Origin of the sequence: Pseudotabrizicola sp., assembly GCF_030684215.1 — a bacterium.
Classification (GTDB): domain Bacteria; phylum Pseudomonadota; class Alphaproteobacteria; order Rhodobacterales; family Rhodobacteraceae; genus Pseudotabrizicola.
This window is the reverse complement of sequence record NZ_JAUXOV010000040.1, coordinates 1-56,498: the sequence shown is the minus strand read 5'-3', so window position 1 is coordinate 56,498 and position 56,498 is coordinate 1. Positions and strand designations below refer to the sequence as shown.

Below are 56,498 nucleotides of genomic sequence, written 5' to 3'. Positions count from 1 at the left end.
AAAGTGCCGGTTGGCGGAGCGGCTGGCTCCGGTTCCGGTAATGGCATGGGTTCAGGTGTCGGGTCCGGTTCCGAAGGCTCTGGCACCGGATCGACAGGCGCAGCGTCGGGCAAAGGCAACAGCAACGTCTCGTCTTGGGGAGACAACGGCGGCGGCAGGTCGGCAGGCGCGGGTGCCTGCTCGGCTTCGGGCAAGCCCAGAGAATCTGGTGGTGTGCTTGCAAGGGGTAGTTCCCCCGGAACAGGGGCAGAAGGTGGGGCAATCTGCCCGGCGGCAGCCATTTGATCCGCGGGTGCATCGCTTGGCGGGGCGACGGGAGGCTCTGCCGGGGCCGGGACCAAGGCAATGGGACCGTCAGCTTCGGGCGAGGCGGGCAGGTCGGCCACCGCCTGCGCCGGAGGTGCTTCGGTGGTGGTGGGCAATGCGGGCAAGGTATTGGAAGCGCCCGCACTCTCAGGAGCATCGGGCGCCTGCGTCACCGCCAGCGGCGCGGGGGCAGGTTCTGCCACGGGTTCAGAAGGCGGTGCGGCCCCCTGTTCCCCGCCATCAGCCGAAGGCGTGCTGACCTCAGCACGTGTGGTCGCATCGCGGTCTTGTTGCGCATCAGATACGGGCGGCCCCGAAACCTGAGACACCACAACCAATCCGCCAGCCGCAGCCAGACTTCCCCACAGCAAACCCCGAACAAACCCGCGCACTGCCTTGCCCCTTTTTTCGTTGCCGGACATTGTGCCCATCCGGGCCGGACGATCAAGCGGTCTTGACGCCCCTGCCCCGGTCTGACCATCTATAGCCCGACCCGCTCCGGGCTTCATCCCCTATACGACAGGCCCTCGCAAGATGCTGCTTCTGATCGACAACTATGACAGCTTTACCTACAATCTCGTTCATTATTTTGGCGAGCTGGGGGCCGATGTCGTTGTAAAACGCAATGATGCGCTGAATGTGCAGGATGTGCTGGCCATGGCGCCACAGGCAATTATCCTGTCGCCCGGCCCTTGTGATCCGGCGCAGGCGGGGATTTGCCTGCCCCTGACCACCGCAGCTTTTGAGGCTAAAATCCCGCTTTTGGGCGTGTGCCTTGGTCATCAGACAATTGGTGAAGCCTTTGGCGGCCGTGTGATCCGCTGCCATGAGATCGTGCATGGCAAGATGGGCGCGATGCACCACGCCGGCAAAGGCGTGTTTCGCGGCCTGCCGTCGCCCTTTCAGGCGACTCGGTATCACTCGCTTATCGTAGAGCGCGAAACCCTGCCCGATTGCCTTGAAGTCACCGCATGGCTGGAGGATGGCACCATCATGGGCCTGCGCCACAAGACCCATTTGATTGAGGGCGTGCAGTTTCACCCCGAATCCATTGCGTCAGAACATGGCCACCAGTTGTTGCGCAATTTTCTGGATGAAGCCGGTGTAAAGGTGACCGCATGAGCGACATTCTACGCCCGCTGATCGGCCTTGCCGCCGAACGCCCCCTGACGCGGGCCGAGGCCGAAGCCGCCTTCACCGCGCTGTTTGAAGGCCAGGGAACCCCTGCGCAAATGGGCGGTTTCCTGATGGCTCTGCGCACACGGGGCGAGACGGTGGATGAATACGCCGCAGCGGCAAGCGTGATGCGCGCCAAGTGCAACGCAGTGCGCGCGCCCGAAGGGGCGATGGACATCGTGGGCACCGGCGGTGACGGCAAGGGCACGCTGAACATCTCGACCGCGACGGCCTTTGTGGTGGCAGGCGCGGGCGTGGTGGTGGCCAAGCATGGCAACCGCAACCTGTCGTCCAAATCTGGCGCAGCTGATGCGCTGACCGAAATGGGCCTGAACGTGATGGTCGGCCCGGCGCTGGTCGAAAAATGTCTGGCCGAGGCGGGCATAGGCTTTATGATGGCCCCCATGCACCACCCCGCGATCCGCCATGTGATGCCGGTCCGGCAGGAACTTGGCACCCGGACGATCTTCAACATCCTTGGCCCCCTGACCAATCCTGCTGGCGTGAAACGCCAACTCACGGGCGCGTTTTCCGCCGGCCTGATCCGCCCAATGGCCGAAACCCTGCTGGCGCTTGGCAGCATCAAGGCATGGCTGGTGCATGGCGGCGACGGCACCGATGAAATCTCGATCGCTGCGCCGACGCAGGTGGCAGCGGTTGAACACGGCCATATCCGTGAATTCACGCTGCACCCGGAAGACGCGGGCCTGCCCTATCACCCGTTTGAGAAGATCATGGGCGGCACCCCGGCGGAGAATGCCCACGCCCTGCGCGCGCTGCTGGATGGCGCGCCGGGGGCCTACCGCGATGCGGTGCTGCTGAATGCGGCGGCAGCGCTTGTGGTGGCAGACAAAGCCACCAGCCTGACCGAAGGGGTCGAGATGGCCCGACACTCGATTGATTCCGGCGCGGCCAAGGGCAAGATCACCACCCTTGCCCGCCTGACCAACGCCTGACCGCCCAAAAGGCAAGGAATACCACCATGAGCACGATCCTCGACCGCATCAAAACCTATAAGCTGGAGGAGGTTGCCACCCGCAAGGCTGCCCGCCCGCTAGCCGATGTTGAAGAAGCCGCCCGTGCCGCCCCTGCCCCCCGCGGCTTTGCGCGCGCGCTGTCAGCAGCCGCAAGCACCGGATACGGGCTGATTGCCGAGATAAAAAAAGCCAGCCCGTCCAAAGGACTGATCCGCGCCGATTTCGACCCGCCAGCTTTGGCAAAAGCCTATGAAGACGGGGGGGCAACCTGTCTTTCAGTGCTGACCGACACGCCGTCTTTTCAGGGCGCAGATGACTTTTTGATTCAGGCGTCACAGGCCACCAGCCTGCCCTGCCTGCGCAAGGATTTCATGTATGACACCTATCAGATCGCAGAATCCCGCGCGCTGCATGCCGATTGCATCCTCTTGATCATGGCCAGCCTGTCCGATGAACAGGCCGCCGAGCTGGAAGCGGCGGCGACCGAATGGGGCATGGATGTGCTGATCGAGGTGCATGACAGGGCCGAACTGGAACGTGCAACGCTGCTGAAATCGCCGCTACTGGGCATCAACAACCGCAGCCTGCACACGTTTGAGGTGACGCTGGACACCACCCGCGATCTGGCTCGGCGCGTGCCCGAAGACCGGCTGATCGTATCGGAATCCGGGCTTTATACCCCCGCCGATCTGGCTGACCTTGCCCAATACGGCGCGCGCTGCTTCCTGATCGGGGAATCCCTGATGCGGCAGGATGATGTGACCGCCGCCACCCGCGCCATCCTGTCGCAACCTTTGACCGCGCAGGGCGGCATATGACCGACCCTGCTGGCCTGACACATTTTGACGCCGACGGCGCGGCACATATGGTCGATGTCTCGGACAAGCCGGTAACCGCTCGTGTGGCCGTTGCGCGCGGGTCTGTGGTGATGACGGCCCAAACGCTGGCGCTGATCACCTCTGGTCAGGCGAAAAAGGGCGATGTGCTGGGTGTGGCCCGACTGGCGGGCATTATGGGGGCGAAAAAAACTGCCGATCTGATCCCGCTATGCCATCCCTTGCCGATCACCAAGGTGGCACTTACCCTCACGCCAGACCCCGCCCTGCCGGGTGTGGTGGTCGAGGCCACGGTGAAAACCGGTGGCCAGACCGGGGTAGAGATGGAGGCGCTGACAGCCGTTTCCGTTGCCTGCCTGACGATCTATGACATGGTCAAGGCGGTTGAAAAATCCATGCGGATCGAGGGGATACGGCTGGTTCTGAAAGAGGGCGGCAAATCGGGCCGCTATACCGCGCCCGAGGATCAGCCATGATCTCGGTCGAAGACGCGCTGGTGCAGTGCCTTGCGCTTGTCGGCCCATTGCCTGTTGAACACGTGCCTCTGGCCCTTGCGGCAGGCCGCTACATGCCGGGGCCAGCGACCGCCAGCCGTGATCAGCCGCCTTTTGCCGCCTCTGCGATGGATGGCTACGCGGTGCAGGGTGACCCCACCGCCGATGATCGCTTTACCGTGGTGGGTGAGGCGGGCGCGGGCCATGCTTGGCACGGCACGCTTGGCCCCTTGCAGGCGGCGCGGATTTTTACTGGCGCGCCTTTGCCCGACGGGGCCACGCGGGTGATTATCCAAGAGGATGTGATCCGTGACGGCGACACCATTACCGTGAAACCGGGCGCTGATGCTGGCACCCACATCCGACCCGCCGGACAGGATTTCCGCGCAGGCGATACTCTGCCAGCGCGCCTGTTGCGCCCCAATGATCTGGCACTTCTGGCGTCGATGAATGTGGCGCTGGCGCCCGTCACCCGCCGCCCCGTGGTCGCCATCATCGCCACCGGGGATGAGCTGGTGATGCCCGGCGAAACCCCCGGCCCCGATCAGATCATCGCGTCAAACTCCTTTACCCTCAAAGCCTTGGCCGAAGAGGCCGGGGCCGAGGTGCGGCTGTTGCCCATCGCGCGCGACACCGTTGAGGCGCTGAGCTTTGTGCTGGGACTGGCCGAAGGCGCCGATGTGATTGTCACCACAGGCGGCGCGTCGGTGGGCGAACATGACCTTGTGGCGCAGGTCGCAGAGTCGCTGGGGATGCAGCGGGCGTTCTGGAAAATCGCGATGCGCCCCGGCAAGCCGCTGATGGCGGGACGTCTGGGCGGGGCGGCCCTGCTGGGCCTGCCCGGCAACCCGGTATCGTCGGTTGTCTGCGCGCATCTGTTCTTGCTGCCGATGATCCGCGCGCTGCTTGGCCTGCCTGCCGATTTCCACGCCCCAAGGCCCCAACCCGCCGTGCTGGCAGAAGATGTCGGCCCGACCGGCCCGCGCGCCCATTACATGCGGGCGCGGTTGACCCAAACGGGTGGCCTGCCCCGGATAACGCCCTTTGACCGACAAGACAGTTCGCTCTTGTCGATTCTGTCCTCCGCCGATGCCCTGCTGATCCGCCCCGCAGGCGATAGCCCGCGCAGCACAGGCGCACCCGTGACCTATCTGCCAATCTGACAACCCAAAGGGATTGCGCTTGACACAAACCGGGAACACGGGCAGAACATAGCGTTAACGAATGCAGATCAGGGTGGGTCATGCTTACGCGCAAACAGCTGGAACTTCTGGATTTCATCAAGACGCGGATGGACGTTGACGGCGTGCCGCCGTCCTTCGACGAGATGAAGGACGCACTGGACCTGCGGTCCAAATCCGGTATCCACCGGCTGATCACCGCGCTGGAGGAACGGGGCTTTATCCGCCGTCTGGCTCATCGCGCCCGCGCGTTGGAAATCATCAAACTGCCCGACGCGATGGAAAAGCCCGGCTTTACCCCCCGCGTGATCGAGGGTGATAAACCTGCACCCGCCCCGCGCGGCGCCATGGTGGTTGAGGCTGTGCATGCGATGGAACTGCCCGTGATGGGCCGCATCGCCGCCGGTGTCCCGATCGAGGCGATTTCCGAAATCTCGCATCACATCGCCGTGCCGGGATCGATGCTGTCGGGCCGGGGCAGCCACTACGCGCTGGAGGTCAAAGGCGACTCGATGATCGAGGCCGGGATCAACGACGGTGATATCGTGGTGATCCGCGAACAGAATACGGCCGAGAATGGCGATATCGTGGTGGCGCTTGTCGATGATGCCGAAGCCACACTCAAGCGGTTCCGGCGCAAAGGCAGCATGATCGCGCTTGAGGCGGCAAACCCCGCCTATGAAACCCGCGTGCTGCCCGATCATCAGGTCAAGGTGCAGGGCCGGCTTGTCGGGCTTATCCGCAGCTACTGACCGGACGCGACGCGGCTGGCCTTTGGGCCAATCACCGCAGCCAGCCCTTCGGGTCTGCGCGGTGATGACCAGACCCGGCGCGCGCCGAAACTAGGCTCTGGCCGCAGGCCGCCCGGCACCGGATACAGTGCCAGCGTGCCGGTGTTGCGCAAGCGCTCCGGGCCCAGCAGCAGGCAGCCTTCAGGCACATCGGGCACGGGCACCGAGACCACAACGAAATCAGCCCCGGCGCAGGCGCCTTCTACCAGTTCCAACGCGCCTTTGCCTTTCAGCGCCATGCCTGTCAGCCCGACCACGTCAAACCGTCTTGCGCCCACCGGCCCCTGCATCCCGGCGCGCGCAGCGGCCTGCTCTTGGCTGACCATATCGCCATCATTCTCCAGCCAGTTCTGTGCAGCAAAGCCTGCGCCGCTGGGCGCGGACAGCGCCCGGCCATCGGCCCCTATCACGCCCACCAGCCCGCCATCGGCCGAGATCAGCACCAATGGCCGCTCTGCCCCGACCCACAGCACCAGCGCCGCTACGGCAGGCGCAACAAACAATCCGCGCCACGCCCCACGCAGCAACACCACAAATGCCCCCGCAAGCGTGACCAGCGGCAAGACCCACGGCCCCGGCGCAGGAATAGCCGTCACCGCTCCGTTCCACCCCGCGACCCAATGCGCGACCCAGATGATCCACGCCGCCCCCTGCTCCATCACCCACAGCGGCAGACCTGCCAACCCAAAGGGCGCAAGCAACCCCGCAACCGCCCCGGCTGGCATCACCACTGACCCCATGACTGGCACGGCCAGCAGATTGGCAATCAGACCGTAATCGGCAAAGCGATTGAAATGCGCCGCCGCATAGGGCGCCGTGGCAAAGCCACCGATGACGCTTGACAGCACGAGTGTAAACACCGGCATCGCCCAAGTTGGCAGATGCCCCGCCACCACCCGCCGATCCACTGCGCGAAAGCCTGCAATCAGGGCCACCGTCGCAGCAAATGACATCTGGAACCCCGGTTCCTGCATCGTCTCTGGCTGCCACAACAGCAGAATCACGCCGGCAATGGCGACCGACCGCAGTGTCAGCGCCTTGCGATCCAAAAGCACCGCGCCCAGCATCACCGACACCATGATAAACGCCCGCTCGGTTGCCACATTGGCCCCTGACAGGGCAAGATAGAACGCGGCCACCGCCAAAGACACGAGTGCGGCCAGCTTCTTGCCGTTCACCCGCAGCGCTAGGGGCGGCACGGCGGCAATCGCCATGCGCAGTCCGGCAAAGACAAATCCTGTCAGAAATGCCATATGCATGCCCGAAATCGCCAGCAGATGCGCCATATTGGTATCGCGCAACGCCTGCACCGCGGGCCTGCTCAGCCCCGAGCGATCCCCGGTCATGATCCCGGCGATAAAGCCGCCTGCATCGCCCGGCACCTCACGCATCAAGGCCAGTGCCAGATCACGGCGCAGTTTCGCCACGCTCCCGCCTTCTGGTGCAGGCTCCCATAGCACCACCGGTGCCGTAGTATAGCCAACCGCGCCAAGCCGGTCGAAAAACGCCATCCGGCGAAAGTCGAAACTTCCCGGCTCGATCGGGCCATCGGGGGCTTGCAGTGTGGCCGTGACCATCACCACCTCACCCGGAAAGGGCGCATGGCCGGGCACCTTGCCGCGCAAGGAAATCCGCACCCGTTCGGGCATGCGGCTGGGGCGCACCCGGTCCAGTTGCAGACGGTCCAGCGTGATGCGCAGGGCGTCGGTCTGGCTGCGGTCTATCTTGATCACACCGCCCGTCACAGGGCCGTAGTAGCGAAAATCCAGCATCGGGGCCTGAACCATCTGCACCCGCAACCCACAAGCCAGCACGCCCAAGGCCACACAGGCCACTGCCAGCACAAAGGGATGCCCCGCCTCTGGCCCCCAAAGGCGCAGCGCCAGACACAAGGCCACGACTGCGGCCGCCAAGGCGTAGACCGGCCACCCCGGCTCCCATGACAGTGAAAACCAGCCGCCAATCCCCACACCGATCAGCAGCGGCACCCAAGGGAACAGCGTGCCCCGCGCCTGTGCCAGCGCGTTGAGCGGCCGCATAAGCAAGCCTGTCAGGACCGCCACCTTGTTTCCTGCCCTTTCACCGCCTAGAACCGGGCCAAGCCTACCGCCAAGATGGTTTCCGAAAGGTTAATTCCACCATGTCATCCCCCCCGATCGTCACCCGCTTTGCCCCTTCGCCCACCGGATATCTGCACATCGGCGGCGCGCGAACGGCGCTGTTCAACTGGCTGTTTGCGCGCGGGCGCGGCGGTAAGTTCCTGCTGCGCATTGAAGACACCGACCGCGAACGCTCCACCCCCGAGGCCACAGCGGCCATTTTGCAGGGCCTGACATGGCTGGGGCTGGACTGGGATGGCGAGGCCGTGAGCCAGTTCGACCAGCGCCACCGCCACGCGCAGGTCGCGCATGAGATGCTGGACCGAGGCACCGCCTATAGGTGCTTTTCCACGCAAGACGAAATCGCCGCCTTTCGCGCGGCGCAAGAAGCGGCGGGCGTCAGCTATGCCGTGTTCCAAAGCCCGTGGCGCGACGCCGACCCGGCCACCCATCCGGATGCACCCTATGCCATCCGCATGAAGGCCCCGCGCACGGGCGAGACAAAAATAAACGACACCGTTCAGGGAATCGTTACAGTTCGCAACGATCAACTGGACGACATGATAGTTCTGCGTTCTGATGGTAACCCCACCTATATGCTGGCTGTCGTGGTCGATGACCACGACATGGGCGTTACCCATGTCATCAGGGGCGACGACCACCTGAACAATGCCGCCCGCCAGCAGATGGTGTATGATGCGATGGATTGGGCCATTCCGGTTTGGGCGCATATTCCGCTGATCCACGGGCCCGATGGCAAAAAACTGTCAAAGCGCCATGGGGCGACGGCGGTCGGCGATTATCAGGCGCAGGGCTATCCGGCGGCAGGCATGCGCAATTACCTGACCCGTCTGGGCTGGGCGCAGGGCGACGCCGAACTGTTCACCACCGATCAGGCCAAAGAGATGTTCGGGCTGGAAGGAATCGGTCGCAGCCCCGCACGGCTGGATTTCAAGAAGCTGGAATCAACCTGCGGCTGGCATCTCGCACGCACAGATGATGCTGCGTTGCTGCATGAAATTGACGCATATCTAGCTGCTGCCAACCGCCCCGCGCTGACCGTTGCACAGCGTGACCTGCTGCTGCGGGCGATGTATTGCGTCAAGGATCGTGCGAAAACCTTCCCGGAACTTATTGATAAGGCTCAGTTTGCACTGACATCACGCCCCATTGATATTGACGAGGCCGCAGGCAAGGCGCTGGACGATGTATCCCGTGGTATACTGAAAGAATTGACGCTGCGCCTGCAAAATGCTAGCTGGACGAAAGAAGAGCTTGAGTCCATTCTGACTGAGGTTGCCACGGCCCATGGCATCGGTTTCGGAAAACTGGCTGCACCTTTGCGTGCAGCCCTTGCTGGACGCAGCGCAACCCCAAGCGTCTATGACATGATGCTGGTCATCGGTCTTGACGAAACGATTGCGCGGTTGCAGGACGCCGCAGCCTGACCGGCTGTGCCCTGCCACTGCAACCAAAATGCGCCGCCGCCGGGACTGTCCGGCGGGGCTAAAAACGAGGGATGTGAGAGATGGCCGAGACAAAAAAGACCGCGACATTGACCCTGGACGGCAAGTCGTTCGACCTGCCAGTGCATTCGCCGACCCTTGGCCCTGATGTCCTCGACATCCGGAAACTCTATGCCGAGGCGGATGTGTTCACCTTTGACCCCGGCTTCACCTCTACCGCCGCCTGCGAAAGCGCGATCACCTATATCGACGGTGACAAAGGCGAGTTGCTGCATCGTGGCTATTCCATCGAACAATTGGCCGAACATTCGCATTATCTGGAGGTTTGCTATCTGCTGCTTTATGGCGAACTGCCAACCGCAGCACAGCTGGCCGATTTTGAAAACCGCGTGACACGGCATACGATGGTGCATGAACAGATGCACTATTTCTTCCGTGGCTTCCGTCGCGACGCACACCCGATGGCCACAATGGTCGGGGTGGTGGGCGCAATGGCTGCATTCTACCACGACTCCACCGATATCAATGATCCTTGGCAGCGTGAGGTTGCGGCGATCCGTATGATCGCCAAGCTGCCGACGATTGCGGCGATGGCGTTCAAATACTCCGTCGGTCAGCCGTTCGTGTATCCGAAGAATTCGCTCGATTACGCGGGCAACTTCTTGCACATGTGCTTCGCTATCCCGGCCGAGGATTATGTGGTCAACCCGATCCTTGCCAAGGCAATGGACCGGATCATGATGCTGCACGCCGATCACGAGCAAAACGCCTCTACCTCTACCGTGCGTCTGGCGGGATCTTCGGGGGCCAACCCGTTTGCCTGTATCGCAGCCGGCATCGCCTGTCTTTGGGGGCCTGCACATGGCGGGGCGAACCAGGCCTGCCTTGAAATGCTGAAAGAAATCGGCACGGTTGAGCGAATTCCCGAATTCGTGGCCAAGGCCAAGGACAAGGATTCCGGCTTCCGCCTGATGGGCTTTGGCCACCGCGTTTATAAAAACTTTGATCCCCGCGCGACGGTGATGAAGGAATCCGCAGACGAGGTGTTGGGCCTGCTGGGCGTGGAAAACAACCCGCTGCTGCAAGTCGCCAAAGAACTGGAGCGCATCGCGCTGTCGGATGAATATTTCATCTCGAAAAAGCTGTACCCGAACGTCGATTTCTACTCAGGTATCATTCTTGAGGCGATGGGCTTCCCCACCTCAATGTTCACGCCAATCTTTGCGATCTCACGCACCGTTGGCTGGATTTCGCAGTGGAAAGAGATGATCGGCGACAAAGGCCAGAAGATCGGCCGCCCGCGTCAGCTTTATATCGGGGAAAAGCACCGCAAATATGTGGATGTGCGTCACCGCTAAGACCTGAACCAGATCAAAAGGGTCGCCGGATCGGGCGGCCCGTTTTGCGTTCACCGCCAGACCCGCGCCTGTGGTTTTCCCGCGGTCATCGTCCCCATGGCGGTCCCGCGATCTGCCACCGTAGGGTGAAGCTTTTCGCTGCGGTCCCGGCCCACGATCCGGCGGCGACGCAACAAGAACAGCTTGCCCCAAGACCGCCATGTGCCCACCATCGGTGCCGCAGGGTCGCATGGGAAACGGTCGCGCCAACGCTCTGGCAATGCCAGGCCGCACGCTTCGGCCCGGTCCAGCATCCAGACCAGCGGGATATTCGCCAGGGGCCGTGCTGACTCCAGCCTGCCAACCTGTCCGCCCACATCGGCATGGGCCCCGGCAAACCAGACCTGTTCGACGTTGCCCTCCCAGCCTTCGGGACAGCTCCAGAGCACCGGATCAAACACCGCCCGCGTCTCATCCAGCGCCAACGCATGAAACCCGTGCCGGATGGACGCGCCAAGGTGGTGGGTGTGAAACGCATGCCGCCCGTCTGTCAGCATCCAGAGCAAGGGCAGGCGCAGGCCCAGCGCCTTGACCGTATCCCAGACCCCGACCATTTCAATCGGTGCTTCGGGGTGGCAGGTTTCTTGTGTAAACACCTGCGCCGCCCGGCTTTCCGGCCCGGTCATATAATGGCGGTACGCAAGGGTGACATTGCGTTCGGTAGCGTGATCATGGCGCAGCATGCCCACGCGATCAATCACCCCCGCAAGAGAGCGCACCGCAAACGCGCCGCGCGAATAGCCCAGCAAAAAGATACGGTCGCCGGGACGATACTGGCTGGCCAGCCACCCATAGGCCCGGCGAATCTGACGGTTGATGCCGCGGCCCTGCGCGACCGCGCCAAAGTTGCGCCAGCCTTCCCATTGCAGGCCCGGTTCGTAATAAAGCCGCCGCCGCTGAACCGGCGTGGCTTCGCTGAATAGCCGAAAGCTAAGGCCCGCATTGGTTTCCTGCCCCGGCACAAGCGACGACATTGTCCCATCCAGAATCACAATATGATCGACAACACCCCGTCCCGGTCCGGCGGGCGGGGCGTTGCTTTCGGTTTCCACCACCGGATGCGGGCGGAACCATTGCAAAAGGCGGCTAAGCTGCGTCGTTTTCCGCCTCCTTCAGCCAATGCCAGATCCGCGCGGGCGTAAAGGGCATGTCAACACGCGCCACCCCGCGCTGGGCCAGCGCATCGCGCACGGCGTTGGAAATCGCGCCCAGCGCGCCCACGGTGCCCGCCTCTCCACAGCCTTTCATGCCAAAGGGATTCATAATCGACGGCACGGGTTCGCTGGTAAAGCCGAACATCGGCAGATCGCTGGCGCGCGGCATTGCATAATCCATGAAACTGGCCGTCAAAAGCTGGCCCTGATAGTCATAATGCGCCACCTCGCACACTGCCTGACCATAGCCCTGTGCAACCCCGCCATGCACCTGACCGATGGCCAGATCGGGCGCGATCAGCGTGCCGAAATCATCAACCACAATATAGCGGTCCATGACCATCGCCCCGGTTTCGGGGTCCACCTCTACCTCGGCCACATGAGCACCGTTGGGGTAGCTGCGCCCGTCTAGTGTGGTGGTTTGGCATACATCCAGCAAATCGCTGCGGCCACGCAGCCGGGCCAGATCCGCCGCCTCGGCCATGGTCAGGCGGGTGTTGCTGCCCGCCGCGCCGAAAGACGTGCCGTCAAAGCCCACATCGTCGGCCTCCCACTCCTCGGCCAGAAAGGCGGTAAAGCCCGCCACCATCTGCCGCACGGTCGCGCGCATCGCCGTGCCCTGCACGGTCACAGACCGCGACCCACCCGTGCCACCGCCCTTGGGAATGGCATCAGAATCGCCCTGCACGATCCGCACCATCTGTTCAGGCAGGCCGGTCCATTCCGCGACCATCCGGGCATATACCGTTTCATGCCCCTGCCCGTTTGATTGCGTGCCGACATACAGCGTTGCCCCGCCGTCCCTATCCAGCACCAGCCGGGCGCTTTCATCGGCGTCGCCCAGAATGCTTTCGATGTAGGTGGCAAGCCCGATCCCGCGCAGCATGCCGCGCGCCGCGCTGTCCGCCTGACGCGCCGCAAAGCCCGCTACATCCGCCTCTGCCTTTGCGCGGGCCAGCACACGGGGGAAGTCGCCCACGTCAATCAACTCTCCCGTCGCGCTGCGATAGGGAAAGGATGTGATGAAATTGCGCATCCGCAAGTCAAAAGGATCCACCCCAAGCTGGCGCGCGGCTTCGTCCATGGCGCGTTCGATGGTCAAAATCGCCTCGGGCCGCCCGGCGCCGCGATAGGCGTCCACCGGGGTGGTGTTGGTGTAGACCCCCACTGCGCGCAAATGCGCAGCCGATATGTCATAAACCCCGGTCAGCACCTTTGAAAACAACTCCGACTGAATGGCTTGTCCGTATTGCGAGTTATACGCCCCAAGGTTGGACACAAGGTTAACGCGGTAGCCTGTCACCCGCAGATCAGAGTCGAAGGCCAGGTCTGCCACCGCCACCAGATCACGCCCGGCATTGTCGGTCAGCATCGATTCACCACGCGTGGCGATCCAGCGCACCGGGCGGCCCAGATCGCGTGCCGCAGCCGCCACACAGACATATTCGGGATAGGTCATTGCCTTCATCCCGAACCCGCCGCCCACATCGGGGTTGGTCACCCGTACCGCATCGCGGGGCAAGCCCAGCATCCGTGCCAACTCGTTGCGTTGGTTCCAGACCCCCTGTCCGTTCACGCAAAAATGCAGCCGCGCGCCATCCCATTGCGCAAAGCAGCCGCGCGGCTCCATCGCGTTGACGATGATCCGGTTGTGAACAACTTCCAGCGTGACCCGGTGTGCGGCCGCGGCAAAGGCCGCGTCTACCGCTGCTCCATCGCCGATCTGCCAGTGAAAGGCGCGGTTTTCCGGCGCTTCGGCGTGAACCTGAGGCCCGCCCGGTGACAAGGCCAATGAAACCGGCAGGCCCTCAATATCCAGCCCGATGACCTCTGCCGCATCTTGTGCTGCCTGCACCGTGTCGGCCACGATCATCACCACCGCTTCACCGACAAAGCGAACCCGGTCCCGCGCCAGCACGGGCCGCTCTGGTCCCGCCCCCACTGCGCCATCAGCAATGTGCAACCGCGTGCCCTTCATGCCAAGGGTAACGCCCAGCGACTCCAGCCCTGCTGCATCCAGCACCAGATGCACGCCGGGCAAATCGCGCGCAGCTTCCAGATCCAGCCCGGTGATCCGGCCATGGGCATGGTCTGACCGCAGGAACAGCGCATGCAGCGCGTCCGCCGGGGCGATGTCGTCGACATAGCGCCCCTTTCCTGTCAGAAAGCGGATGTCTTCATGCCGGCCCACGCCCTGCGATTTGCCGAATTTGCTCATGCGCGCCCCTTTGCTTGTGTCGCAAAGAGTTACGCCCCCAGCCGGGTTTGTCCAGCGGGGGGCGTTGGAAAAGGCTCAGCGCATCTTGCGGGCGATTTTTGCGAACAGCGCGGTCAAGCTTTCCAATCGCGCCTGCACTCTCAAAATGAGCGTGCCTGCACCCATATACTCAGAGCTTGAGTGACAGCACCGTTGCCACACCCAGATCGCCAAAGCCGTTAAAGCGCGAGTTGGTCACGGTGGAATACGCCCCCATGCCATGCACGATCACGAAATCACCCTCGGCTATATCACCCGGCAGCGGGATATCACCCGGCAGGCGGTCAACAGAGTCGCAGGTCGGGCCAAAGATGATGCGCGGCACATCTTCACCCAGACGCTTTTCACCGGTCGCCGAAATGACTTCCATCCGGTCAATCACCCCGATCAGCGGCAGTTCGGTCAGCGTGCCGTAAACACCATCGTTCAGGAACACATGGCTGTCATCGCGCACGGCCTTGACCCGTGCAGCCAGCGTAAAGGCATCACCACACATCGCACGGCCCGGCTCACAAACCAAAAGCGGGCGATCGGCGCCAAAGGCTTCGATGGACACACGGTCGATCAGCGCAAAGGTTTCCTCCAACTGCGGGGTCACGCCATGCAGACGATGATTCGGAAAGCCGCCACCCACGTTCAGCCGCGCGATGGTCACGCCCGCCTTGCGGGCAATCTCGGCCGCTTCAAGGATATAGGACTCCCACGCCTTGGGGTCAGTGCATTGCGTGCCGGGGTGGAATGTGATCGACGGGATGAACCCGGCATCGGCCACCACTTTCAACAGGTCCACCGCCACTTCGGCAGTTGCGCCGAATTTTGCGCCAAAGTTATAGGCAGCCCCTGCGACCGGCAGCTTGAAGCGCACTGAAATTTCGGTGCCCTCGGCCGGGACCATCTCGATCAGCTTGTCCAGTTCCGATCGCGAATCAACGCTGTAGGATTTCACCCCACGCTCCACCGCATAGGCGATCTCGTGGCGTGCCCGCACCGGGTTGTTGTAGTGAATCGCAGCATCCGGGGCCAGACGGCGGATCAGGTCAATCTCGAACCCGGACGCGCAATCGTAACCGCGCACGCCAGCGGCGGCGAGGTTTTCGATCATCTCGTCGCTCGGGTTTGATTTGACCGCATAGGTCACCATACCGGGAAAGCCGTCGATGAACCGACGGGCAGCTGCCTGAACCACGGTTGGTGCAAAAAACAGCACCGGGTTAACCGGCTTCTCAACGCGCAGAAATTCAGTTGGATTTGTCCAGATCGTTTTCGAGAGTCCCATCGGCGTTTCCCTTCCTGCCAACAAGACGCATAGCCCTTTGCCGTTGCACTCAACGGGGCCGGGCACCAGCGTGGTTATCTAAAACCAGGCCAGGTGCGTATGAACCGCCCTTTTCCTGCAACGTAGGATGGGGCATATGGGGCACAATCTCACCGAACAAAACTACATAATCGGAGTCTGAAGGTGTTAGAATGACGAAAGCATCGGTCAAATCGTATGGATGATCTGGATCGCAACATTATCGCCCTTCTGCGCGCCGATGCCCGCCTGTCGCTGGCGATGCTGGCGCGGCGTTTGAAGGTGGCACGGTCCACCATTCAGGCCCGGCTGGAACGACTTGAGGACAGCGGCACCATCGCCGGATATACTCTGAAACTGGGCGAAGGTGCTGACCCGAACCGGTTGCGCGCCACCGTTCTGCTGACCATCGAGCCGCGCACCCAAGCAGCCCTGCTGACCCGCCTCAAGTCAATCTCCGAGGTCGAGCGTGTGTTTACCACCAGTGGCCGGGTGGACCTGCTGTTACAGATTGCCTGCCCCAACACGCAGGTGCTGGATCAGGTGCTGGACCAGATCGGCGCGATGACCGGGGTTCATTCCTCCGAAAGCCTTATTCACCTTTCGACAAAGATCGACCGGGCGATCTGAGCGCAAGGCCAATACAAAGAAAAGCCAAAGCCGCGCAGATAAAGGTCGCAACGCGCAACGGCGCAACATCCGTTTCCGGGTGTTCAAGCCGTCGCACCACCCGTGCCGGGGCCTGCGCGTCATAAAACACCCGAAACTGCCCTCCGACCTCTTGAGGGTAGGCCTCAAATCCCGACTTTGAAAGCTTTAGCCTGCCGGTAAAGGTGCTGTCTGCCACAGGATAGCTGAAGCTGGCCGGAATGACCCAGCGTTTGCAGCTTTTGCCGCAACGTTATCTCGATCGGCGGGGCAAAGCGGGTCCAGGTTGCGCGCGTCTCGACAGCGCGCTGAAACTGGTCGTGCGCACACTCTGTCTGGAACCACAATGTGCCAAACACCCCGGTGGCCGCAAGAAAGCCTGCGGCGATGATCGCAAAGTTATGGCTGGATACGGGTAAGGATGCGCGGCTCATTTTCAGGATTATCCGGAGCATATAGGCAGAAAAATGTAATGTATCGCCCAAAGACGGGACAACTTTTCTGCGCCAACCACGGGCCGTGCGGCCATGACCGCCCGAGCCGGAATTGCGGAGCCTGCGCATCCCCCCCTTGGCCTTTGGACCCATATTCGCTAAGTCCCCAGCAACCGCAAAGGATGATGCCCATGCCGATGGAAAAGACCTTCAACGCCGCCGAGGCCGAGGCCCGGATTTCCGCCCTTTGGCTGCGGGAAAAAGCCTTTGCCGCCGGGGCCAATGCCAAACCGGGGCATCCAGCGTTTTCCGTCATGATCCCGCCGCCAAACGTCACCGGCAGCCTGCACATGGGCCACGCCTTCAACAACACGCTGCAAGATATCCTGACCCGCTGGCACCGCATGATGGGCGACGATACGCTCTGGCAGCCCGGCACCGACCACGCCGGTATCGCCACGCAAATGGTGACCGAACGCGACATGGCGAAAAACGGCGAGCCCACCCGCCGCGACATGGGGCGCGACGCGTTCCTGTCCCGCGTCTGGCAGCAAAAGCAATCCTCGCGCGGCACCATCATCGGCCAGTTGCAGCGGCTGGGGGCCAGTTGCGACTGGGACCGTGAGGCCTTCACCATGTCCGGCGCGCCAAACGCGCCAGACGGAGAGCAGGGCAATTTCCACGATGCCGTGATCAAGGTCTTTGTCGAGATGTACAACAAAGGCCTGATCTATCGCGGCAAACGCCTTGTGAACTGGGACCCGCATTTTGAAACCGCGATTTCCGACCTTGAGGTCGAGAATATCGAAGTCGCGGGCCACATGTGGCATTTCAAATACCGCCTCGCAGGCGGGGAAACCTATGAATACGTTGAGAAAGACGAAAACGGCGCGGTGACGCTGCGCGAGACGCGCGACTACATTTCTATCGCGACCACCCGGCCAGAAACCATGCTGGGCGATGGTGCGGTGGCCGTGCACCCGTCCGACGAACGCTATGCGCCCATCGTCGGCAAGATGGTCCACCTGCCGCTCTGCGACCGCCTGATCCCGATCATCACCGACGAATACCCCGACCCCACCTTTGGCTCGGGTGCCGTGAAAATCACCGGCGCGCATGACTTCAACGACTACAGTGTCGCCAAACGCGCGAACCTGCCCTGCTACCGCCTGATGGACACCCGAGGTGCTATGCGCGCCGATGGTGCCCCCTATGCCGAGGCGGTCCTGCGCGCCCGCGAGATCGCGGCAGGGTCTGCTACGACCGAGGCCGAAGTCGATGGCCTCAACCTTGTGCCCGAAAAATACCGCGGGCTGGACCGGTTTGACGCGCGCAAAGCAGTGATCGCCGACATCAACGCCATCGGCCTGTCCGTGACCACGCTGGTCAAGGAAGTTGACCCGGAAACCGGCAGCGAGCACCTGACCCGCGAGCCGGTGGTCGAGGCGAAAAAGATCATGCAGCCCTTCGGCGACCGGTCCAAGGTCGTGATCGAGCCGATGCTGACCGATCAATGGTTCGTCGATACGGCTAAGATCGTGGAACCGGCGCTGGAGGCGGTGCGCAGCGGTGCGACCAAGATCATCCCGGAGTCGGGCGAGAAGACCTATTACCACTGGCTGGAGAATATCGAGCCTTGGTGCATCTCGCGTCAGCTCTGGTGGGGGCATCAGATTCCGGTGTGGTATGGGCCGGAAATCGAGCACGGCGCTATCACTGCAGGAAAATACCGGCACTTTTGCGCGCCCAGCGAACAGGAAGCAATTGCTGCGGCAGCGCTTCATTACGGCGACATGGCCGTCGTCCTTGATGCCAGTTCAACAATGGCTCGCGATCAGATCGAAGACGCAGAGCAACTCTCTATCGATGCGTTCTTTGCGGCGTTCACTCGCCGCGACGCGTCCGGAAAATTCCAGGTGCGCTTGCGCCGCGACCCCGACGTTCTCGACACATGGTTCTCCTCCGGCCTCTGGCCCATCGGCACCCTCGGCTGGCCGGAACAGACCCCGGAACTGGCAAAATACTTCCCCACCTCCACCCTGATCACAGGCCAAGACATCATCTTCTTCTGGGTCGCCCGGATGATGATGATGCAACTGGCCGTGGTGGATCAGGTTCCGTTCAAGACCGTCTACCTGCACGGTCTGGTCCGCGACGCCAAGGGCAAGAAGATGTCGAAATCCCTGGGCAACGTCATCGACCCGCTGGAGATCATCGACGAATACGGCGCAGACGCGCTGCGCTTTGCCAATGCCGCCATGGCCAGCCTTGGCGGCGTGCTGAAACTGGACACCCAGCGCATCGCAGGCTACCGCAACTTTGGCACCAAACTGTGGAACGCCTGCCGCTTTGCCGAAATGAACGGCGTCTGGGAAAACCACGCGACCCAAAGCGCCCCGCCACAGGCCAGCGCCACCGTCAACAAATGGATCATCGGCGAAACCGCCAAAGCCGCCGCCGAGGTGTCGGAAGCACTGGAAAACTACCGCTTCGACCAGGCCGCCGATACGCTTTACAAATTCGTCTGGGGCAAGGTCTGCGACTGGTATGTCGAATTCGCCAAACCGCTGTTTCATGGCGAACAGGCGGATGAGACGCGCGCCACCATGGCTTGGGTGCTGGATCAATCCATGATCCTGCTGCACCCGATGATGCCCTTCATCACCGAAGAACTCTGGTCCACCACAGGCACCCGCGCCAAGCTGCTGGTCCATACCGACTGGCCAACATTGCCCGCCAGCCTGATCGACGCGCCATCCATGACCGAGATGACATGGGTAACCACGCTTATCGACGACATCCGCTCGGCCCGCGCGCAGGTGCATGTGCCAGTGGGTCTGAAGCTCGATCTGGTTGCCACTGCGATGACGGATACAGCGCAAACCGCTTGGGGTAATAACGAAACGCTGATCCAGCGCCTCGCCCGGATCAACAACCTGAGCCACGCCGAAACCGCCCCCAAAGGCGCGATCACCGTGGCGGCTGAGGGTGCGACCTTTGCGATCCCGCTCGACGGTGTGATCGACATCGCAGAGGAGAAATCCCGCCTGCAAAAATCGCTCGACAAACTGGCCAAAGAAATTGGCGGGCTGAAGGGGCGGCTGAACAACCCGGCCTTCATCGCTTCGGCCCCGGAAGATGTGGTGGCAGAGGCGCGCGGCAACCTTGAGGCCCGCGAAGATGAGGCCGCCAAATTGCAGGCTGCAATGGCCAGGCTGGCTGAGATCGGCTGACCGAACACGGTTTCCCCGGCACGCGCCGCCCTGCCGGGGAAGCCTCCGGCGGGAGTATTTCAGCAAGCAGCAATGCTATTACCTGTTCTCAAATATCCTCGGGGGGATGAGGAGCGTAAGCGACGAAGGGGGGCAGACAGCCCCCCTTTCCTCGGCCAGCCCATGGGGCTGATGCATGGATTGGCCGACTGCCGATAGCGGCCAGACAGTCTGGCCTGTGTTTTTGAATTTCATGGCAGATTTTGGCCCCGCGCGCCCACTTGCCCCCTGCGGCAATTCCCGCCACTCTGGGCCGATCATGAGCCGCTTTCTTACCCCTTTTGCCACCACTCTGCCTTCCACCGTGCCTTTTACAGGCCCCGAGACGCTGGAACGCCGGCAAGGGCAACCGTTCCGGGCGCGGCTGGGGGCGAATGAATCGCTCTTTGGCCCCTCGCCCAAGGCGCTGGACGCGATGCGGGCGGCATTGGCCGGGGTCTGGATGTATGCCGACCCCGAAAGCCACGACCTGAAGCACGCCCTTGCCGCACATCATGGCGTGAGGCCGGAGAATATCGTGCTGGGCGGCGGGATTGACGGGCTGCTTGGTCTGTTGTGTCGCCTGACGCTAGAGTCTGGCACCCTCGTCGTGACCTCGCTGGGGGCCTATCCGACTTTTAATTTCCATGTGAATGGCTTTGGCGGCGATCTTATCCGCGTGCCTTATCTTGGCAATCACGAAGACCCGCAGGCCTTGCTTGACGCCGCCCGGACCACCAGAGCGCGGCTGATCTATCTGGCGAACCCCGACAACCCGATGGGCAGCCATCATCCGGCGCGGGTGATCGAGGATATGCTGGCCAACCTGCCCGATCACGCGCTGCTGGTGCTGGACGAAGCCTATGCTGATCTGGCCCCTGATGGCACCATCCCCACGATTCTGGCGGATCATCCACAGGTGATCCGGCTGCGGACGTTTTCAAAGGGGTATGGTATGGCCGGGGCTCGGGTGGGCTACGCGATCGCGGCACCGGATCTGGCGCAGGCCTTTGACAAGGTGCGCGACCATTTCGGCATGGGCCGGGTGGCTCAGATCGGGGCTTTGGCGGCGTTAAAGGATCAGGTCTGGCTGGAGGAGGTACGAACACGGATCACCCATGCCCGGCACCGTCTCGCAGGTATTGCAAGCGAGAACGGGTTGCGGCCCCTGCCCTCGGCCACCAATTTTGTGACCGTGGATTGTGGGCGCGACGGGGACTATGCCCGCGCAATCCTGAGCGAGGTGGTCGCGCGCGGTGTGTTCATCCGTATGCCGGGCGTTGCACCGCTGGATCGCTGCATTCGGATCAGTCTGGGCGATGATGCGGCGCTTGATGCGCTGGCAGAGGTCCTGCCGCAGGCGATTTCCGCGGCGGGCTGATCATTTGGTGATTATTCTGCCGCGATATCGGCTTTTGCCGGGCCAAGCGCCGGGGCCGGACCGGGCGGCACATTGGCCGCGCCAAGTTTATGGCTTGGGCCTTCTGCTTCCGTCACCGCACGCAGGGAGTTGAAGGCGGGGGCTGTTGCTGCCGCCTCTGCCAGCGGGCGACGAAAGACCAGCATGTGCTGATAGGTGGTTTTGGTCCCGGTCAGGCCTGACCGTTCATCACAGGGCAGCGTATCGGCCCGGACATAATCCCATCCATCAGCCCCAAGGCCGTTCATCACCTGAGTCAGAGTCAGGGCAAATCTGTCTTCGGTCGACTTCACGCCACGCAGCTTTTCGCCCCGCTTGGGTGCGGGCACCACCTTAAATTCAAAACGCTGCATGACATCTCCCCGGGTTTTGCGTCGTCATGATAGCTGGATTCGCCCAGCAAGACCAAGTGATGAAAGCATTTTTTGGAACCGACCGGGCAGCACCGCAACAACCGCCCTATGTGGTGGGCGGCGCATCAACCGGCCCCAATCCCTAGGGGGTATCGTCTGACACAAGGCCGGGAAACAAGTGAAGGGCGGCGGATTCCAGCGCATCAAGACTGCCCTGCTCATCCGCATCGGGGGCGCGGTTGCGCGCTTCATTCACCTGCAAGAGCACCGTTTGTGCCATGGCACGGGGCGACGGGCACAGCGGATTCTGGCAAAGGGCAAGCGCGATTTCAGCCATGCCAAGATGCGCCGCAGCAGAGGGCACTACCAATGCCTCAGCCTGGGCTTCCTGTGCGCGGATCAGTTGGCGATACGACAATTCGGGGTCTTTGGCATCGTCGCGCAAGGGCATCCATGCTTGCGCAAGCGCTGCATAAAGTGTCGCGCGCTCAATTGCCGTGATGCGGGTCGTGTCAAGCATCGCCGTCAGCTTGGCCACCGCACGCGCCCGCAAATCGCGCGCATCGCTGCCCGACACAGTCGCCGCCTTGGCACGCAACGCGCGTCCCAGCAGCAAGGCCACCTCGGGGCTGTTGGGCAAGCGTTCCAGCGTGGCAATGGCGCGGTTGAGCGGGGGGCGGCAGGCGGGCGGGTTCAGCGCCAGACCCATTCGAACATCGCTGCGCGCCCGCGCCAGAAGCGAGGCATCGTCGCGGCCAAGGGCCGCACGAAAGCGGCCCAACAGGCTCACAGACCCAATTTCTGCGCCACCATCGCATTCACGACGGCGGGATTGGCCTTGCCTCCGGTGGCTTTAAGCACCTGTCCGGTGAACCAGCCTGCCAGCTTTGCATTGACCTTGGCCTTTTCGACCTGATCAGGGTTGGCCGCGATCAGCGCATCAAGGGCGCGCTCGATCTCGCCGGTGTCTGTCACCGCTTTCATGCCGTGCTTGGCGGCTTGCTCTGCCGGATCACCGCCCTCGGTCCAGAGGATTTCGAACAGGTCTTTGGCCATTTTGCCAGTGATCTCGCCCTTGGCCAACAGATCCAGCATCCCGCCCAGTTGCGCAGCAGTAAGCGGGCTGTCGGCAATCGCGCGACCCTCTTTGTTCAGACGGCCAAAAAGTTCATTGATCACCCAGTTCGCGGCGATCTTGCCATCACGGCCCTGTGCAACGGATTCGAAGAACCCTGCTGATTCCAGATCGGCAGTCAGCACGTTGGCGTCATAATCGGTCAGCCCGAAATCGGCCATGAAGCGCGCCTTCTTGGCATCGGGCAGTTCGGGCATGCTGGCCGCAATGTCATCGACCCAAGCCTGCTCTATCTCCAGTGGCATAAGGTCGGGGCACGGGAAGTAGCGGTAATCGAACGCTTCTTCCTTCGACCGCATCGACCGGGTCTCATTCTTGTCGGGATCATACAGCCGGGTTTCCTGATCCACCTTGCCGCCATCTTCCAGAATTGCGATCTGGCGGCGGGCCTCGTAATCAATGGCCAGTTGGATGAACCGCATCGAGTTCATGTTCTTGATCTCGCAGCGGGTGCCAAGATGGCCAAAATCCTGCGTGGCCTGATATTTCTCATACTGGCCGGGACGGCAGACCGACACGTTCACGTCGGCACGCAGATTACCGTTTTGCATATTGCCATCGCAGGTGCCCAGATAGCGCAGGATCTGGCGCAGCTTGACGACATAGGCGGCGGCCTCTTCAGGCCCGCGAATGTCGGGTCGGCTGACAATCTCCATCAGCGCCACGCCTGTGCGGTTCAGGTCCACGAAAGACATCGCCGGGTCCATATCATGGATCGACTTGCCCGCGTCTTGCTCAAGGTGAATCCGCTCGATCCGCACCATACGGGCCGTTCTTGTGCCATCAGGGCCGGGGGGAAGTTCAACCAGCACTTCACCTTCACCCACGATAGGGTGGTAAAGCTGGGAAATCTGATAGCCCTGCGGCAGATCAGGGTAGAAGTAATTCTTGCGGTCAAAGGCCGAGAACAGGTTGATCTGCGCCTTGAGGCCAAGGCCGGTGCGGACGGCTTGTTCGACACAAAACTCGTTGATCACAGGCAACATGCCCGGCATGGCGGCATCGACAAAGGCCACATTGGAATTAGGCTCGGCCCCGAATTGGGTCGACGCACCGGAAAACAGCTTGGCGTTGGACGACACCTGCGCGTGAATTTCCATTCCGATGACAAGTTCCCAGTCGTGCTTTGCCCCGGCGATCACCTTGGGGGTTGGCGCGGTATAGGTCAGGTCCAGCATGGCGCACTCCTTCGTCGGCCCTGATAACGGGCGTTTCCTCTGTCTTTAGGCGGCGAAACGCCGTGGGGCAAGGGGTGGCACTGGCGGATTGATGCCGATGTACCCGTGGTGGGGTTGCCCGACTCGGGTCAACCAGCCTAACGCCACAGAGCCGCGCACAAAGGTGCGGCGCTGCCCATGGACGACCTGATGCGTTTCCCACTTTCGCTTGTTGCCGTTTCGGCCTTCGCACTTGCTGGCTGTGTAGCCAGTGCCACCGGAAAGGACACAGGCGAACCACCCGCGATGCGCTGGGATCATCGGCCAGAGGCTGCAAACTGGACGCAAACATCAATGAACATGATCGCCGCGAATGATGCGGTGCTGGCGGCGCGCGTGCCTGCCGATATCGAGGGCTGGTGCCCCGGTTATGATGACGCCAGCCTGACCGAGCGCCGCGCGTTCTGGGCCGGGTTGCTGTCGGCTACAGCCAAGCATGAAAGCACGTGGAACCCGCAAGCATCCGGTGGCGGCGGGCGCTACATTGGCCTGATGCAGATCTCGCCATCCACCGCGCGCGCCTATCGTTGCGAAGCAACCAGCGTTTCCGCACTCAAAAACGGCGAGGCGAATTTGGCTTGCGCCATCAAGATCATGTCGAAACAGGTTGGCCGTGATGGCGTGGTGGCCGGTGGCGGCAACCGTGGTATCGGGCGCGACTGGGGCCCATTCCGGTCTGCGACAAAGCGATCTGACATCGCTGGCTGGACCAAATCACAAAAGTATTGCGCAAGCTGATCGTCTTGCCCTCGGCCAGATCGGCCTCTATGTTTTGGCCATGTTTGAACGCCTCCTCTCTGGCCTTCTGGCCCCTGCCCCCGCGCGTCTGGCTGAACCGGATGCGCGTCTTGCCCTTGCCGCCCTGATGGTGCGTGTGGCGCGGTCTGACGGTATTTATGCCGATGCAGAGATCGCGCATATCGATCGGGTGTTGGCACGCCTGCACCATTTGTCACCCTTTGCCGCCGCTGGCATGCGCACCGAAGCCGAGGTGCTAGAGGCCGAAGCGCCAGACACCGTGCGCTTTACCCGCGCAATCAAAGCGGCCACAGCACAGGAAGACCGCGCCGGATTGCTACAGGCGTTGTGGTCGGTCGCGCTGTCAGATGGCGCGCGCGATGCCGAGGAAGACCGCTTGCTGCGGCTGGTTGCCAATTTGCTGGGCCTGACGGATGTTGAGTCCGCCCTTGCCCGGCAGCGGGCCGCGAAAGAATGATCGCATCACTGGGAATGTATGACCGCACCGAGATTGCGGCGGCGAATGACGCGCTGTGGTCGCTGATCCGGGACGGTCTGCGCAAGCGCGGGCTGACCGCGCCAGAGGCTTTGACCAGAGGGGCCCAAGCCTATTGGCCTGCTTGGGCTGCGCCGGACCTGTTGCTGTCACAGACATGCGGATTGCCATTCCGGGCACGGCTGCACGACACCGTGACACTGGTTGGCACGCCCGATTACGGGGTCGCGGGCTGCGCACCGGGGTATTACAGATCGGTCCTGATCGCGCGGCTGGATGATCCGCGCACGACAGAATCTGCGTTCAGCGCAACACAACTGGCGATCAACGAGCCCCTGTCTCAATCAGGGTGGGCGGCGGTCTATCAGCACTTCCATGACCTTGGCCTTGCTATCGGCCCGGTGATCGCAACGGGTGGCCACCGCGCAAGCGCCCTTGCCGTTGCCGAGGGGCGTGCCGATTTTGCCGCCATCGACGCTGTGACATGGGAATTGCTGACGCGGCATGAGGCGTTTGCCAGCGGTCTGCGCGTCTTTGCGCAAACGCGCGCCACTCCGGGCTTGCCGCTGATTACGGCGCTGGCCGGACAGGCCGATGCGGTGTTTGCGGCGGTGTCACAAGCCATCGACGATCTTGGCGCATCGCAGCGCCACACGCTGTGCTTGCGCGGGTTAACCCGGATTCCCGCCAGCGCTTATCTTGCCTTGCCAATCCCACCCGCACCTGCCCAATTTGGTGGCACATTGTGACCAATCCTGCAGCAACTGCCGCTGTGTTTGTCACAAAGAGCGTTGCAATGGCGCGAATCTTGCGCCCTATTTGATCAACTGTATCAACCCCGCGAGGCAAAGTGATCGCTGCCCCCCAGACCAATCCCAGCCAATCCGCCACCGATACCCCGGTGATCGAAATCCATGGCCTGCACAAAGCCTATGGGTCGCTTGAGGTTCTCAAAGGGGTGGATCTGACCGCACCGCGGGGTCACGTGATCAGCCTTATCGGGTCATCGGGATCGGGAAAATCCACCCTGCTGCGCTGCTGCAACCTGCTCGAAGACAGCCAGCAAGGCGAAATCCTGTTTGAGGGTGAGGCCGTGCGCTGGAAAGGCCAGGGGTTGGCCCGCCACCCCGCCGACCGGGCGCAGGTAACCCGCATTCGCACCAATCTGTCGATGGTGTTTCAGCAGTTCAACCTGTGGTCCCATATGACAATTCTGCAAAACGTGATGGAGGCCCCGGTGACGGTGCTGAAGCGCGATCCGGCAGAGGTCGAGGCAAAGGCGCGCGAATATCTGGCCAAGGTCGGTATCGCCGACAAGGCCGATGCTTGGCCCGCCATGCTGTCGGGCGGCCAGCAACAGCGCGCAGCAATCGCGCGGGCGCTGTGCATGGAACCGCGTGCGCTGCTGTTTGATGAACCCACCAGCGCACTTGACCCCGAGCTGGAGCAAGAGGTGATCCGCGTGATCAAATCGCTTGCCGAGGAAGGGCGCACGATGATTCTGGTAACACATGACATGAAGCTGGCAGCCGACTGCTCGGATCATGTCATTTTCCTGCACCAAGGCCGGATCGAGGAACAGGGGCCGCCATCGACGCTGTTCGGGAACCCGCAGACCGACCGATTGCGGGGCTTTCTTTCTGCCACGTCCTGAGTTTATACTAAACCATAACAACAGCTTACCAATGGGAGACACTTATGAAAAAGCTGATGAGCGCAACTGCGCTGATGGCACTGATGGCTGGGGGCGCATTGGCGCAACAGACCGTCCGCATGGGCACCGAGGGCGCTTACCCACCCTATAACTTCATCAATGACAATGGTCAGGTAGACGGGTTTGAACGCGAGCTGGGCGATGAGCTGTGCAAGCGCGCCGAGCTGACCTGTGAATGGGTCACAACTGATTGGGATTCGATCATCCCGAACCTTCAGTCCGGCAACTATGACACCATCATCGCCGGCATGAACATCAACGAAGAACGGTCCAAGGTGATCTCGTTCACCCAGAACTACACCCCCCCGGCGCCCTCGGCCTATGTGGCCCTGTCGGCAGATGCCGATATCGAGGGTGGCGTGATCGCGGCGCAGGTCAACACGATCCAATCGGGCTATATCGCCTCGTCGGACGCGACGCTGCTGGAGTTTGCAACGCCGGATGAAACCGTTGCGGCTGTGCGCAACGGTGAGGCCGATGCGGTATTTGCCGACAAGGATTATCTTGTTCCGATCGTCAACGAATCGAACGGACAGCTGGTCATCGTCTCGGATGATGTGACGCTTGGCGGTGGTGTCGGCATGGGCCTGCGCCAGTCTGATACCGAGCTGCGCGAAAAGTTCGACGCCGCCATTACCTCGATGAAAGAAGACGGTACGCTTAACCCGTTGATCATCAAGTGGTTCGGCGAAGACGCGGACGTATTCTGATGAAATGGCCCCCGTGCTTAAACTGTGCGGGGGCACATCCCCATGTTTGAATTTTGCGCTGATCCCAAATCGCTGGAAGGCTTTCAATGGTTTGCGTGCTACCTGACGTCAGGCAAGCACATGAACATGTATTGGGCGTTCGGCACGGTGCTGCTGCTGCTGGCAGTCACGGCCCCGATAGCCATGTTGTTCGGGTTTTTCGGCGCAATGGCCGCGCGCAGTCCGTTTTTCGCACTACGGCTCATCGGCAAGGGCTATACTGGCATGGTGCGCGGTGTGCCCGATATCGTGTTCTTCCTGTTCTTCGTAATCGCGCTGGATCAGGGCATTGAATACATCATGCATCTGATCCGCTGCCCCGAGTGGACCGAGCCTGTGCGCAACGGGCTTGAATTCCGGGTCTGTCCGCAGGCCAAGGTGCCGCTTGGCAATTCGGCGCAATGGATCCATCAGTTTTACGGCTTTATGCTGGCGGTGCTGACCTTCGCGCTGGTGTTCGGGGCATTTGCCGCCAACGTGCTTTATGGCGCGATGCAGGCGGTGCCGCGCGCGCAGCTTGAAACTGCCGAAGCCTATGGGCTGAGCCACGCTCAGGTGTTTCGCCGCGTTCTGGTGCCGCAGATGTGGGTTTACGCTCTGCCCGGCCTGTCAAACCTGTGGCTTATTCTAATCAAGGCCACCCCCCTGCTGTTCCTGCTGGGCGTGCAGGATATCGTATATTGGGCGCGCGAATTGGGCGGGGCCAAGACCCAGGCCTTTGATTATCCGCACCCCGACTGGCGGCTGTATTACTTCCTGTTCCTGCTGGTGTTCTATCTGGGCTTTACCCGCGTCTCTGAAATCGTGCTGAACCGCATTTCCGCCCGGCTGTCCAAAGGACAGGCCACAGCGGCGGGCGAAGCAATGCGAAAGGCGGGCATATGACCTGTTGGGAAACCATTGGCGCCTATGCTTTCCGGTCGCTTGGCTATGGCGAACGCCTGCTGCCGCGCAGCGATTTTACCCTGTGCCAGCAATTCACGCTGATCGGGTCGGGGCTGATCTGGAATGTCTATTTCGGGGTTGTGGCGCTGATCTTCGGCTTTGTTCTGGCCAATGCGATTGCCTTTGCCAAAGCCTCGCACAACCCGATTGCACGTAAACCTGCAGAATGGTTCATCTTTCTGTTCCGTGGCTCGCCGTTGTTCATCCAGTTCTTTCTGGCCTATGAAGCATTGCAATTGCTGCCCCGCGCCGGGATCGACGTGTTCGGCATTACGGTGCAGACCTCGTGGACCACAAAAGCCTGGGCGGGGGCGTTATTTGTGTTGTTCCTAAACACCGCCGCCTATTCCGCCGAGATCTTTTATGGCGCGTTGCGGTCAATCCCCAAAGGCGACCTTGAGGCGGCAGAGGCCTATGGTCTGACCGGGTTTGCGAAATTTCGCCGGATCCAGTGGCCCACCATGCTGCGGCTGGCTTGGCCTGCCTATACGAATGAGGCGATCTTTCTGTTCCATTCCACCACACTGGTCTATTTCTCGGGCTTTCCAGCGTTTCAACAGCGGGGCGACGCGCTGTATTACGCCAGCTATTTTGCCGACAAGACCTTCAACCCCTTTGTCTCGTATCCGATTGTGGCAGGCTATTTCATCGCGCTGACCCTGCTGCTGATCTGGCTGATGGGGGCGATCAATGCCCGTCTGAACCGGCATTTGCCGTCAAACATGGGTGGTAAAATTCGCTTGCGTCTTCAGGTGATCCGATAGTAGCGTATATTTGATCAAATTATTCGGACACCCGTCCGGACCCGCGCCAACCGCGGGGGGAAAGATTACAAACCAAGGATGGAACACGGGCCGCGCCACAGGTAACGCCCCGACCAAACGAACATGATGAAGGACTACCTGCGTAAACACCCGCAAGTGCGCACGATCCGAGTGGCAGCCGCCGACTTGAACGGTCAGGCCCGTGGCAAGCGCATTCCGTCTCGCTATGCTGACAAGGCGGTCAAGGACGGCACCCGTTTTCCGTTCTCTGTGCTAAGCCTCGACATCTGGGGCGAAGATATTGACGACAGCCCGATGGTCTTTGAACAGGGCGATCAGGATGGCGTGCTCAAGCCCACAGAGCGCGGTTTCATGCCGATGCCTTGGCTGGAGGCGCCGACTGCCCTGCTGCCGATCTGGATGTTCCGTGAAAACGGCCAACCCTATGAAGGCGACCCGCGCCACGCACTGAATGCAGTCGTCAAGCAGTACAAGAAGCGTGGCCTCACGCCTGTTGTGGCGATGGAGTTGGAGTTTTTCCTGATCGACGATTCGGGCAAAACCCTGCAAGTGCCGTCTTCGCCCCGATCCGGCAAACGCCGAAAGGCGGCGGAAACCTTGTCGATCCGGGCACTTGACGCCTTCGACACCTTCTTTACCGACCTGTACGACGCCTGTGAGGCGATGGACATTCCCGCCGATACCTCGACATCGGAAACCGGGCTTGGCCAGTTCGAGGTGAACCTGATGCATTGCGATGACGCCCTGCGCGCCGCCGATGATGCGTGGTTGTTCAAGATGCTGGTCAAGGGTCTGGCACGTCGCCATGGCTTTGCCGCCAGCTTTATGGCCAAACCCTATGCCGAATACTCGGGATCGGGCCTGCACACCCATTTTTCCGTTCTGGACGAAGCGGGCGACAACATTTTTGACAGCGGCGGACCAAAAGGCACAGCTGCGTTGAAACATGCAGTCGCGGGCTGTCTGGCGGCGATGAGCGATTCTACGCTGGTCTTTGCCCCGCATGAAAACAGCTATGAACGACTGGTGCCTGATAAACACGCCCCGACAGCGATCTGCTGGGGCTATGAAAACCGCACCGCGGCGGTTCGCATTCCGGCGGGTAGCCCTGCGGCACGGCGGATCGAGCACCGGGTCGCGGGCGGCGACGTGAACCCTTACCTCATGCTGGCAACCATCCTTGGGGCCGCACTCATGGGGATGGAGGATGAGCTGGAACCGGCCTCTCCGGTCTCTGGCAACGCCTATGCCATGGACCTGCCGCAGATCCCTGCAACATGGGAGGCGGCGATTGATGCCTTTGAGAACAGCGATATGCTGTCGCGCTTCCTGCCCAAAGAGCTGATCCGCAACTTCGTTCTGACCAAGCGTCAGGAAATGCACTACATCGCGGAACTGACACCGGAAGAGCGGGTGGAACTGTATCTCGATACGGTCTGACGCCCGATTTGCCGCGCCCCCTTGACCTGACAGGGGGGCGCGGCGCAAAGCTTTGCAATCCTTAACTTCGGACAGGCCATGCTGATCGGCATTCTGCAAACCGGGCTTGCACCCGACGCTCTTGCGCCCGAGATGGGCGATTATCCCGACATGTTCGCCAAGCTGCTGGACGGCCACGGCTTCACCTTTCGCACCTACCCCGTCGTGAATGGCGTTTTTCCGGATGCCGTGCAGGACTGTGAAGGCTGGCTGATCACGGGATCAAAGCACGGTGCCTATGAAGACCATCCGTGGATTGCGCCGCTCGAGTTGTTCATTCGTGACGCCTTTGCCGCACGGGTGCCGGTGGTCGGGATCTGCTTTGGCCACCAGATCATCGCGCAGGCAATGGGCGGAAAGGTTGAGAAGTATGCGGGAGGCTGGTCCATCGGGCCGACCTCGTACGACTTTGGCAGTGAAACCCTGACACTGAACGCATGGCATCAGGATCAGGTGGTGACGCGACCAGAAGGTGCGACCGTTCTGGCCAGCAGCGGGTTTTGCGAAAATGCTGCCTTGCTTTACGACGACCGCGGGCTGACCATTCAGGCACATCCAGAGTTTTCGTCCGCCTTTGTTGACGGGCTGATGAAAACCCGCGCTATTGGTGTTGTGCCAGATCCCCTGTTGGCAGAGGCGGCAACCCGGCTGGACGTGCCGCTGCAAGACAAGACCATCGCCGCGCGTATTGCGGCGTTTTTCAAAGCGCCCCGGACCTGACGTCCGGGGGCAAACTGAACGGACCGACCCCATGTCAAAATGGACCGACAAACTGCCCGACGCCGCGCGTGATTTTATCGGCAATCGCCGGGTGGACGAGGTGGAATGCATCATCGGCGACATCGCCGGGGTCGCGCGGGGCAAGGCGATGCCCGCCGCCAAGTTCGCGCACCAGAAAAGCTATTTCCTGCCAAACTCGATCTTTTTGCAGACGATCACCGGCGAATGGGCGGACAATCCGTTCGACGCCTTTACCGAACCCGACATGATCCTGGAGCCGGATTTCACTACCGCCACCGCCGCACCCTGGACCGCAGATGTGACATTGCAGGTGATCCACGACGCCAAGGACCAAGAGGGCAATCTGATCCCCTATGCCCCGCGCAACCTGCTGCGCCGGATTGTTGATCTTTATGCGGAACAAGGCTGGAAAGCCGTTGTCGCCCCCGAGATGGAGTTCTTCCTGACCGCCCGCAATATCGACCCCAACATGCCAGTGATGCCGCCTATGGGCCGCTCTGGGAGGCGCGCGGCGGGCAAGCAGGCCTATTCCATGAGCGCGGTCGACGAATACGGCAAGGTGATCGACGACATCTACGATTTTGCCGAGGCGCAGGGGCTTGAGATTGACGGCATCTTGCAAGAAGGCGGCGCGGGGCAGATAGAGCTGAACCTAGCACACGGCGACCCGGTGCGGCTGGCGGATGATGTATTTTTCTTCAAACGCCTGATCCGTGAGGCCGCTCTGCGCCACGATTGCTTTGCCACCTTCATGGCCAAGCCGATTGCGGGCGAGCCTGGCTCTGCCATGCACATTCACACATCGGTGGTGGATTCCAAGAGCGGCAAGAACATCTTTGCCGGGTCAAAGGGCATGGAAACTGAGGCGTTCTTGCATTTTATCGGCGGTTTGCAGAACCACCTTGGCGCGGGCATCGCCCTGCTGGCGCCCTATGTGAACAGCTATCGCCGCTATGTCCCTGATTTTGCCGCACCCATCAACCTTGAATGGGGCCGCGACAACCGCACCACAGGGCTGCGGGTGCCGATCTCCTCGGCGGCGGGCCGTCGGGTGGAAAACCGCCTGCCGGGTATGGATTGCAACCCGTATCTGGGCATCGCAGCCACCTTGGCCTGCGGCTATCTGGGGTTGATGGAAAAACGCCTGCCCCGGCCTGAATTCATTGGCTCAGCCTATATCGACAGCGACGAAATTCCAGTGAACATGGGCGATGCGCTGGACCTTCTGGACGAGGATGCGGCGCTGAAATCGGTGTTGGGTGATAGCTTTTGCAAGGTCTACGACTCTGTAAAGCGAAACGAATACAAAGAGTTTCTTCAGGTCATCAGCCCATGGGAACGCGAACACCTGCTTTTGAACGTATGAACCTTTTGCACGCCAATGACCGGGCGGGGGAATTTCCTCCGTCTTATTACGCGGCCACTGCCACACCGTTGAAGCCTTTCCCGGTGCTGAAGGGCCAACTCAGCGCTGATGTATGCATCGTCGGGGGCGGCTACACTGGCCTGTCAGCCGCACTGCATCTGGCCGAAGCAGGCCTGCGCGTGGTGCTGCTCGAGGCGCACCGGGTCGGCTTTGGCGCATCGGGGCGCAATGGCGGACAGGTCGGCAGTGGCCAGCGGCAGGACCAGAACTGGCTGGAGGCGCGTGTGGGGCGCGAGGACGCGCGCCGCTTGTGGGATATGGGCGAAGATGCCAAAGCACTGGTGCGCGACCTGATCGACCGCCATGCCTTGCCCGTCACCTTTTACCCCGGTATTGCCCACGCTTGCCGTTCAGCAGCCGAGGCGCGCCATGCCCATGCCTATGCCGAAAAGCTTGCGCGCGATTATGGCTACACCCAGATCGAGCCGCTGTCGCAGGGCGCAATGCGCGATATCGTCGGATCAGACGTCTATCACGGCGGCGATCTGGACCATGGCGCGGGTCATCTGCACCCGCTGAACTATGCACTTGGGTTGGCGCAGGCAGCCGCACAGGCGGGCGCGCAGCTTCATGAACGCTCCGAAGTGCATCACATCCGCCATGGTGCAAAACCGGTGGTGCAGACCGCAAGCGGGCAGGTTAGCTGCGATCATGTGATTTTGGCCGGCAATGGCTATCTGGGCGGGCTTGACCGCAAGGTGGCGTCCCGCGTCATGCCGATCAACAATTTCATACTGGCGACCGAGCCTTTGGGCGACCGCGCGGCGCGGATCTTGTCGCGCAAGATCGCAGTGGCCGATACCAAGTTTGTGGTAAATTACTGGCGGCTGTCAGAGGACAACCGCCTGCTGTTTGGCGGGGGCGAAAGCTATGGCTACCGCTTTCCCGATGTGGTGAAGACCGTGATGAAGCCAATGCTGGAGGTCTATCCGCAGCTGCGCGATGTGCGGGTCGATTATGCATGGGGCGGCACTCTGGCGATCACCATGAACCGGATGCCCTGCTTTATGCGGCCCGCGCCGAACGTCATGTCCGCCTCGGGCTATTCCGGGCACGGGGTGGCGATGGCAACGCTGGCGGGCAAGATGATGGCGCAGGCGGTGCAGGGCCAAGCCAGCGGATTTGACCTGCTGGCGCGCCTGCCGCAACAGCGCTTTCCCGGTGGGGCGGCGCTGCGCTGGCCGCTTCTGGTGGCCGCGATGACATGGTTTTCGCTGCGCGACCGGCTTGGCGTTTAGGCAAAGCTTTGCCCAGTCATGGAATTGTCACTGGCTTTGATCCCACTCAAAGATTAAGCGTCTCTTAAACTGAGTTTAAGGAATCCTCATGGCACATGACGGTCAGACCCTGCCCCCCAACGTCTATGCCGCAGAACCGATCCCAGATACCGCCCGCGCCGAGATTGAGCGGCTGCTGTCATCGGGCGATCTGTTTCGCTACACCGCCGCCAAGGATTCTCCGGTCAGCCTGCTGGAACAGGAATTCGCCGACCTGTTGGGTGCGCGCTATGCGCTTGCGGTATCGTCCTGTTCTGCTGCGTTGTTCTTGTCACTCAAAGCGCTGGATCTGCCGCGCGGGGCGCGTGTGCTGATCCCGGCTTTTACATTTGCTGCTGTGCCTTCTGCCGTGGTTCACGCCGATTGCGTACCGGTTCTGGTCGAGGTGGACGAGACTTACCGCATTGATATGGTGGACTTTTCGGCGAAACTGCCGGGGGCGTCGGCGGTGATGATCAGCCATATGCGCGGCCATACGTCAGACATGGATGCCATTATGGCGCTCTGTGATGCGGCGGGCATTCCGGTGGTAGAGGATGCAGCGCATAGCCTTGGCACGCTTTGGAATGGGCGCAATATCGGCACCATTGGCCGCGTCGGCTGTTTCAGCTTTCAGTCCTACAAGATGGTGAACGCGGGCGAAGGCGGGATCATGGTGACTGACGACCCGGAAATCGCGGCGCGCGCCGTCATCATGTCGGGCGCGTATGAGGAGAACTGGAAAAAACATCCCGGATTCCAGAACAGCTTTTGCGCATGGCAGAACAAACTGCCGCTGTACAACCTGCGCATGCAGAACCTGTCAGCGGCGGTGATCCGGCCGCAACTGCCCGAAGTTGCGCGGCGGGTAAGTGACGGGCGGCGCAACCATGATTATGTGGCCGCGGCACTCAATGCCTGCGGGCTGCTGTCGGTGCCACCTGCCCTGCCCCCTGAATTGCGTGCGCCGGATTCGATCCAGTTCACGCTGGCAGGTGATTGGACGGATGCACAGGCGCTTGAGTTTCAGGATAGGGCCAAGGCGCAGGGTGTAGCAGTGCAGATCTTTGGCTTGTCCGATGGCAATGCGCGGGCGTTCTGGAACTGGCAGTTTCTGGGTGAGGCCCCCGATCTTCCGCAAACCCGCGCCATGCTAATGCGGGCCTGCGATGTGCGCCTGCCAGCACGGCTGACCGTGGCAGAGTTGGACTACATCGCGACGGCTCTGATTGAAGCTGCACAGGCCGCTCATCCGGCGTGACCGGTGTTTTGCCGGAGACGTTCCGCCAGTGTCAGGCCAAACGCAGATCCTGGCTCAGCCAGGGCCAGGTTTTGACGGCAGGCGTCACGATCCGGCTGCCAATCAGGCCGCGCAGATCTGCGGCCACGCGTGCGGGCACATCGCCCATCACCCCGGCCCGCGCCGACAGTGAAATGCTGCGCGCAAGTGGTGCGCCGGGCAGCGGTTGCACCTCTAGCGCATCCAGAAACTGCGCGGCGTGATGCAACGCAAGCGGAGTCAGGATCGTCCAGCCCGCACCTTGCGCAACCAGCGCCAGTATGGCGTGATAGCTGTCCAACTCGAACCGGACCTGCGGACGCTGATTGGCCCGCGCCAGATGGCCAGCGATTTGCCGCCCCATCAGATGCCGGGCCGAATACAGGATCAGCGGCACATCGCCCGTCGCTTTGGGGCGCACCGCAACAAAGGGTTCGGTCAGGACCTGATGCACCTCTCGCCACCCGGCATCTGCGCCCTCGGAACCGAGTTCCGCTGCCACAGCCAGATCAAGCGCGCGGGCCTCCAGCTTGTCCAGCAGGCGATGGCTCGCCCCGGTTTCCAGCAAGAACCGGCATTCGGTCATCTCTTGCGCCAGGCCTGACAGCAGTGCTGGCGTCACCTCGGCATCGAAATCTTCGATCATCCCCAGCCGCAATGTACTAAGCCGCGCGAGGTCGGCACGGGCCAGATCGGCTCGGGCTTCGGCCTCGGTGTTCAGGATCACCTGCGCGTGGCGGCGAAACAGACTGCCAGCCGGGGTCAGGAAGAAGGGACGCGCGGCGCGGTCCAACAGAACCGCGCCCAGTGTCGCCTCAACCGCCGCAAGTTGCTGACTGATCGCCGGGGGCGACACCCCCAGACGCCGGGCGGCGGCAGAGATGGTGCCCTCTTCCGCGACGGCCAGAAAGACCTCTATCCCCCACAAGGTGACGCGGGTCTGTCCCTCGGCCATGATCGGTTACAGCTTGGAGAGTTTCTTTTGCAGCTCGGCAAGCTGCTTTTTGATCTGGGCCAGATCCTCGGCGCTGGTGGCATCATCGCTTTCAGGCTCGGGGCCAGAGGTGCCGGCTGCGCCCCAGCCGGGCACGCCGGTCATCATGGTTTTCATGAATGCTTCCTGTTGCTTGCGCATCAGATCAAAGCCCGGCATCGCAGCCATGGGATTGGGTAAAACCCCAAGGTTTCCCATCATCTTGGATTGGCCCTCGCGCAGCATCTCGAAGCTGGCGGCCAGAAACTGGGGCACGACCGAGTGAACATTGGTGGTATAGCTGCGCACAAGATCTGTCAGCACGGCAATCGGTAGTACGTTTTCGCCTTTGGATTCGTGCTCCGCCACGATCTGCAACAGATACTGGCGCGTCAGGTCATCACCCGACTTCAGGTCAACGATCTGAACCTCACGGCCCGCACGGATAAACCCGGCGATATCTTCCAGAGTCACGTAATCAGATGTCTCAGTATTATACAGGCGGCGGCTGGCATAGCGTTTGATCAGCAGCGGCTTGTCGGTGTCGGCCATGGCCACCCTCCCCTGAGGTTTTTGCACATGCAGAGAAGCTTACGCAGCCCAGACACAAAAGGAAAGCCTAACGGTGTCAGAGGAAAGCCACATAGCAGCGGCGGGGTCTGTGCAAGGCCCAAAGAAAAAGGCGGACCCCGAGGGGCCCGCCTTACGCTTTTTCGCACTCAGGGGGGAGGAAAGCCGAAAAAGCGCTAATCTCGTAGGATTACTTGGCAGCAGAAGCTGCTTTTTTCGCAGCAACGGTCACGTCAGCGGTGGCTTTTTTGACAGCAGCGGTCGCGTCTTCCGACATGTCCTTGCCAGCAGCCAGCATCAGCTCAACAGTTTCCATCTGCACTTTTTTCGCAACTTCAGCGAAAGCGGCCAGGTTCTCAGCAGCCATTTCAGCAGCGGACGAAGCAAAATCGGATACCGATTTGGTGTAATCGGTCGGCTCGGTTTTGGCTTTGGACACATCAGCCATTTTGGCGATGGTGTCTTTGGTCCACTTGGCGGTGATTTCGGTCGACTTTTCAGCAGCTTCCAGAGCCACTTTCGACATTTTCTCGGCCAGAGCAGCCTGAGTTTTGAATGCGTTCTGCATTGCGGACGAGTCAACCGGGAAGGAAGCCATCATGTCCTGCATCACTTTTGCGAAGTCTGGGGTCTTGGTCATTGGTATTCTCCTAGTTGGCCGGAGTGCCCGACCTGTTTTCCATGACAGCAATATAGATGCTGCACCGCAGCATTTCAAGCCTTTTTTCTGCGGTGCAGCATTTTTTATGGTTGTAAGGAGGTAAACCCTTGGCGATCAATCATTTCCCGCAATCACCCTTGCGGTCACATATGTCCCCGGCGCGTCGCACAGGACCGGATTGGTCGAATCACCGGGCATGCGCGCCTTTATCAGCTTGCCCGAACGGGCCCTGAGCCAGTCACCCCAGCGAGGCCACCAGCTGCCTTTGGTATAAGACGTCTCGGCCTTCCATTCTTCGGGCGTGCCCTGCACGGGCGCGTCTGACGTGTAGTGGCCGTATTTATCCTTGGTCGGCGGGTTGATGATCCCGGCGATATGGCCAGACTCTGACAGGATAAAGGTTTTGTCCTTGGACCCCATCTGCCGTACGCTGTTGAAGCTGCCACGCCAATGCGCAATGTGGTCTGTCTCGCAGGCGATGGCGCAGAGCGGCACCGTGACGCCAGACAGGCTGACAGGTTCGCCAAACACCGGGAACGTGCCTTTTGCAAAGCCATCTTGCTGGCACAACCCGCGCAGATATTGCACCGCCATGGTGGCGGGCAGGTTGGTGCCGTCACCGTTCCAGAACAGAAGATCAAAGGCGGGTGGCGCCTCGCCCAGCATATAGCTTTTGATCGCAGGCTGATAAATCAGATCATTGGAACGCAGAAAGCTGAAGGTGCGGCCCATGAAGAATTTCGACAAGATGCCATCGTTCGCTGACTGACGCTCGATTCCGTCTACGAAATCATCCCCCAGAAACACGCCAACCTCACCCGGATCGGAAAAATCGGCCAGCGTGGTGAAGAAGGTCGCTGATTTGACCGAAGTATCGCCCACACGGTCGAGATGCGCGAGGGTCAGGCCAAGGGTGGTGCCGGCAATGCAATAGCCGACCGTATTGATCTGCTTCTCTCCGGTGATGCGGCGCACCTCGGCCATGGCGCGCAAGTAGCCGTCGCGGATGTAATCATCCATGCCAATATCAGCGTAAGAGGCATCGGGATTGACCCATGACACGACAAACAGCGTGAAGCCCTGATCCACGATCCATTTGATCAGCGAACTCTGCGGCTTCATATCCATGATGTAGAATTTGTTGATCCATGGCGGAAAGATCAGCAAGGGCGTCGTGTGCACCTTTTCGGTGGTGGGCGTATACTGGATCAGTTCCAGCATGCGGTTGCGGTAGACCACGGCACCGGGGGTAGTGGCAATGTTCTGCCCGACATGGAAGGCATCGGGATCGGCCAGCGTGACCAGCACATCACCGTTGTTCGCCTCGATATCGCGAACAAGGTTTTCCAACCCCTGCACCAGACTTTCGCCATCGGTGGCGACGGCCCTTTCCAGCGCATCGGGGTTGGTGCCCAGAAAGTTGGTGGGCGAGAACATATCAATGATCTGCTTGGTGAAGTATTCGACGCGGCGGCGATCCGTCGGTTCCAGCTTTTCCAGATCCCCGATGGCATTGGTCATCGCCTCGGAGTTCATCAGATATTGCTGTTTGATGTAGTTGAACGCGGGATGCGTTTCCCAAAGCGGGTTAGAGAATCGGCGGTCTTTTGGCGTGGGATCGGCCGGGGCCTTCAACTCACCAGACAAAAGTGCCTGCTGGGCATCGACATAGTGCTTAAGACTCTTGCCCCAGAAGCTGATCTGCTGTTCCAGAATCTTGCTTGGGTTCTGCATCATTTCGGCCACATAAGCGGCTGCGGCCTTCATATACACGTCGTTTGAGGGGCCAGAGAGCGCATTATCGGCCTGTTTGCGATGCGCAAGCGCCGCCATCAGCCGCTGGGAGAGTTCCTCAACCCGTGCCAGATTGGCCTGCATCCTCTCCAACTTTGGTCCCGCGTCACTGTCGTCAGTTGTCATGTTAAACTTTCCCCCCTAACCTGCCCAATTGCAGCATAACGTCGCCCGACTGGGGGGGAAAGCGACGAATTTGCCAATACCCCGGACGGGGATGGAGACGCAGATGAAATACATGACCACATACGACATGATGGAAACCGCGCGGAACACCAATGCCTGGATGGGCGCGACCGCGCGGGCGATGGCATCTTATCCGGTGTTTGCGCTGTCAATGAACCCACTGCTCCCGTTGATGGCAGCCTGGGGTGAGGTGACAGAGCGAACCTTTGACCGGATGGTGGTCAAGCCCGACTGGGGCATCCGATCGATCGTGGGGCCAGATGGCACCGATCATCTGGTGGATGTTAAACCGGTGGTGGAGCGTCCCTTTGGTAGCCTGATCCAGTTCTTTGTGCGCCGTCGCGAACCGATGAAGCGCCGGGTGCTGCTGGTGGCCCCGATGTCGGGGCACTACGCGACACTGCTGCGCTCGACCGTGCTGTCGCTGCTGCCAGATTGTGATGTGTTCATCACCGACTGGCACAATGCGCGCGATATTCCCGTCAGCGCGGGCAAGTTCGATATTGAGGATTACACGCTGTATCTGGCTGACTTCATGCGCGAGCTCGGGTCGGATATTCACGTTATCGCGGTGTGTCAGCCGGTGCCGCTGACCTTGGCCGCAACGGCCTATCTGGCCGCCGAAGACCCAAGCGCACAGCCGCGCAGCCTCACGCTGATCGGTGGGCCAGTGGATCCGGACGCCGCAGCAACCGAAGTGACCGATTTTGGCCGCCGGGTGACGATGGGGCAGCTGGAGCAATTGGCGATCCAGCGCGTGGGCTTCAAGTTCAAGGGTGCGGGGCGACTGGTTTATCCAGGGCTGTTGCAGCTGCAAAGCTTTATCTCGATGAACGGCGACCGTCACTCAAAGGCGTTCAGCGAACAGATCATGCGCGTGGCACGGGGCGAGGCGTCGGATCACGACGCGCACAACCGGTTCTACGATGAGTATCTGGCCGTAATGGATATGACGGCAGAATTCTATCTGTCGACGGTGGAGCGTATCTTCAAAAACCGCGAGATTGCGAAGAATGAATTCGTGGTCGCCGGGCGTCGGGTGGATTTTGGCGCGATCACTGATGTTGCTGTGAAAATAGTCGAAGGTGCGAATGACGATATTTCCGCGCCTGGTCAGTGCCTTGCCGCACTGGATCTGTTGACAAACCTGCCTGATTCCAAAAAAGCCGCGCATTTGGAGCCGGGCGCGGGGCATTACGGGATCTTTGCGGGCAAGTCGTGGCGGATGAACATCCGGCCGCTGGTCTTGTCATTCATCGACGCCAATTCGGACACGCCAAAGCCGGCCCAAAATGTCGTGACGCTGGCCTCAGCGTAGGATCATCGGGCCGGACAGAAAGCCCTCGATCGCCGTGGTCACGGCATCGGGGGCCTCTAGCATCGGAAGATGGCCCGCGGCATCAATCCGCTTCAGTGCCGCAGTAGGCATCAGATCACGGGAAAACTCTTGCCGACGCAGCGGCAACAGAGTGTCGGCAACCCCCGCCAGAAACAACGTCGGCACAGTTGCGCGCGCCAAAGTGCGTTGCTGATCGGGGCGGCGTTGCAAGGCGCGGCATTGGCGCAAATAGACCCCTTCGCCCAGACCCAAAGCCATATCCTGCATCAACGCCAGAACCGCAGGGCGATCTGCTGTATCGGCCAAACAGTCGACGGGCACATCTTCTGCAATTGCGACCTTCAGTCGCCCAGCTTGCGCCGCCACCATCCGCGCCTCTCTCAGGGCCGCCATCTGAGGTGTCTCGGCCAGCGGATCGGTGGCCAACACCACCAGCCGCGCGACCCGTTCCGGCGCACGGCGCAGCATATCAAGCGCCACATGCCCGCCCAACCCGTGCCCGACCAGCGCAAAACGCGATGGAGCTTGGCGCAGGGCATCTTCACTCATCTTTTCAACCGTGTCCTGCACCGGCAGATAAATCTGTGCGGCATGCCGGGTGCCCAAAGCCACGATCTGCGGCAAGAATGCCCGCGCGTCCTGCATCAGACCGGGAATAAACAGGATCGGTTCGGGCATCATGACGCCTTTCGATGGGAGAGCCCACGTTAGTTCGAAATATGTAGCCAAGACGAAGAAATGACCAAGATTACCGCAAGAAAAATTGGAAAATTACAATTCCAATCCCTCATCCTGCACGCTGACCTAGCAGTTCAACAACAGCCTGTGCAATCGTTGCAAGGCACTCCGGGCTGGAAAAACGGTGATCCGCCCCTTTGATAAGGGTAAGACGAATATCTGGGCTGTCGGCGTGATCAAGCAGACGCAAAGCAACGCGTGGCGGCACGTCGGTATCAAGTGTGCCCTGCAACAACCTGACCGGAAAAGGCAAATCCAACGGCGCACGCAGCACCAGCCGGCCGCGACCTTCATCAATCAGACGACGCGTGATGATGTATGGATCGTCAGAATAATCCGACGGCAATTCCACCTGACCCTTCTGGATCAGATCATCACGTTGCGCATCGCTAAACCCTTCCCACATGCTGTCTTCCGTGAAGTCCGGCGCGGCGGCGATGCCGACCAGACCAGCAACGCGCTGCGGGATCTCCTTGGCCACCAAAAGCGAGACCCAACCGCCCATGGACGACCCCACAAGGATTTGCGGCCCGGCGGTCAGTTGGGTGATCGCGGCAAGCGCATCCTCGAACCAGTCGCCAATGGCACCATCCAGAAAATCGCCCGAAGACTGTCCATGACCGGAATAGTCAAAGCGCAGAAATGCCCGGCCCTGCTGTGCGGCCCAGTCTTGCAGAAACAGCGCCTTGGTTCCCGTCATATCAGACCGAAAGCCACCCAGAAAAACGATGCCGGGCCCCTGCCCCTCAGTCTGATGATAGGCGATCCGGCGCGATTGCGGGGTGGTCAGAAAGTGCGGCTGTGTCATGGCGTCCTCCGTCCTCGCCCTTCTATGCGCCTCGTGTTGACTTTGCCAAGCACCGGGCGCAAAAACGCGCCCGATATAACCCGCAACCGGGCGTTTCGTAGGCGCCAAAACGACGAGGAGGCCAATATGGCACAAATCTCACTCACCTTTCCCGATGGCAATGTGCGCAGCTATGAGGCGGGCGTGACGCCTGCCGAGGTGGCGGCGTCAATCGCGCCATCTTTGGCCAAGGCCGCGATTTCGGCACAGGTAAACGGCGCGCATTGGGATCTGGCCTGGCCGATCCCGGCGGATGCGGCGCTGTCGATCAACACTCTGAAGGATGAGGCTCCGGCGCTGGAACTGATCCGGCATGACTGCGCGCACATCATGGCGCGCGCGGTGCAGGAGATCTGGCCTGATGTGAAGGTCACCATCGGCCCGGTGCGCGACTACGGCTGGTTTTACGATTTTGATCGGGCAGAGCCGTTCACGCCAGACGATCTTGGCCAGATCGAAGCGAAGATGAAACGGATCATCAACGCACGCGAACTTGTCAAAACAGAACTATGGGATAGGGAACGCACGCGGAAATACTATGAAGATCGCGGTGAGCCTTTCAAAATCGAACTATTGGACCGGATTCCGGCGGGTGAAGACATCCGCATGTATTGGCACGGCAACTGGCAGGATCTGTGCCGCGGTCCGCATCTGCAACACACAGGTCAAGTGCCCGCTGATGGCTTCAAGCTGACCCATGTGGCAGGCGCCTATTGGCTTGGCGACAACACACGCCCGATGTTGCAACGCATTTATGGCGTGGCCTTCAAGAACCGCGACGACCTGAAAGCCCATATGACCATGCTGGAGGAAGCCGCAAAACGCGACCACCGCAAGCTGGGCCGCGAGATGGGTCTGTTCCATATGCAAGAGGAAGCGCCGGGCCAGATTTTCTGGCATCCGAATGGCTGGAACATCTATGTATCCTTGCAAGATTACATGCGCCGCCAGCAACGCCGCGACGGCTATGTCGAGGTCAACACACCGCAGGTGGTGAACCGCAAGCTGTGGGAAGCGTCCGGGCATTGGGAAAACTATCAGGAAAACATGTTCATCGTGGAGGTAGACGAAGAGCACGCACGCGAAAAAACGGTGAATGCGCTCAAGCCGATGAACTGCCCCTGCCACGTGCAGATTTTCAACGTGGGGCTGAAAAGCTATCGGGATCTGCCGCTACGGATGGCGGAATTTGGGTCGTGCAACCGGTATGAGCCATCGGGCGCTTTGCACGGCATCATGCGGGTGCGCGGATTTACGCAAGACGACGCGCATATCTTCTGCACGCTGGAGCAGGTGGAAGCCGAGTCGAAAAAATTCATTGAACTGCTGGCGCGGGTCTATTCCGATCTTGGGTTCGACAAATGGCGCGTCAAGCTGTCGACGCGGCCCGAAAAGCGGGTCGGCTCGGATGAGATCTGGGACAAAATGGAGACAGCACTGGCAAACGCCTGCACCGCTGCGGGCCATGCGTATGAGGTGTATCCGGGTGAAGGCGCGTTTTATGCGCCCAAGCTGGAATTCGTGCTGACCGACGCCATCGGCCGCGACTGGCAGTGTGGCACCTTGCAATTGGACCCGAACCTGCCAGAGCGGCTTGATGCGGCCTATATCGGGGAAGACGGGGCGAAGCACCGGCCGATCATGCTGCACCGCGCGGTGCTAGGCTCCTTCGAACGGTTCATCGGCATTCTGATCGAGAACTTCGCCGGCAAGCTGCCGTTCTGGCTGGCGCCGCGTCAGGTGGTGGTGGCGTCGATCGTGTCCGATGCTGATCCCTATGTGGCCGAGGTCGTCACCGCGCTGACGCTGGCGGGGGTGCGGGCAGAAGCTGACATGCGCAATGAGAAGATCAATTACAAAGTGCGCGAGCATTCGGTGGGCAAAGTGCCGGTCATTCTGGCGATCGGCATGAAGGAAGTGGATGAGCGGACTGTTTCAGTAAGGCGTTTGGGTGAAACACAAACGCATACGACCAGCCTTGATGCGATTCTTGCCGAACTGACTGCCGAGGCGCTGCCACCAGATATGCGATAAGGTAACTGATTGAATAGATTGAAGAGGCGTCGGATGGTTCCGGCGCCTTTTGCATTGGTGATCCAGTTTCAGGTTTCGTTACATCTTCACAAAGAAGTCTTTTACACCGCCCTTGCGTAACGCAAAGGCCCCTGCCCCCGTATCGCTCAGTGCATCGTAAACCTGCGATGCGCTGGTCCAATTCAGGGAGCGACCCATGTCTTATCACACCAAAACCCTTGCTGTTGCCGGAGCACTTGCCGCGGCCCTTGCCGCCCAAATGTCCGGTCCTGCCCACGCGCAGGAGATGGAGAAATGCTTTGGCGTGTCTTTGGCGGGCAAGAATGATTGCGCCGCTGGTCCCGGCACGACCTGCGCTGGCAGCTCGAAGGTGGACTATCAGGGCAACGCCTGGACGCTGGTTCCTGCGGGCACATGCGCCACGATGGAATTGCCCGAAGGCCGTATGGGCGCGCTGGAAGCGTTGGAGCGCGACCTGCCGGCGTGAAGCCTTTCGGTACTGTCGGACTGGGGGGCTTCGCGCCCCCCAGTCCCCCGCGGGATATTTTCAAACAGAAAATGAAGGGGAGCGCGATGCTCGACTCAGGTCATTCGGTTCTGCCACCTGCGCCCGGGGTTGGCTACAAGCCACAACATTTTGCCGCGATCATGGCGGAGGCGGGGCCAGTCGGCTGGCTGGAGATTCATGCCGAGAATTACATGGGCGCTGGGGGGCGGCCTTTGGCGCAATTGCGCGCGCTGGCAGAGCGGTTTGCACTATCTGTGCATGGGGTGGGGCTGTCGATTGGCGGCGAAGGGCCGCTGGATGCAGAACACCTGGCGCGGCTGAAAGCTTTGTGCGGCTGGCTACACCCAGCCAGCTTTTCCGAGCATCTGGCTTGGTCAACGCATGATGGGGTTTTCCTGAACGATCTGCTGCCCCTGCCCTATACAACGGCGACCATCAGGCGGGTGTGCGATCACATCGACCGGGTGCAAAACGTGCTTGGGCGGCGGATGTTGCTGGAAAACCCGTCAACCTACTTGGCCTTTGCCGAGACAGAAATGGACGAGGTGGCTTTTCTGACCGAGATAGCAAAGCGTACCGGCTGCGGGCTGCTCTTGGATGTGAACAATGTGTTCGTAAGCGGGGTCAACCAAAGCTTTGATCCGGCAGACTATATTCGCCGTTTTCCGCATGATCTGGTAGGCGAGATCCATCTGGGTGGCCATGCTGAGGATGAAGCCGATCACGGTATGCCTCTGTTGATTGACGCCCATGGTTCTGAAGTGGCAGATCCGGTCTGGGCGCTGTATGCGGCCTGCGTGTCACAGAGCGGACCTAAACCAACATTGATTGAATGGGACAATGATGTGCCTGACTGGCCCGTGCTGAGAGAGGAAGCAGTGCGGGCAGCATCGGTGTTGCAGGTTGCCAAATGACACAAGCGCAATTTTTCGATGCGCTGCTTACGCCCGAGGCAGCACCGCCGCCGGGGCTGGTGGATCCGCTGGGCCGCGTGGCTCCGCGCCGCTTTGACGTGTATCGCAACAATGTGGCGATCTCGTTGGTTCGCGCCCTGGAAGACGGGTTTCCCGTCGTCCGGCGGCTGGTAGGTGAAGCGTTCTTTGCCGCCATGGCGCTGGTGCATCTGCGCGCTCATCCGCCAAAAGGGCCACTTCTGGTGACCTATGGCGCTGAGTTTCCGGGCTTTCTGGAGCGGTTTCCACCCGTCGCCCATCTGGGCTATCTGCCCGATGTGGCGCGTCTGGAAGTTGTGTTGCGTGAAAGTTATCACGCAGCCGATGCTTTGCCTGTGGGTTCTGATGATCTTGCGGCACTGTCTGCTTCGCAGATTTTGACCAGCCGGATGCGGCTGGCGCCGTCACTGCGCCTGCTGCGTTCGGACTGGCCGGTCTGCACGATCTGGCGCGCGCAGACCGAAGGTGGCCCCGCGCCCGTTATGCAGGCCGAGGATGTGGCAGTGCTGCGCCCGGCATTTGATCCGCGGCCGCATTGCTTGCCTACAGGGGCGCTGAACGTGATCGCTGGGCTGGGCGATGGGCTCAGTCTTGAAAATGCGCTGGGGCTGGCCCCCGGTGTGGATGCCGGAGCACTTCTGACGTTGCTTCTGCAAGAACGTGGGATTGTGGAGATTTTGGCATGATACAGGTCTTGGTGACTTTGAGCGACCGTCTGACGCAAGGTCTGGACAGGCTTGCCCCTGAGATCCTGCCGCTGCTGGCGCGGCTGGTGTTTGCTGGCGTTTTGTTTGGCTATTTCTGGAGTTCGGCCCTGACCAAGCTGGGGCCGGGATTGCTGACGCCATCGGTTGGGGCCTATGCCCAGATCTTTCCGCGCGCGCTGGAGGCCGCCGGATATGACGCCAGCCAATTAGGTCTGTGGCCACGTCTGGTGGTTTTGGCAGGCACATGGGCTGAATTCGTGCTGCCGTTGATGATTGTTGCCGGGCTACTGGCACGTCTGGCAGCTTTGGGAATGATCGGCTTTGTCGTGGTGCAAAGTCTGACCGATGTTGTCGGCCATGGCGTGACGGGAGCGGCGCTGGGGGGCTGGTTTGACCGCGTGCCCGATGCACTCATTGTCGATCAGCGGGCGCTTTGGACCATGCTTTTGCTAGTGATCGTGATGTTGGGGGCGGGCGGGCTTTCGGCGGACCGATGGCTTCAGTCTGTGCGCAGAAAACAGCCGAGGGGCCAAAAAACCTGATGGATTGTTGTATCGCAGCGCCATCTTGGCCGGATTCTGCTTGATTTTAAAGGAATCTGAGTCATCCTTGGTTCAAGTGATGACAGACTTTCTGACCGCCTCGCAGACCGAAGGCCGTAGAAACTGGCGGAACGGCTTGCGGCAATTCCGCTGCGAGGTGAGTTGAGAGGAGAGACGGCATGCCAACCGGCACAGTAAAGTGGTTCAATGCGACCAAGGGCTTTGGTTTCATCGCACCTGATGACGGCGGGAAAGACATCTTTGTGCATATTTCTGCGGTTGAGCGCGCCGGGCTGCAAGGTCTGAACGACAACCAGAAAATTGCCTATGAACTGCAGTCCGGCCGTGATGGCCGTGAGTCGGCCAGCGATCTGCGCCTACTCTGACAGCGATATGATAAACTGAACGGCCCGCCTCGCGGGCCGTTTTCATTTGGTGATCTTAAGCCTGTCGCGTTTGATTGGATCAAGACATTCTCCCTGCACCCTGAGACAGCGTTCGCCGTTGCAAACGCGATCATGGTGCAACGTGAATTCAGTCAAGCGCGGAATGCACTAGCCGATCAGCGTATCCACGGTGGCTTGATCCCACCCCAGATACCATTTGCCATTTGCCTCGATCACCGGGCGTTTCATCACCGCAGGCTGACTGCGAATTTGCGCATCAGAATCCGAAGCTTTCAGAAAGTCACTGAAGCCACGATAGGTGGTGGAGGTTTTGTTGATGATCCGGTCGCCAAACTCACCGACAATCGTTTCAATCTCGGCCTCGCTCAGCGGGTCTTTGCGCACGTCGCGAAAGGTGACCGGATGGCCAGCAGCCTCAAGCGCCTTGATGGCCTTTTTGCAAGTGTCACAGGTAGATATGCCATACAGGATCATTGCAGCCTCGCTATTTTGCGGATTTCGCGCAAGCTAACGCGTTCGCGTCGAGGATGACAGTCCCCCTCCACCGTTATCCCAAAAGCGCGCGGGTGATCGCAACACCGGCCCATGCCGAAAAGGCGGTCAGTGTGGCCCCCCAAAGCGTATCTGTCACCACCATAGACCAGTGCCAGTCCCGCAGGATCGCATAGCTGGTGAACTCATATGTCCCGTAGGCCATGGCGCCAACAATCGCAGCTGGCAGCAAAAGTGGTGCGCCATCACGCAGGGCGGGCAGGCTCACCAGATACAAGAGCCCCGCGACATAGGCCGCATAGAACAGCCCGGCAGGCGCATAGCGGATTGGCTCTGCCATCAGCGCGCCGATATGGCGGGTGAACAGCGGCTTCATCACAAGGCTGAGCATGACCGCATCAACAATCAAAAACACCAGCGCGGTCGAGACATAGAGGGTAACAAGTTGCATTGATGGCTCCCTTTTGAGGGATGATAGAGCGCAGATCGTAAAGGTCACGCATTCTGTCGTCGGATTGTCTCTTGACATATCTTCGGCTGACCGTCCACGGGCGATGGCGAGAGATGGGCCTCGGCTCGACACAAGACATTGGCCTAAAAGACGCACGTGCAGCGGCTGCTAGGTGGAGAACTGTTGCGGCCCAAGAAATCGACCCAATCAAGCAGCGTGAATAAGAACGTCGAGCAGCACTTCTGAACTTGCACCTCTTGAAAGACATTGCGGTTGATGACCACAGCCGCGCCCGCGTCGCCATCCATGTGAACCCCGATGGGTCGATGGCTGTTGATGCGGCCATTGGCTTTTCTGAAAGCAGCATCAAACTGGCCGTCCAGAAACGGGCGCGGTGGGTGGTCAACCACGTGGTGGAAGCGCGGGATCGCTATGCCCATGTCCGCCCCAAGGAATACGTCTCTGGAGAGCAAGTTCTCTATCTTGGACGGCGGTATGTGCTGAAGGTGGTTCCCGTGGATAAGGCGGTGGTTGTCGTGCGTCTCAAGGGCAATCGCTTGGAGGTTCAATCAACCAGTGGTAACCCGGACGACATCAAGGGCCGCATCCGTGCATGGTATCGTGTCAAAGGCCGTGACTACCTCGCCCGCCGGATGAATACTCTGACCCAGACGCTGCCATGGTCAAAGAGCCCACCACCGTTCCGGCTGTTGGAGATGTCCAGCCGATGGGGAAGCGGTTCACCGGCAGGAGAGATCATTCTGAACCCGCACCTCATCAAAGCGCCACGGAACTGCATCGACTATGTGTTGATCCATGAAATGGCCCACCTCAGGCACCACGACCACAGCCCCGAGTTCTGGAAACTGATCGATGCCCACGCGGGCGATTGGCGGAAGGCAAAGTATCATCTTGATGCTTTGGTGGAGGTCTTGATTTCGGAATGATCCTCACCTCTCACCTTGACGTGAACCGCTATCTCGAGATTGCAGCTCCCACGCAATACGGTCTTGCCGAAGTAGAATGCACTCTGGGGCAACGATTTTCAAAGACTGGAGGCCTATTGGCCAACAAGATGGTGCTAACCTCATCCATGGACGTTCCCTTCCGTAGCGGTAGCTCAACACCCGCAACCATAGCACATCGATGCCGCCGGGGGACCTCCACCCCATCGATCACATAGCAGCTTCGATGCGGGGTTTTCTGAGGATTTCGCAACCATTGGATGCGGCGTCTTTTCCCGCTGATGGAGTTTCCGCTATGACCAGCTATGCGGACCTTTCTGCCGTTCTTTGCACCCGCGCAAAAACCATTCGCGGTTTCGGCATCATCAACGTGGAGGGAGGCAAGCGGCCTGTCGCTGCCGTGGCATTGACATTTACCGACTCCCGCAACAGCAGACGCTGGCCATGGCCTCCTTGCGCGATGATACCCTTGCGCAGGATACAGACTTTACAAATAGGCGCGGTCTTCTGGCCCTTGTTATGTGACGCCATGAAGAAAGACGAGCTGATGCCGCATTGTTGCGACACGTGCCGACGCTCGGATATTTCGAAAACGTTTTATTCTTTGCTAGGTGATGAGAATTGGCTCGTGGAAGAACTGGACGCGCGTGGCGCAAGCGCCGTGATCCCACCGAAAGCGAACCGCAAGTATCAGCGCGACTATGACGCCGACGCTTACAAGTAGCGGCAACTGGTCGATAACCACTTCGCAAAAACAAATGAAATCAGTGGCATAGCAACGCTCTACGATAAAACGGATTGCATCTACATAGCCAGTTGGAACCTTGCCGCTGCCTTGATTGTATCAAGATGAATGTCCACGGCCTCTAATCTGTACATGGGGCACAAACTGACCTGTATCAAAGACGGGCCAAGGTTACTGCATCAAGCTTGTTTTTCAATCGGGCGACCTGGCTGGGTCGACGGCGCACTGAACAACACTATGCCGCTCTTGTTCACCTGGGGAGGAACGATGGCAAAGACAATCATTGCAAAGAATACCCCTGAGGGAAACCGGGCAAACCTTCCGACAGGCTGGGAGGCCGCTCGAGCGCGTCTGCAGGGGTTGCCGGGGGGCGGGCTGAATATTGCGCATGAGGCGCTGGACCGGCATGTGGTTGCAGGGCACGGGACGCAACCAGCACTGATCTGGCTTGGCCGGAATGGGCAGCGGGAAATCCTGACCTATGCCGATCTGGCGGTCGATGCGGCGCGTTTTGCTCACGTCCTTCGCGCTCATGGTGTCGAGCGTGGGGAAAGTCTGTTCTTGCTATCAGGCCGAGTGTCGGCGCTTTACGCCGCCACACTAGGCGCGCTGAAGGCCGGGGTCGTGGTCAGCCCGCTGTTTGCAGCCTTTGGTCCCGAGCCGGTACGAGCGCGAATGGAGATCGGCGAGGCTTCGGCGCTGGTGACAACTGCGCAGCACTACATGCGCAAGGTGGCGCCTTGGCGCGCCGAAATGCCGGGCCTGAAGCTGGTGCTGATCATCGGCGACGACGCGCCCGATGGCTGCGTTGCGCTTGGCCCCGCCATGGCGGCAGCGCCCGAGCGCTTCGATGCCGAACCCACCGGCCCCGAGGACATTGCGCTGCTGCATTTCACTTCGGGCACGACGGGCCTGCCGAAGGGCGTTGTGCATGTTCATCAGGCGGTGGTGGCCCATGCGGAAACCGGGCGGCTGGCGCTCGATCTGCGCCCTGGCGATATCTACTGGTGTACTGCCGATCCCGGTTGGGTCACGGGCATGAGCTACGGTATCATCTCGCCGCTGTGCAACCGGGTGACGATGGTGGTGGACGAGGCCGAGTTCGACCTTCAGCGCTGGTATGAAATTTTGGAACGAGAGGGCGTGCAGGTCTGGTACACTGCGCCAACGGCGATCCGCATGATGATGCGTGCAGGCGCCGAAGCGGCGAAGGGGCGCGATTTCTCGGCGCTCAGGTTCCTCGCCTCGGTAGGCGAGCCGTTGAATGCCGAATGCGTGCTCTGGGGGCAGCAGGTCTTTGGCCTGCCGTTCCATGACAACTGGTGGCAGTCCGAAACTGGTGGGATCATGATCGCCAATACCGCCGACATGGACATCAAGCCCGGCGCCATGGGCAAGCCCCTGCCGGGGATCGAGGCCGGGATCGTCAGTGTTGACGGCGACACCGTCACCGAACTGCCCGACAGAAAGATTGGCGAACTGGCGCTGCGCCCAGGCTGGCCGTCGATGATGCGCGCCTATCTGGGCCAGCCAGAGCGCTACGCGAAATGCTTCAAGGATGGCTGGTACCTGACCGGAGATCTGGCGATGCGCGACGCGGATGGATATTTCTGGTTCGTGGGCCGGGCCGATGACCTGATCAAATCCGCCGGACATCTGATCGGCCCGTTCGAGGTGGAAAGCGCGCTGATCGAACACGCGGCCGTGGCTGAGGCCGCTGTGATCGGCTTGCCCGACGAAACCGCGGGCGAGGTAGTCAAGGCTTTTGTGACGCTGAAGTCGGGTTTCGAGGCGAGCGAGGCGCTGGAGCGCGAATTGCGCGGCCATGCCCGCAAGCGCCTCGGCCCTGCGGTCGCCCCGCGCGAGATCGTGTTTCGCAATTCCCTGCCGCGCACACGATCGGGCAAGATCATGCGCCGCCTACTGCGCGCGCGAGAACTGGGCCTGCCCGAGGGTGATCTATCCACGTTGGAAGGGGATTCGACATGACCAAGGTGAAGCTGAACCACGCCCATGCGCTGGACCTGCTGAGTGGCATGATCCGTATCCGGCGGTTCGAGGAAAAATGCTACGAACTTTACACGCAGGAACATATCCGCGGCTTTCTGCATCTCTATGATGGCGAAGAGGCGATTGCCGTGGGTGTCTCGGCGGCGCTGGAGGAGCGGGACCGCGTGGTGTCCACCTATCGCGAGCATGGCCACGCGCTGGCGCGCGGCATGAGCATGGAATCGGCGCTGGCCGAGATGTACGGCAAGGCCACGGGCTGCGCAGGTGGGCGTGGCGGGTCCATGCACCTCTTTGACCAGGAAACTAACCTCTATGGCGGTAACGCCATCGTCGGCGGCGGGTTGCCGCTGGCAGTGGGATTGGGCCTTGGCGATGCAATGCAGGGCAAAGATCGGGTCACCGTCTGCTTTTTCGGCGACGGGGCGCTGGCCGAAGGAGCGTTTCACGAATCTATGAACCTGGCCGCGCTGTGGAAGCTGCCGGTACTCTTCGTGCTGGAAAACAACCTCTATGCCATGGGCACGGCGGTGGAGCGCGTGCAGGCCAATACCGATTTCACCGCGCGCGCCGCCAGCTACGGCATGCCTGCGGAATCAGTGGACGGCAACGATGTGGTGTCAGTCGAAGCCGCCGCGCGTCGGCTGGTGGAAGCGATCCGGGCGGGCGAGGGGCCACAATTCCTGCACTGCCGCACCTATCGCACCCGCCCGCATTCCATGTTCGACGCCGAAAAATATCGCGACAAGGCCGAGGTGGCCGACTGGCGCAGGAAAAGCCCGATAACCCGCTATCAGTCCTGGCTTGTGGACAATGGACTGGTGCGGCAGGACGAGATCGACGCCATTGAGGCCGAGGTCGAGGCGCAGTTGCGCAACGCCGTCGCTGCTTGTGAGCAGGCGCCGTGGGAACCGGTTGAAGACCTGGCGCGCCACACGGTTGCCGAAACCCGCCCCGCGCCCCCACAACCGTTGAACCCCGGCAGGATGGTGGACAGCACCTATCGCGACTGCTGCCGAGCGGCCATCACCGATGCCATGCTGCGGGATGAACGGGTGTTCATGATGGGCGAGGACATCGGTGCCTATGGCGGCTGTTATGCGGTATCGACCGGGCTTCTGGCCGAGTTCGGCACTGATCGCATCCGCGACACCCCACTGGCCGAGGGCGGCTTTACCGGCGCGGGGATCGGTGCAGCCTTGGCAGGCATGCGTCCCATCGTCGAAATCATGACCGTCAATTTCTCGCTACTGGCGCTTGATCAGATCCTGAACACGGCGGCCAGTCTGCGCCACATGTCGGGCGGGCAGTTCGGCGTGCCGCTGGTAATCCGCATGGCAACGGGTGCCGGGCGACAGCTTGCGGCGCAGCATTCGCATTCTCTGGAGAATTATTACGCCCATATCCCCGGCCTGCGCGTCGTGGCCCCTGCCACGCTGGAGGATGCGCGCGGCATGCTCTGGACGGCGCTTGCCGACCCCGACCCTGTGATCATGTTCGAGCATGTGATGCTTTACAACATGGCCGGGCAGATCGCGAAAAACGCGGGAGCAGTGGATATAGACCGCGCCGTGGTGCGGCGAAAGGGGCGCGATGTGACACTGATCTCCTGGTCGCTGTCCATGTGGAAGGCGCTCGAGGCCGCCGAGGAGCTAGTGAAACATGGGATCGAGGCCGAGGTGATCGACTTGCGCAGCCTGCGCCCCATTGATGATGAAACGATCATGGAGTCCGTCGCCCGCACTCGCCGCGCGGTTGTTGTGGATGAAAGCTGGCGGACCGGATCACTTGCCGGTGAGATCGCCGCGCGGGTGCAGGAGCATTGCTTCTGGCATCTGGACGCGCCCGTGGGCAGGGTATGTGCGGCTGAGGTTCCGGTGCCTTATCCGAAACATCTGGAAACCGCCGTGCTGCCGCAGGTTGCCGATATCGTCGCTGCGGTGAAGGCATTGCCGGGGGTGGGACAATGAGCATGTTCACCATGCCCTCGCTAGGCGCCGACATGGAGGAAGGCAAGCTGACCGAATGGCTGGTCAAGCCCGGTGACCGATTGGCGCGCGGCGATATCGTGGCGGTGGTAGAAACCCAGAAAGGGGCCATCGAGATCGAGATATTCGAGGCGGGCGAGGTGGCGCAACTGATCGCCGCGCCGGGCCAGACCTTGCCCGTGGGCGCGCCGCTGGCGCGCATCCGCAAGCTGGGCGAGGAGGACGCGGAGGTGCCTGAACCAACGCCCGCAAAGGCGATAAAGACGCCGGAACCTGCGTCCGCATCTATCCCGCCAGAACCCGTCGCACCACGACCCGCCGCAGAACCCGCCGCAGAACTGGCACCAAAAAAGCCTGCGCCGCCGGTGCGTTGGACGGTCGACCATGCCGAGCCCGCGCCGGGACAGGGTGCGTTGGCTTCGCCCGCCGCCAAGGCGCGCGCAGCGGAAGCTCTGCTTGAACTGGCCGCGCTCACCGGCTCGGGCCCCGGCGGGGCGGTCCTGCTTTCCGATGTCGAGGCGCATGTGAAGGCGGCCCTCGCTGCGCAGGCCGCGCCGCCAGAACCCACTGAAAAGCCCGCTGCGAAAGGCAAGCCCGGCCTGAACATGGCCGAGATGCGACGCGCCATCGCCGCCGCCATGAGCCGTTCCAAGCGCGAAATCCCGCATTACTACCTTTCACATCGGATCGACTTGCAGACGGCGCAGGACTGGCTGACAATAACAAACGTCGAGCGCAGCCCAGACAAGCGCCTGCTGATGGGCGCGCTTCTGATCCGCGCCACGGTGCGCGCGCTGGCGAAAGTGCCTGAACTCAATGGGCGCTTCGAAGGCGAGGACTACGCACCCAGTGAGGACATCCATTGCGGCATTGCCGTGGCCATGCGCGGCGGTGGGTTGATTGCGCCTGCGATCATGGAGGCGCAGGACAAGGGGCTGGACCCGACCATGGACGCCATTCGCGACCTGGTAGCCCGCACCCGCACCGGACGGCTGCGAAACAGCGAAGTCACGCGGGGCACCATCACCATTTCAAGCCTGGGCGAAAGCGGAGTGGACGCACTTTTTGGCGTCATCTATCCCCCACAGGTCGCACTTGTGGGCTTTGGCCGCCCCCGCGTGGACGCTATCGTCCGGGCCGGCGCTGTGGGCGCGCGGGTCTGCGTCACGGTAACTCTCGCTGCTGATCACCGCGTCAGCGATGGCCGCCGCGGCGCCGTTTTTCTTGCCGAAATCGACTTATTGCTGCAGGAGCCAGAACGACTATGAACCCCCACGAGATCCGCGCCGCCTTCATCGAAGACCTGACATCGGTCGCCCCGGACATCGACCCGGACACGCTGGAGGATGACGAGCATCTGCAAGATGATCTGGGCCTTGATTCGATGGATTTCCTGAACCTAGTCAGCGCGCTGCACAAACGCTTTGGCCTGCCGATACCGGAATCGGATTATCCCGAGCTGGCAACCCCCGCAAAGGCCGTTTGCTATCTTGGACGGGCGTTAGCGCGCTGACGGGGATGTGGCAGTGCGTGATGCGGGCGATGGCGATAGTGTGGCTGGCGTTTGGGCTGTTCGTTGCAGCCCTTGGCCCGGCGCAGGCCGATGTACCTGCCGATGACCGCATGGTGCTGCATGTGTTCTGGAGCCTGGCCTGCCCGGTCTGCATCCGCCAAAAACCTGGGCTTGATGGACTTGATGCACGTTTTTCGGCGGTGCGGGTTTCTGGCGTGCGCGTCGAATTGATGGAGCTTTCACGCTCTGACAGCTACCATGCGCTGTTGATTGCCACGTAGAATTGACCCGGCATTGTCACCGAGATCTGACCCACCCAGTTGTTATGTTCTGCGCGTCATGTTGGCGTCAATGCTGGTGTTTCCTTCCGTTTCTTTTTCGCTGTTTCTAAGCTGGCCTTGAAGCGGTAGCTGTCATTGCCTGTCTCCAGAATGTGGCAGCGGTGGGTGAGGCGATCGAGCAGCGCGGTGGTCATTTTGGCGCCCCCAAAGACCGTGGCCCACTCGGCGAAGCTCAGGTTGGTGGTGATGATGACGCTGGTGCGCTCGTAAAGCTTGCTCAGGAGGTGGAAGAGCAAGGCACCG

General features: G+C 61.0%; 56 protein-coding genes (1 of these 56 running past the window's edge). 38 read left to right on the top strand and 18 right to left on the bottom strand.

Going from position 1 to position 56,498, the window contains the following annotated elements; translation table 11 throughout:
• Positions 1-698, bottom strand: partial view of a polysaccharide deacteylase family 2 protein gene (locus tag Q8K08_RS08090; protein ID WP_305249733.1) — the beginning only. Its footprint begins 796 nt before the window's first position; 698 of the gene's 1,494 nt are visible here — the first part of the coding sequence; the start codon lies at positions 696-698; the stop codon falls past the left edge of the window.
• A gap of 142 nt (positions 699-840) precedes the next feature.
• On the opposite strand from Q8K08_RS08090, the gene Q8K08_RS08085 reads away from it, so the two are divergent.
• From Q8K08_RS08085 to lexA, 6 genes are all read left to right on the top strand, one after another.
• On the top strand, positions 841-1,428 hold the full coding sequence (locus tag Q8K08_RS08085) for an aminodeoxychorismate/anthranilate synthase component II (RefSeq protein WP_304797719.1): 588 nt from the start codon (positions 841-843) through the stop codon (positions 1,426-1,428).
• Positions 1,425-2,438 carry an anthranilate phosphoribosyltransferase gene (trpD, locus tag Q8K08_RS08080; RefSeq protein WP_304797721.1) on the top strand — a complete coding sequence of 338 codons (1,014 nt, stop codon included), beginning with the start codon at positions 1,425-1,427 and terminating at the stop codon, positions 2,436-2,438. Before Q8K08_RS08085 ends, trpD begins: the two co-directional genes overlap by 4 nt.
• A 26-nt stretch (positions 2,439-2,464) precedes the next feature.
• On the top strand, positions 2,465-3,277 hold the full coding sequence (trpC, locus tag Q8K08_RS08075) for an indole-3-glycerol phosphate synthase TrpC (RefSeq protein ID WP_305249732.1): 813 nt from the start codon (positions 2,465-2,467) through the stop codon (positions 3,275-3,277).
• The gene (moaC, locus tag Q8K08_RS08070; protein WP_304797724.1) at positions 3,274-3,771 is read left to right on the top strand and encodes a cyclic pyranopterin monophosphate synthase MoaC; all 498 of its coding nucleotides are present in this window, start codon (positions 3,274-3,276) and stop codon (positions 3,769-3,771) included. Before trpC ends, moaC begins: the two co-directional genes overlap by 4 nt.
• Complete coding sequence (locus tag Q8K08_RS08065; RefSeq protein WP_305249731.1) at positions 3,768-4,952, top strand: molybdopterin molybdotransferase MoeA; 1,185 nt, start codon at positions 3,768-3,770, stop codon at positions 4,950-4,952. The genes moaC and Q8K08_RS08065 overlap by 4 nt, the downstream gene beginning before the upstream one ends.
• 80 nt (positions 4,953-5,032) lie before the next feature.
• On the top strand, positions 5,033-5,722 hold the full coding sequence (gene lexA / locus Q8K08_RS08060) for a transcriptional repressor LexA (protein ID WP_304797728.1): 690 nt from the start codon (positions 5,033-5,035) through the stop codon (positions 5,720-5,722).
• On the opposite strand, the gene Q8K08_RS08055 is transcribed toward lexA, so the two are convergent.
• Complete coding sequence (locus Q8K08_RS08055) at positions 5,716-7,800, bottom strand: ComEC/Rec2 family competence protein (protein ID WP_305249730.1); 2,085 nt, start codon at positions 7,798-7,800, stop codon at positions 5,716-5,718. The two genes, lexA and Q8K08_RS08055, sit on opposite strands and share 7 nt — an antisense overlap.
• A gap of 101 nt (positions 7,801-7,901) precedes the next feature.
• On the opposite strand from Q8K08_RS08055, the gene gltX reads away from it, so the two are divergent.
• Positions 7,902-9,308 carry a glutamate--tRNA ligase gene (gltX, locus tag Q8K08_RS08050; RefSeq protein ID WP_304797732.1) on the top strand — a complete coding sequence of 469 codons (1,407 nt, stop codon included), beginning with the start codon at positions 7,902-7,904 and terminating at the stop codon, positions 9,306-9,308.
• An 80-nt stretch (positions 9,309-9,388) separates the two neighbouring features.
• Positions 9,389-10,684: a citrate synthase gene (locus Q8K08_RS08045; RefSeq protein WP_304797734.1), complete on the top strand. Its 1,296-nt coding sequence runs from the start codon at positions 9,389-9,391 to the stop codon at positions 10,682-10,684.
• A gap of 50 nt (positions 10,685-10,734) precedes the next feature.
• On the opposite strand, the gene Q8K08_RS08040 is transcribed toward Q8K08_RS08045, so the two are convergent.
• The 3 genes from Q8K08_RS08040 to Q8K08_RS08030 all read right to left on the bottom strand — a co-directional run bounded on the left by Q8K08_RS08040 (position 10,735) and on the right by Q8K08_RS08030 (position 15,410).
• Positions 10,735-11,778, bottom strand: a complete 1,044-nt coding sequence (locus Q8K08_RS08040; RefSeq protein WP_305249729.1) for a DUF2235 domain-containing protein — start codon at positions 11,776-11,778, stop codon at positions 10,735-10,737.
• 31 nt (positions 11,779-11,809) lie between these two features.
• Positions 11,810-14,095: a xanthine dehydrogenase family protein molybdopterin-binding subunit gene (locus Q8K08_RS08035; RefSeq protein ID WP_305249728.1), complete on the bottom strand. Its 2,286-nt coding sequence runs from the start codon at positions 14,093-14,095 to the stop codon at positions 11,810-11,812.
• A gap of 169 nt (positions 14,096-14,264) precedes the next feature.
• Entirely contained in the window at positions 14,265-15,410 is a 1,146-nt protein-coding gene (locus Q8K08_RS08030) for a type III PLP-dependent enzyme (RefSeq protein WP_304796409.1), read from the bottom strand.
• A 216-nt stretch (positions 15,411-15,626) separates the two neighbouring features.
• Between Q8K08_RS08030 and Q8K08_RS08025 the strand changes: the two genes are divergently transcribed.
• Positions 15,627-16,058: an Lrp/AsnC family transcriptional regulator gene (locus Q8K08_RS08025; protein WP_304796412.1), complete on the top strand. Its 432-nt coding sequence runs from the start codon at positions 15,627-15,629 to the stop codon at positions 16,056-16,058.
• Positions 16,059-16,222: 164 nt separating this feature from the next.
• Here Q8K08_RS08025 and Q8K08_RS08020 read toward each other — a convergent pair whose 3' ends face one another.
• Positions 16,223-16,510: a hypothetical protein gene (locus tag Q8K08_RS08020; RefSeq protein ID WP_305249727.1), complete on the bottom strand. Its 288-nt coding sequence runs from the start codon at positions 16,508-16,510 to the stop codon at positions 16,223-16,225.
• Between the two features lie 191 nt (positions 16,511-16,701).
• Between Q8K08_RS08020 and Q8K08_RS08015 the strand changes: the two genes are divergently transcribed.
• Both Q8K08_RS08015 and Q8K08_RS08010 read left to right on the top strand, forming a co-directional pair.
• Positions 16,702-19,743, top strand: coding sequence for a valine--tRNA ligase (locus Q8K08_RS08015; RefSeq protein WP_305249726.1), 3,042 nt, complete (start codon positions 16,702-16,704; stop codon positions 19,741-19,743).
• 298 nt (positions 19,744-20,041) lie between these two features.
• Positions 20,042-21,142: a pyridoxal phosphate-dependent aminotransferase gene (locus Q8K08_RS08010; protein WP_305249764.1), complete on the top strand. Its 1,101-nt coding sequence runs from the start codon at positions 20,042-20,044 to the stop codon at positions 21,140-21,142.
• 11 nt (positions 21,143-21,153) lie between these two features.
• On the opposite strand, the gene Q8K08_RS08005 is transcribed toward Q8K08_RS08010, so the two are convergent.
• The 3 genes from Q8K08_RS08005 to gatB form a co-directional block, all read right to left on the bottom strand.
• Entirely contained in the window at positions 21,154-21,534 is a 381-nt protein-coding gene (locus tag Q8K08_RS08005; protein ID WP_304796423.1) for a DUF4177 domain-containing protein, read from the bottom strand.
• 142 nt (positions 21,535-21,676) lie between these two features.
• Positions 21,677-22,324 (bottom strand): hypothetical protein, encoded by a 648-nt coding sequence (locus Q8K08_RS08000; RefSeq protein ID WP_305249725.1) that lies wholly within the window; start codon positions 22,322-22,324, stop codon positions 21,677-21,679.
• Positions 22,321-23,847 carry an Asp-tRNA(Asn)/Glu-tRNA(Gln) amidotransferase subunit GatB gene (gene gatB, locus Q8K08_RS07995; RefSeq protein ID WP_305249724.1) on the bottom strand — a complete coding sequence of 509 codons (1,527 nt, stop codon included), beginning with the start codon at positions 23,845-23,847 and terminating at the stop codon, positions 22,321-22,323. The genes Q8K08_RS08000 and gatB overlap by 4 nt, the downstream gene beginning before the upstream one ends.
• Before the next feature lie 189 nt (positions 23,848-24,036).
• Here gatB and Q8K08_RS07990 point away from each other — a divergent pair, with 189 nt between their 5' ends.
• The 12 genes from Q8K08_RS07990 (at position 24,037) to Q8K08_RS07935 (ending at position 35,476) form a co-directional block, all read left to right on the top strand.
• Positions 24,037-24,624 carry a transglycosylase SLT domain-containing protein gene (locus Q8K08_RS07990; RefSeq protein ID WP_305249723.1) on the top strand — a complete coding sequence of 196 codons (588 nt, stop codon included), beginning with the start codon at positions 24,037-24,039 and terminating at the stop codon, positions 24,622-24,624.
• A 40-nt stretch (positions 24,625-24,664) separates the two neighbouring features.
• A complete protein-coding gene (locus tag Q8K08_RS07985) occupies positions 24,665-25,102 on the top strand; it encodes a TerB family tellurite resistance protein (RefSeq protein WP_304797097.1) in 438 nt (145 codons plus the stop codon).
• Entirely contained in the window at positions 25,099-25,869 is a 771-nt protein-coding gene (locus Q8K08_RS07980; protein ID WP_304797096.1) for a phosphate/phosphite/phosphonate ABC transporter substrate-binding protein, read from the top strand. Before Q8K08_RS07985 ends, Q8K08_RS07980 begins: the two co-directional genes overlap by 4 nt.
• Positions 25,870-25,970: 101 nt before the next feature.
• Positions 25,971-26,774 carry an ABC transporter ATP-binding protein gene (locus Q8K08_RS07975; RefSeq protein ID WP_304797094.1) on the top strand — a complete coding sequence of 268 codons (804 nt, stop codon included), beginning with the start codon at positions 25,971-25,973 and terminating at the stop codon, positions 26,772-26,774.
• Positions 26,775-26,818: 44 nt separating this feature from the next.
• Positions 26,819-27,544, top strand: a complete 726-nt coding sequence (locus Q8K08_RS07970) for a transporter substrate-binding domain-containing protein (RefSeq protein WP_305249721.1) — start codon at positions 26,819-26,821, stop codon at positions 27,542-27,544.
• A 42-nt stretch (positions 27,545-27,586) separates the two neighbouring features.
• On the top strand, positions 27,587-28,468 hold the full coding sequence (locus tag Q8K08_RS07965; protein WP_305249720.1) for an ABC transporter permease: 882 nt from the start codon (positions 27,587-27,589) through the stop codon (positions 28,466-28,468).
• On the top strand, positions 28,465-29,292 hold the full coding sequence (locus tag Q8K08_RS07960) for an ABC transporter permease (protein ID WP_304797090.1): 828 nt from the start codon (positions 28,465-28,467) through the stop codon (positions 29,290-29,292). The genes Q8K08_RS07965 and Q8K08_RS07960 overlap by 4 nt, the downstream gene beginning before the upstream one ends.
• 126 nt (positions 29,293-29,418) lie before the next feature.
• Complete coding sequence (locus Q8K08_RS07955; RefSeq protein WP_304797102.1) at positions 29,419-30,753, top strand: glutamine synthetase family protein; 1,335 nt, start codon at positions 29,419-29,421, stop codon at positions 30,751-30,753.
• A 78-nt stretch (positions 30,754-30,831) separates the two neighbouring features.
• Complete coding sequence (locus tag Q8K08_RS07950; RefSeq protein WP_304797088.1) at positions 30,832-31,512, top strand: type 1 glutamine amidotransferase; 681 nt, start codon at positions 30,832-30,834, stop codon at positions 31,510-31,512.
• Positions 31,513-31,543: 31 nt separating this feature from the next.
• Positions 31,544-32,899, top strand: coding sequence for a glutamine synthetase family protein (locus Q8K08_RS07945; protein ID WP_305249718.1), 1,356 nt, complete (start codon positions 31,544-31,546; stop codon positions 32,897-32,899).
• On the top strand, positions 32,896-34,197 hold the full coding sequence (locus Q8K08_RS07940; protein WP_305249717.1) for an FAD-binding oxidoreductase: 1,302 nt from the start codon (positions 32,896-32,898) through the stop codon (positions 34,195-34,197). Before Q8K08_RS07945 ends, Q8K08_RS07940 begins: the two co-directional genes overlap by 4 nt.
• A gap of 88 nt (positions 34,198-34,285) precedes the next feature.
• The gene (locus Q8K08_RS07935; RefSeq protein ID WP_304797084.1) at positions 34,286-35,476 is read left to right on the top strand and encodes a DegT/DnrJ/EryC1/StrS aminotransferase family protein; all 1,191 of its coding nucleotides are present in this window, start codon (positions 34,286-34,288) and stop codon (positions 35,474-35,476) included.
• Positions 35,477-35,507: 31 nt separating this feature from the next.
• Here Q8K08_RS07935 and Q8K08_RS07930 read toward each other — a convergent pair whose 3' ends face one another.
• From Q8K08_RS07930 to Q8K08_RS07915, 4 genes are all read right to left on the bottom strand, one after another.
• On the bottom strand, positions 35,508-36,449 hold the full coding sequence (locus Q8K08_RS07930) for a LysR family transcriptional regulator (RefSeq protein ID WP_305249716.1): 942 nt from the start codon (positions 36,447-36,449) through the stop codon (positions 35,508-35,510).
• Between the two features lie 6 nt (positions 36,450-36,455).
• Complete coding sequence (gene phaR, locus Q8K08_RS07925; RefSeq protein WP_304797080.1) at positions 36,456-37,019, bottom strand: polyhydroxyalkanoate synthesis repressor PhaR; 564 nt, start codon at positions 37,017-37,019, stop codon at positions 36,456-36,458.
• A gap of 208 nt (positions 37,020-37,227) precedes the next feature.
• Positions 37,228-37,677, bottom strand: a complete 450-nt coding sequence (locus Q8K08_RS07920) for a Phasin (RefSeq protein WP_305249715.1) — start codon at positions 37,675-37,677, stop codon at positions 37,228-37,230.
• 135 nt (positions 37,678-37,812) lie between these two features.
• Positions 37,813-39,618, bottom strand: coding sequence for an alpha/beta hydrolase (locus Q8K08_RS07915; RefSeq protein ID WP_304797076.1), 1,806 nt, complete (start codon positions 39,616-39,618; stop codon positions 37,813-37,815).
• Between the two features lie 103 nt (positions 39,619-39,721).
• Here Q8K08_RS07915 and phaZ point away from each other — a divergent pair, with 103 nt between their 5' ends.
• Entirely contained in the window at positions 39,722-40,996 is a 1,275-nt protein-coding gene (gene phaZ, locus Q8K08_RS07910; protein WP_305249714.1) for a polyhydroxyalkanoate depolymerase, read from the top strand.
• Here phaZ and Q8K08_RS07905 read toward each other — a convergent pair.
• Together Q8K08_RS07905 and Q8K08_RS07900 are read right to left on the bottom strand one after the other, a co-directional pair.
• Positions 40,988-41,695: an alpha/beta fold hydrolase gene (locus Q8K08_RS07905; protein ID WP_304797072.1), complete on the bottom strand. Its 708-nt coding sequence runs from the start codon at positions 41,693-41,695 to the stop codon at positions 40,988-40,990. The two genes, phaZ and Q8K08_RS07905, sit on opposite strands and share 9 nt — an antisense overlap.
• 109 nt (positions 41,696-41,804) lie before the next feature.
• Positions 41,805-42,563 (bottom strand): carboxylesterase, encoded by a 759-nt coding sequence (locus Q8K08_RS07900; RefSeq protein WP_305249713.1) that lies wholly within the window; start codon positions 42,561-42,563, stop codon positions 41,805-41,807.
• 126 nt (positions 42,564-42,689) lie between these two features.
• On the opposite strand from Q8K08_RS07900, the gene thrS reads away from it, so the two are divergent.
• The 6 genes from thrS (at position 42,690) to Q8K08_RS07870 (ending at position 47,732) form a co-directional block, all read left to right on the top strand.
• Complete coding sequence (gene thrS / locus Q8K08_RS07895; RefSeq protein WP_305249712.1) at positions 42,690-44,636, top strand: threonine--tRNA ligase; 1,947 nt, start codon at positions 42,690-42,692, stop codon at positions 44,634-44,636.
• Positions 44,637-44,832: 196 nt separating this feature from the next.
• Positions 44,833-45,123, top strand: coding sequence for a DUF2282 domain-containing protein (locus Q8K08_RS07890; protein ID WP_304797067.1), 291 nt, complete (start codon positions 44,833-44,835; stop codon positions 45,121-45,123).
• An 86-nt stretch (positions 45,124-45,209) separates the two neighbouring features.
• Positions 45,210-46,058, top strand: coding sequence for a DUF692 domain-containing protein (locus Q8K08_RS07885; protein WP_305249711.1), 849 nt, complete (start codon positions 45,210-45,212; stop codon positions 46,056-46,058).
• Positions 46,055-46,783 (top strand): DUF2063 domain-containing protein, encoded by a 729-nt coding sequence (locus tag Q8K08_RS07880; RefSeq protein WP_304797063.1) that lies wholly within the window; start codon positions 46,055-46,057, stop codon positions 46,781-46,783. Before Q8K08_RS07885 ends, Q8K08_RS07880 begins: the two co-directional genes overlap by 4 nt.
• A complete protein-coding gene (locus Q8K08_RS07875) occupies positions 46,780-47,346 on the top strand; it encodes a DoxX family membrane protein (protein WP_304797062.1) in 567 nt (188 codons plus the stop codon). The genes Q8K08_RS07880 and Q8K08_RS07875 overlap by 4 nt, the downstream gene beginning before the upstream one ends.
• Positions 47,347-47,525: 179 nt before the next feature.
• Entirely contained in the window at positions 47,526-47,732 is a 207-nt protein-coding gene (locus Q8K08_RS07870) for a cold-shock protein (RefSeq protein WP_103332975.1), read from the top strand.
• 168 nt (positions 47,733-47,900) lie between these two features.
• Here the strand turns inward: Q8K08_RS07870 and Q8K08_RS07865 are convergent, their stop codons facing one another.
• Both Q8K08_RS07865 and Q8K08_RS07860 read right to left on the bottom strand, forming a co-directional pair.
• The gene (locus Q8K08_RS07865; RefSeq protein WP_304796432.1) at positions 47,901-48,227 is read right to left on the bottom strand and encodes an arsenate reductase family protein; all 327 of its coding nucleotides are present in this window, start codon (positions 48,225-48,227) and stop codon (positions 47,901-47,903) included.
• A 73-nt stretch (positions 48,228-48,300) separates the two neighbouring features.
• Positions 48,301-48,696, bottom strand: a complete 396-nt coding sequence (locus tag Q8K08_RS07860) for a DUF2177 family protein (RefSeq protein ID WP_304796435.1) — start codon at positions 48,694-48,696, stop codon at positions 48,301-48,303.
• A gap of 71 nt (positions 48,697-48,767) precedes the next feature.
• Between Q8K08_RS07860 and Q8K08_RS21965 the strand changes: the two genes are divergently transcribed.
• The 8 genes from Q8K08_RS21965 (at position 48,768) to Q8K08_RS07825 (ending at position 56,195) form a co-directional block, all read left to right on the top strand.
• A complete protein-coding gene (locus tag Q8K08_RS21965; RefSeq protein WP_370654086.1) occupies positions 48,768-48,920 on the top strand; it encodes an integrase arm-type DNA-binding domain-containing protein in 153 nt (50 codons plus the stop codon).
• A gap of 24 nt (positions 48,921-48,944) precedes the next feature.
• The gene (locus Q8K08_RS07855) at positions 48,945-49,643 is read left to right on the top strand and encodes a M48 family metallopeptidase (RefSeq protein WP_370870532.1); all 699 of its coding nucleotides are present in this window, start codon (positions 48,945-48,947) and stop codon (positions 49,641-49,643) included.
• Positions 49,644-49,956: 313 nt separating this feature from the next.
• Entirely contained in the window at positions 49,957-50,385 is a 429-nt protein-coding gene (locus tag Q8K08_RS07850) for a hypothetical protein (RefSeq protein WP_304796440.1), read from the top strand.
• Positions 50,386-50,673: 288 nt separating this feature from the next.
• Positions 50,674-52,395, top strand: a complete 1,722-nt coding sequence (gene acsA, locus Q8K08_RS07845; RefSeq protein WP_305249709.1) for an acetate--CoA ligase — start codon at positions 50,674-50,676, stop codon at positions 52,393-52,395.
• Positions 52,392-54,383: a pyruvate dehydrogenase (acetyl-transferring) E1 component subunit alpha gene (gene pdhA / locus Q8K08_RS07840; RefSeq protein WP_305249708.1), complete on the top strand. Its 1,992-nt coding sequence runs from the start codon at positions 52,392-52,394 to the stop codon at positions 54,381-54,383. Before acsA ends, pdhA begins: the two co-directional genes overlap by 4 nt.
• Positions 54,380-55,669, top strand: coding sequence for a dihydrolipoamide acetyltransferase family protein (locus Q8K08_RS07835; protein ID WP_305249707.1), 1,290 nt, complete (start codon positions 54,380-54,382; stop codon positions 55,667-55,669). The genes pdhA and Q8K08_RS07835 overlap by 4 nt, the downstream gene beginning before the upstream one ends.
• On the top strand, positions 55,666-55,914 hold the full coding sequence (locus tag Q8K08_RS07830; protein WP_304798176.1) for an acyl carrier protein: 249 nt from the start codon (positions 55,666-55,668) through the stop codon (positions 55,912-55,914). The genes Q8K08_RS07835 and Q8K08_RS07830 overlap by 4 nt, the downstream gene beginning before the upstream one ends.
• A gap of 29 nt (positions 55,915-55,943) precedes the next feature.
• On the top strand, positions 55,944-56,195 hold the full coding sequence (locus tag Q8K08_RS07825; RefSeq protein ID WP_304798174.1) for a hypothetical protein: 252 nt from the start codon (positions 55,944-55,946) through the stop codon (positions 56,193-56,195).
• A gap of 56 nt (positions 56,196-56,251) precedes the next feature.
• On the opposite strand, the gene Q8K08_RS07820 is transcribed toward Q8K08_RS07825, so the two are convergent.
• On the bottom strand, positions 56,252-56,498 hold a 247-nt coding region (locus Q8K08_RS07820), incomplete at its 5' end, for an ATP-binding protein (RefSeq protein WP_305249706.1).

Excerpts from the sequence above, each read along its gene's own strand:
- Q8K08_RS07860 (WP_304796435.1), bottom strand. The coding sequence starts at position 48,696 with ATGCAACTTGTTACCCTCTATGTCTCGACCGCGCTGGTGTTTTTGATT.
- Q8K08_RS07875 (WP_304797062.1), top strand. The coding sequence starts at position 46,780 with ATGATACAGGTCTTGGTGACTTTGAGCGACCGTCTGACGCAAGGTCTG.
- moaC (WP_304797724.1), top strand. The coding sequence starts at position 3,274 with ATGACCGACCCTGCTGGCCTGACACATTTTGACGCCGACGGCGCGGCA.
- gltX (WP_304797732.1), top strand. The coding sequence starts at position 7,902 with ATGTCATCCCCCCCGATCGTCACCCGCTTTGCCCCTTCGCCCACCGGA.
- Q8K08_RS07940 (WP_305249717.1), top strand. The coding sequence starts at position 32,896 with ATGAACCTTTTGCACGCCAATGACCGGGCGGGGGAATTTCCTCCGTCT.
- Q8K08_RS07920 (WP_305249715.1), bottom strand. The coding sequence starts at position 37,677 with ATGACCAAGACCCCAGACTTCGCAAAAGTGATGCAGGACATGATGGCT.
- Q8K08_RS08035 (WP_305249728.1), bottom strand. The coding sequence starts at position 14,095 with ATGAGCAAATTCGGCAAATCGCAGGGCGTGGGCCGGCATGAAGACATC.
- Q8K08_RS08055 (WP_305249730.1), bottom strand. The coding sequence starts at position 7,800 with ATGCGGCCGCTCAACGCGCTGGCACAGGCGCGGGGCACGCTGTTCCCT.
- trpD (WP_304797721.1), top strand. The coding sequence starts at position 1,425 with ATGAGCGACATTCTACGCCCGCTGATCGGCCTTGCCGCCGAACGCCCC.
- Q8K08_RS07835 (WP_305249707.1), top strand. The coding sequence starts at position 54,380 with ATGAGCATGTTCACCATGCCCTCGCTAGGCGCCGACATGGAGGAAGGC.
- Q8K08_RS08010 (WP_305249764.1), top strand. The coding sequence starts at position 20,042 with ATGAGCCGCTTTCTTACCCCTTTTGCCACCACTCTGCCTTCCACCGTG.
- Q8K08_RS07870 (WP_103332975.1), top strand. The coding sequence starts at position 47,526 with ATGCCAACCGGCACAGTAAAGTGGTTCAATGCGACCAAGGGCTTTGGT.
- thrS (WP_305249712.1), top strand. The coding sequence starts at position 42,690 with ATGGCACAAATCTCACTCACCTTTCCCGATGGCAATGTGCGCAGCTAT.
- Q8K08_RS07965 (WP_305249720.1), top strand. The coding sequence starts at position 27,587 with ATGTTTGAATTTTGCGCTGATCCCAAATCGCTGGAAGGCTTTCAATGG.
- Q8K08_RS07955 (WP_304797102.1), top strand. The coding sequence starts at position 29,419 with ATGAAGGACTACCTGCGTAAACACCCGCAAGTGCGCACGATCCGAGTG.
- Q8K08_RS08085 (WP_304797719.1), top strand. The coding sequence starts at position 841 with ATGCTGCTTCTGATCGACAACTATGACAGCTTTACCTACAATCTCGTT.
- Q8K08_RS07830 (WP_304798176.1), top strand. The coding sequence starts at position 55,666 with ATGAACCCCCACGAGATCCGCGCCGCCTTCATCGAAGACCTGACATCG.
- Q8K08_RS08020 (WP_305249727.1), bottom strand. The coding sequence starts at position 16,510 with ATGAGCCGCGCATCCTTACCCGTATCCAGCCATAACTTTGCGATCATC.
- Q8K08_RS07885 (WP_305249711.1), top strand. The coding sequence starts at position 45,210 with ATGCTCGACTCAGGTCATTCGGTTCTGCCACCTGCGCCCGGGGTTGGC.
- Q8K08_RS07985 (WP_304797097.1), top strand. The coding sequence starts at position 24,665 with ATGTTTGAACGCCTCCTCTCTGGCCTTCTGGCCCCTGCCCCCGCGCGT.
- Q8K08_RS07915 (WP_304797076.1), bottom strand. The coding sequence starts at position 39,618 with ATGACAACTGACGACAGTGACGCGGGACCAAAGTTGGAGAGGATGCAG.
- Q8K08_RS07850 (WP_304796440.1), top strand. The coding sequence starts at position 49,957 with ATGACCAGCTATGCGGACCTTTCTGCCGTTCTTTGCACCCGCGCAAAA.
- Q8K08_RS08015 (WP_305249726.1), top strand. The coding sequence starts at position 16,702 with ATGCCGATGGAAAAGACCTTCAACGCCGCCGAGGCCGAGGCCCGGATT.
- Q8K08_RS07945 (WP_305249718.1), top strand. The coding sequence starts at position 31,544 with ATGTCAAAATGGACCGACAAACTGCCCGACGCCGCGCGTGATTTTATC.
- phaZ (WP_305249714.1), top strand. The coding sequence starts at position 39,722 with ATGAAATACATGACCACATACGACATGATGGAAACCGCGCGGAACACC.
- phaR (WP_304797080.1), bottom strand. The coding sequence starts at position 37,019 with ATGGCCGACACCGACAAGCCGCTGCTGATCAAACGCTATGCCAGCCGC.
- Q8K08_RS07935 (WP_304797084.1), top strand. The coding sequence starts at position 34,286 with ATGGCACATGACGGTCAGACCCTGCCCCCCAACGTCTATGCCGCAGAA.
- acsA (WP_305249709.1), top strand. The coding sequence starts at position 50,674 with ATGGCAAAGACAATCATTGCAAAGAATACCCCTGAGGGAAACCGGGCA.
- Q8K08_RS07900 (WP_305249713.1), bottom strand. The coding sequence starts at position 42,563 with ATGACACAGCCGCACTTTCTGACCACCCCGCAATCGCGCCGGATCGCC.
- Q8K08_RS07990 (WP_305249723.1), top strand. The coding sequence starts at position 24,037 with ATGCGTTTCCCACTTTCGCTTGTTGCCGTTTCGGCCTTCGCACTTGCT.
- Q8K08_RS07930 (WP_305249716.1), bottom strand. The coding sequence starts at position 36,449 with ATGGCCGAGGGACAGACCCGCGTCACCTTGTGGGGGATAGAGGTCTTT.
- Q8K08_RS07970 (WP_305249721.1), top strand. The coding sequence starts at position 26,819 with ATGAAAAAGCTGATGAGCGCAACTGCGCTGATGGCACTGATGGCTGGG.
- pdhA (WP_305249708.1), top strand. The coding sequence starts at position 52,392 with ATGACCAAGGTGAAGCTGAACCACGCCCATGCGCTGGACCTGCTGAGT.
- Q8K08_RS08005 (WP_304796423.1), bottom strand. The coding sequence starts at position 21,534 with ATGCAGCGTTTTGAATTTAAGGTGGTGCCCGCACCCAAGCGGGGCGAA.
- Q8K08_RS07960 (WP_304797090.1), top strand. The coding sequence starts at position 28,465 with ATGACCTGTTGGGAAACCATTGGCGCCTATGCTTTCCGGTCGCTTGGC.
- Q8K08_RS08025 (WP_304796412.1), top strand. The coding sequence starts at position 15,627 with ATGGATGATCTGGATCGCAACATTATCGCCCTTCTGCGCGCCGATGCC.
- Q8K08_RS07950 (WP_304797088.1), top strand. The coding sequence starts at position 30,832 with ATGCTGATCGGCATTCTGCAAACCGGGCTTGCACCCGACGCTCTTGCG.
- Q8K08_RS08045 (WP_304797734.1), top strand. The coding sequence starts at position 9,389 with ATGGCCGAGACAAAAAAGACCGCGACATTGACCCTGGACGGCAAGTCG.
- Q8K08_RS07890 (WP_304797067.1), top strand. The coding sequence starts at position 44,833 with ATGTCTTATCACACCAAAACCCTTGCTGTTGCCGGAGCACTTGCCGCG.
- Q8K08_RS07865 (WP_304796432.1), bottom strand. The coding sequence starts at position 48,227 with ATGATCCTGTATGGCATATCTACCTGTGACACTTGCAAAAAGGCCATC.
- trpC (WP_305249732.1), top strand. The coding sequence starts at position 2,465 with ATGAGCACGATCCTCGACCGCATCAAAACCTATAAGCTGGAGGAGGTT.
- Q8K08_RS07825 (WP_304798174.1), top strand. The coding sequence starts at position 55,944 with ATGGCGATAGTGTGGCTGGCGTTTGGGCTGTTCGTTGCAGCCCTTGGC.
- Q8K08_RS08065 (WP_305249731.1), top strand. The coding sequence starts at position 3,768 with ATGATCTCGGTCGAAGACGCGCTGGTGCAGTGCCTTGCGCTTGTCGGC.
- Q8K08_RS07880 (WP_304797063.1), top strand. The coding sequence starts at position 46,055 with ATGACACAAGCGCAATTTTTCGATGCGCTGCTTACGCCCGAGGCAGCA.
- Q8K08_RS07980 (WP_304797096.1), top strand. The coding sequence starts at position 25,099 with ATGATCGCATCACTGGGAATGTATGACCGCACCGAGATTGCGGCGGCG.
- lexA (WP_304797728.1), top strand. The coding sequence starts at position 5,033 with ATGCTTACGCGCAAACAGCTGGAACTTCTGGATTTCATCAAGACGCGG.
- gatB (WP_305249724.1), bottom strand. The coding sequence starts at position 23,847 with ATGCTGGACCTGACCTATACCGCGCCAACCCCCAAGGTGATCGCCGGG.
- Q8K08_RS07905 (WP_304797072.1), bottom strand. The coding sequence starts at position 41,695 with ATGCCCGAACCGATCCTGTTTATTCCCGGTCTGATGCAGGACGCGCGG.
- Q8K08_RS08030 (WP_304796409.1), bottom strand. The coding sequence starts at position 15,410 with ATGGGACTCTCGAAAACGATCTGGACAAATCCAACTGAATTTCTGCGC.